The sequence below is a fragment of the Blautia sp. AF26-2 genome (assembly GCF_003460955.1).
Taxonomy (GTDB): Bacteria; Bacillota; Clostridia; order Lachnospirales; family Lachnospiraceae; genus Fusicatenibacter; species Fusicatenibacter saccharivorans.
The window spans coordinates 467,274-524,200 of record NZ_QTWD01000001.1 but is presented as its reverse complement, the minus strand read 5'-3'; the positions used below and the strand labels follow the sequence as shown (position 1 = coordinate 524,200).

The window sequence follows — 56,927 nt, the reverse complement described above, 5'->3', positions numbered from 1 at the left end:
TCAGTTACGCGTTCTGCCTCTTTTAAAGCTTCCTCGATTGCCGCAAGAATTCCCCTGGAGCTGTAGGTTGCGCCGGAAACGGTGTCAACTTCCAGTGTCTGGTTTTTCACAACGTCCTTTGCTGTCTGTTTTGCGCGTTTTAAGAATGCTTCGTCATCTTCACTCTCGGTCACGAGAATTGCCTTGATCGTCTCATCCTGAATGACAACTGCCGTTGTAATGTCTCCCAGATAGCCCTCGCCGGTTCCGTAGTAAATGCCTTCCTCGTATGGGAATTTTCCTTCCGGAATCGTTGTGGTTCCGCCGCTGCTCGTTCCGTTATCCGGAACGGTCTCGCCGTTTGTTGCCTTCTTCGCATTTTCCAGCGCCTGTTTTACTGCGTTCTGGATGCCGCGGGAGCTGTACGTTGCGCCGGATACGAGATCCACATCGGTTTTCTGTCCGTCTACGATGCGGTCCGCTACGACTTTGGCACGGTTGAAGAATGTCTCGTCATCTTCGTTTTCCAGAATCAGTACCGCTTTGATCGTCTGATCCTGCAGGGCTACCGCCACTTTGATGTCTCCCTGGAAACCGGCGGCCGTGCCGTAATAAATTCCGTCCTGATAAGGGAAACTTCCCTTGGATGCAGACGAATTGTTATTGTTCTGATTATTATTCTGGCTGTTGTTTCCGTTGTTTGTATTGCTCTGGCTTCCTCCGTTTGTACTGGAAGACCCGTTCACTGCCGCCTGACTTAAGGCACTCCGCACAGCTTCAATAATACCGCGGGAGCTGTATGTCGCGCTGGAGACCGTATCCACATTCGTACTCTGTGTTGAGATAATCGTCGAAATCAGAGAGGAAGCACTGGAAAGGTAGCTTGGCGTATCGCTGTTTTCCACAATATCAATCGAAGCAATTTTTCCGCCGCTGACAACAACGCAGACTTTCATTGTGCCGCCAAATCCTGTTCCGGTTCCGTAATACGTTCCATCCCGGTAGGCAGCCGGTTCTTCGATTTTAGATACTGTAACGGTTCCGCCGGCAGAGGCTCCGCCGCCTGCCGCTCCTGATGCGGATGCCGGTTCTGAAGTGTCCTCCTGACCGGTCAGTGCATTTTTCACGGCTGCAAGGATACCTTTTGAACTGAAAGTTGCACCGGAAACCGTGTCCACATCCACACTCTGGGATGCGATGATACGGTCGATAACTCCCTTCGCACGGTTCAGGAAAGCTGCGTCCTCGCCGGGAGCGCTTACAATCGAGATCGACTGAATCGTTTTGTCTTTCAATACGACAGAGACTGTAATCGTACCGCCAAAACCTGTTCCGCTTCCTTCGTACGTTCCGTCCGCCAGCTCAAAGCTGCCGGAACCGACGGCTGCGACAAGTTCTGCTTCGGTATCGGTTGTCTTTTTGGTATCGTCCTTCTTTTTTGTATCATCTTTCTTTTCCGCTGCATCGGTATCCTGTTCCGGCTCCGGTGTCACCAGTGCCTCCGGCTGCTCTACGGCGTAAACCGGTGCAGTGTAGCCGTTCAGCGAAATACCGGCACAGGCTGCTACGATAACTGCCGCGAGAGCCGGTGCAAATGCTGTCAGTTTTTTCCATTTTCCCATGGTTATGTATCACCGTCTTTCTTGATAATGTTTGTCTCGTGATCGGATGTGAAATCGTCAGCAATTCCTTCGGTTACATACAGAACGCCGTCCTCATCCTCCAGAATGGTGTCAAATTCATCGCTGTGTGCACGCCAGTATTCGGCCGCCTTGTCCTTCCCCATGATGAAAAGAGAAGTAGAAAGGCCATCCGCCAGTGTTCCGTCAGCACTTACGATCGTCACCGACACCAGACCGTTATTTGCCGGATGACCGGTCGATGGATCGATGATGTGATGATATTTCATGCCGTCCTGTTCGAAATACCGCTCATAGCCGCCAGAAGTAATAACCGCCCGGTTGGCCGTCGAGAGAATGCCGAGATAATCATCCTCTGCCTCCGGACTCTGCACGGCAACGCGCCATTTACTGCCGTCCGTTTTCGTGCCGACAACCTGAACGTTTCCGCCGAGGTTGATGAGCCCGCTCGTCACACCGCATTCCCGGTAAATATCGGCGATTCTGCCGGAGGTATAGCCCTTTGCGATTCCGCCGAAGTCAATTTTCATGCCGTCCTTGGCAAAGCTGATGGATGCGCTGTCCTTGTCGTATAGGATATCATTGGCATCGGTCAGCGGAAGGAGGCTTTCGATCGTCTCATCCGAAGGAATCGTATAATTTCCGGTTGTAAAACCCCAGGCGTCCATGATCGGATAAATTGCGATGTCGAAAACGCCGTTTGTGCTGTCATACAGATCCAGCGAGCGTTCCAGCAGATAGGTGGTATCCTCCGATAAGGTTCCGCCGCCGTTTGCATTGATCTGCGCTACTTCACTCGTCTTCTCTCCGGTCGACAGAAGTGCATCCAGCCGCTCAATCTCCTGCTGCGCCTGATCCACCGCCGTTTCTGCATTCGGACCATAGGCAGTGACCGTCATGTACGTATCCATCGCAAAAATATCTCGGCTGCTCGATGCATCTGCGGCATCGGAAGAAGCTGTGGATGATGCGGATTTCTGCGTGGAATTCTCTTCCGAAGCGTCAGAACTGCTCGAAGACTCCGAAACAGACGCCGGCTGTGTCTGACTTTCACTGCTCTCCGGCTGCGCTGCTGTCCCCGCACCGGAACATCCGCCGACCGTCATCACCATGGCAAGACAAAATGCTGCAACAATTTTCTTTTTCATAAATAAAACTCCATTTTTTCTTATGTTAGGAAATTCTAACTTTGGTATTATAACATTAACTTGTAACTTACGCTATGAATTACTTGATAAAAGTTTTTCAATTAGCGTTCTGTATCTGATAAATTTTCTCATTTTATGTACTCTAAATCAAGTGGATTTTACTGGAATTCAAGCACCGATATACAAAAAGCCCCCACAGCCGCATTGCTGCGGCCACGGGGGCTTTAGAAATAACATTTTCAGAAATTACATATGATCGTGGCAGGTACGTGCGATTACGTCCATCTGCTGCTCTTTTGTCAGGTCGATGAATTTAACTGCATAGCCGGATACACGGATCGTGAAGTTTGCGTACTCCGGTTTCTCCGGGTGCTCCATTGCGTCGATCAGTTTTTCGGTTCCGAATACGTTTACGTTCAGGTGATGTGCACCCTGCTCGAAGTATCCGTCCAGAACGTGTACCAGGTTCTCGGTACGCTCTTCGTCGTTGTGGCCAAGTGCGCCTGGGTTGATGGTCTGGGTGTTGGAGATTCCGTCCAGAGCGTCCTCATACGGCAGTTTTGCTACAGAGTTCAGGGAAGCAAGAAGTCCGCTCTTCTCTGCGCCGTAAGACGGGTTAGCTCCTGGAGACAGAGGCTCACCAGCTTTTCTTCCATCCGGCAGAGAACCTGTTGCTTTACCATATACAACGTTGGAAGTAATGGTAAGGATAGAGGTTGTCGGCTCGGAATCACGATAGGTATGGCAGTATTTCAGTTTGTCCATGAAGGTACGAAGCAGCCATACAGCGATCTCGTCTGCTCTGTCATCGTCGTTGCCGTATCTTGGGAAGTCGCCGGTTGTCTCGAAGTCAACAGCCATTCCTTCTTCGTCACGGATAACTTTAACTTTAGCGTATTTGATTGCGCTTAAGGAGTCTACTACGTGAGAGAATCCTGCGATACCGGTTGCGAAGGTACGTCTTACATCGGTGTCAATCAGAGCCATCTCTGCTGCCTCATAGTAGTATTTGTCATGCATGTAATGGATCATGTTCAGAGTTCCAACGTACAGATGAGCCAGCCAGTCCATCATAACGTCGTATTTCTTCATAACCTCATCATAGTCCAGGTATTCGCCGGTGATCGGCTGATATTCCGGAGCAACCTGCTGTTTTGTCTTCTCGTCTTTACCGCCGTTGATAGCGTACAGAAGGCATTTTGCAAGGTTTGCACGAGCGCCGAAGAACTGGATCTCCTTACCGGTCTCGGTAGCAGATACACAGCAGCAGATGGAGTAATCATCGCCCCATACCGGACGCATTACATCATCGTTCTCATACTGGATGGAGCTTGTCTGTACAGAAATATGAGCTGCATATTTCTTGAAAGCTTCCGGAAGATTCTCAGAGTACAGAACAGTAAGGTTCGGCTCTGGGGACGGTCCCATGTTTTCCAGTGTATGCAGGAAACGGAAATCGTTCTTTGTAACGATAGAACGTCCGTCGATTCCCATACCGGCAACTTCCAGAGTAGCCCATACCGGGTCACCGGAGAACAGCTGATTGTAAGACGGAATTCTTGCGAATTTAACCATACGGAATTTCATTACCAGATGGTCGATCAGCTCCTGAGCTTCTTTCTCAGTCAGGATTCCTTTTTCAATATCTCTTTCGATGTAGATGTCAAGGAAAGTAGATACACGGCCAACGCTCATTGCAGCACCGTTCTGAGTTTTGATAGCTGCAAGGTATCCGAAGTACAGCCACTGAACAGCTTCTCTTGCGTTCTTAGCCGGCTCGGAAATGTCATAGCCATAGGACTGTGCCATAACTTTCATATCCTGCAGTGCTCTGACCTGGTCAGCGATCTCTTCTCTTAACTGGAAGTCACCACGACGCATTCCCTGACGATTTGTTGCAGCGAAGTCTGCTTTTTTGCGCTCGATCAGGTAATCAATACCGTACAGAGCGACACGACGATAGTCGCCTACGATACGGCCACGGCCATAGGTATCCGGCAGACCGGTCAGGATTTTATTATGACGGGCTTTCATCATCTCTGGTGTGTAGATGTCGAATACACCCTGGTTATGTGTTTTGTGATATTTAGTGAAAATTTCATGAAGCTTCTCGCTTGGTTTGTAGCCGTAAGTCTCGCAGGACTGCTCAGCCATTTTAATTCCACCATACGGCATAAATGCACGTTTCAGCGGTTTATCTGTCTGCAGACCAACAACCTGCTCCAGATCTTTCATGCTGTCATCGATATATGCTGCGCCGTAAGCTGTGATTCCGCTTACAACTTCTGTCTCCATATCCAGAACGCCGCCTTTTGCACGCTCTTCTTTCTGGAGTTCCTGCAGTTTGCCCCACAGACGGTCTGTAGCCTCTGTCGGTCCTTCCAGGAATTTCTCATCTCCGTCATATGGAGTATAGTTGTTCTGAATAAAGTCACGTACGTCGATGCCTTCTTTCCAGAGTCTTCCGGTAAAGCCATCCCACTGTTCAAATTCTCTCATTTGATTTGTTCCTTTCTGGTGTTATTTTGTTTCGTCACGCACCGGCATCTTCTTTGCACCGGGCATGAACACCTCCGCATGGATAATATAACAAATCTCTGCTTTCCGCGCAAGATATGCACTTGAAAAAATACAAGGAAAAAGCACAAAATCTTGTATTTTGACAAGAACAGACTCTACATGTGGCGCTTTTCTTTTATACTCCGTATCCGATCTCGTATGTCTGTTTTGTAAAGTCACAAATAACATACGTTCCATCGGAAAATTCACTTTTCTGAAGACTTCCATCTGCATGCAGGCACGTATGGCGTATGAGTTCACAGAACGCTGTTTTTTCATGGAGTTCTGTCACGACACGGCATCGTTTCGCCATCTCTGGAAGGCTGATTTTTTCTCCGTCGAAAGCTCCGTCTGTGTTCGGATATGCCCCGTCCCTTACCAGATACGGCGCGCCGCCAGCGAGAAGAGCGTACAGCATATAGTCTTCGTCTTTTGACACACGGTCCATCATCCACGGCTCGATGACACAGTCGTGGTATACCAGATTAAAGAGGGGCACAGGGATTCCTTTTTTCGGCGATTCTGCCGGCCGCAGCATAAAATCATACGGCGCATAATGGCAAAATACCAGATATGGAACTGCCCAGTCGCTGACCTCCTCGGAACTTGAGAGAATCCCCTGCGAGAGCAGCCAGGAGAAGCAGTTTCCGCGGTACGTATAGCAGTCTTTTCGCGTCATGACATGTTCTGGATTTGCACATTCATCGCCTTCATTGCAGGTAAAGACATCGAGGTATGCACCGTCAAGCCGGATTCCATTTTTCTTCAGCTCCGCGAAATTTCGTTTCACATAAAACGGCGCCTGCGTTGCACAAAGATAGCTCTGCGGGCCGCCTGCCCAGTGACTGTGCCCCGGCACGGTTCCATCCACAAGACGGCACGCATAATTTTCATCGTAGCTTGGCGCTGCATGGTAATAGTCGCGGTACTGATCGTGAATGCCAAACTGATAGCCAAAATCATGCATCGTATCCACAAGAGATTTCATGCCTTTCCAGCCGCCGGCCTCTTTACATGCCGGGGTATAGTCCGGATGCTGATTGTCATAACCCGACTCAGCCCAGCCGTCCAGATGAAGATACACCTTTTTCATACCAAGATCATGAATCGCTTTCATTTCCTGCTCGCGCACAGAAAACGGCACGACACGGTTGTTTTTTTCCGGATTCTGCGGATCGAAAAAGCCGGACTCCGGCTGCACAAACGTCTTGATTCCTGTATGTACAAAACACGTTCCCGCAAGGTCGCGAATGGATGGGTTCTGTACCGCCTTTTCTTTTAACGTACGAAGATGCCCCTGCTCCCGCACATACCGGCGGTATATTTTACAGAGATCGTTATAATCGCAGTCGTTTCGGAAAGTATACCGGAATATGCGGCGGTACTCCATTTTCCCCAGGCTCGGCTCCAGCCATGCGCCAACACTGGTATACGGGCCGCCTGATGGGTGCTCTGCCTGGTAACCTGCATTCCAGGGCGTTGTGCAGACTGCCACATAGCCCCTCTTTTCCTTAATCTGACCGTACCATGGCATATAGCCGCCGGAAGTCTCAAATCTTCCGTCAAAAGAAAGCTTCCCAAGCTCCGTCTCCCAGGTATTCGGTATCAGAAGTCCCTGCCCCTCGGTAAGGAGCGTATACCAGTCTGCGCGATCGCTCACAAACTCCATCGCCGTTGGCCAGAGCACTTTTTTCGGATGGAGTCCTTCCTCACAGAGTGGAATCCATTCCATCCAGAGCGTCTCATCCACGTTTTCGATCCAGATGATCGTCTCAAACGCGTACGGTGTTCCCGCAAATCCCGCATAACGGCTTCGAATCCCGTATCCAACACCGGATGAAAAAATCTCGTGAGAAATCTCTTCTGCATCCAGGAAATGATACATTCCTTCCTCAAAGATCAGTTCCGGTGCCTTTTTCGGATCCGTATTCCAGACAACGCCGTCTTTTTCTATTTGAAGCCCCAGCGTCTTTTCATCCAGGATCACAGCAAGCGATCCGCTCTCTATCTTTTTCATCGCATGATATCCCCTTTTTCTCTTTCATAGCGTTCCAAACGTCAAAAAAGCGCAGAGAATCTGCCCGCTTATCTTTGCACGGTTTCGGATTTTCTGCGCCTTAGGGCGTGTTTACATAATTTTCTCTTTTTCTACAACCTTACCGTCTCTCCAGATTCTCTCCAAATCGTAGAACAGGCGGTTCTCCTCATCGAAGATGTGGATGACAACATCGCCGTAATCCATCAGAATCCAGTTTGCAGTCTGATAGCCTTCGATCTGTTTTGGATGTACGCCGGCCTTTCCGAGTACCTCCTCCACGTTGTCTGCCATTGCCTGCACCTGGTTACGGTTGCTTCCGCTGGCGATCATGAAATAATCTGCCAGGGTAGAAACATGGGTAATGTCCAGAATGCGGACATCCATTGCTTTTTTATCTTCCAGTGCTTCCAGTGCAAGTTTTGCAGTCTGTTTTGCTTCGCTCATTTATACTTCCTCCTTTGCCGTCCGTTCCCGGTGCAGTGCCTCATAGAACTGATATGCCTGCTCCGTCATCGGGTCCATCGTCTTCGGGTTTTCCGACAGATACGCCATACTGTCTTTTAAAATTTCATACATGCATTCGTCGATATCGGTGAATGCCAGCTTCCGAAGGCGGGTAAGATGAGGCGCCTTGTTTCGTGCCGGCTCGATATAATCTGCGATATAGATGATCTTCTCCAGCAATGTCATATCTTCTTTTCCTGTCGTATGCCAGGTGATGGCGCTTAAGATCTCCGGATCTTCCACCTTATACTTGTCCTTCGCCAGAAATGCACCGAGCTTGGCATGGATCAAAAACGGATTGTTCCGCTCAAACTCAGTGATTTCAATCTTATTTTTCTCACACATGGTGATTTTTTTCTTATTCGGAATGCATTTTGCACAGTCGTGAAGCAGTCCCGCGACACGGGCTTTTTCGAGATCCTCGCCCCATACCATCGCCATGGATGATGCGGTAAACATCACACCGAGCGTGTGATGATAGCGGTCTTCATCGACTTCCTTCTGGAGTTTTTTGTCCAGTTTCCATAAATCGTACTGTTCCATCCTGCTCTTCCTCTAATCCTGATAGATTTTCTGCTCCTGAATGTAGGAAATCACAGAATCCGGCAGATAGTATTTCACGGATTTTCCTTCCCGGATCCATTCCCGCAGTTCGTGGGAAGAAACATCCAGATTCGGTGTGTCGAGTTTCAGAAAGGTACCGTGAAGTTTTTCTGCATTTCGTTCCATACAGGCCAGAAGCTCTTCCTCTTTTGCCCGATCCCTGGTCGCCACAAGGATCTTTGCCGCGGCGCAGATCCGCTCTGGATTTTTCCACTCATCAAAATAGAACAGGGAATCCGCTCCAATGATAAAGTAAAACTCCGTGCCCGGATGTTCCTTCCGCATCGCCTCAAGCGTCCGATAACTGTAGGTATAGCCCTCATCTTTCATCTCTTTGGTGCAGAGCACAAAATGCGGATTGGATGCGATGGCACGGCGCACCATCTCGACACGCTGTGCATCCTTTGCCTGTCCCGCCCGGTTCCGCTTATGTGGCGGATTTCCGGCCGGAAGGAACCAGACTTCATCAAGCCCGAACTGCTCGTACGCCGCCTCGCCAAGGATCAGATGACCGATATGAATGGGATCGAATGTGCCTCCCATAATGCCAATTTTTCTGTTTTTCTTTTCCATACGTTTTCCTCAAAAAGCGCCGGAACTGCAGCGGTATGCTCCGGTCCCGGTGGTTCTTTCCTGCGGATTATTTCGGAAGCTGAATTTTCTTTTTCTCTTTTTTGCCCTCTTTGTACAGCACGATCTTTTTGCCGATCACCTGTACGACCTGGGAATTGGTGCGTTCTGCCAGAACTTCTGCGATCTCTCTTGGATCATCGAGGCAGTTCTGCAGTACATTGATTTTAATTAGTTCTCTCGCCTCAAGTGCCTCTGCTACAGCAGCGGTATGCTCCGGCGTGATGCTGCTTTTTCCTACCTGCAGGATCGGTTCCATGGTCATGGCAAGGCCTTTCAGGTATGCTCTCTGCTTGCTGGTCATACGTCTCCTCCTTCGTTATTTATTCGTTCTATTTATAATAATCAAATTCAAATCCATACATCTTGACGGTATCGCCTTCCTGGATGCCGGCCTGTTCGAGTTCGTCTAAGATACCGGTATCTTTTAAGAACCGCTGGAAGAAAGCAAAACCTTTCTCGGAATCCAGATTGGTGTAGCCGAGCATTTTCTCGATCTTCGGTCCCTCGATGATGAAGCGGTGCTCGTCCTCCGGGTCCTGCTCGACGGTGTACGGCAGGTTCTCGGCAAGAAGCATATCCTCCGGGAAGAATTCCTGCTCGAAGACCATACGCTCTTTCGGAAGCTCATCGAGTTTTTTCTGTACGGCATATAAAAGCTCTTTTAAGCCTTTTCCGCTGACGGCAGAAATCGGATAAACCGGGATGCCTTTCGGCTCGAACTCTTTTTTCAGACGTTCCACCGGATTCTCTTCGCCCTCTTCTACATAGATCGCATCGGTCTTATTGGCCGCGATGATCTGCGGGCGTTTTGCGATCTCCGGATTATAGGCTTCGAGCTCTTTGTTGATCTTGTTGATATCATCCACCGGATCTCTTCCCTCGGTCGATGCAACGTCTACTACATGGATCATCACGCGGGTTCTCTCGATGTGGCGCAGGAATTCATGGCCGAGGCCGACTCCTTCCGATGCACCCTCGATCAGTCCCGGGATATCTGCGATAACAAATCCGCTGCAGCCCTCAAGGTCTACGACACCGAGGTTCGGGGAAAGCGTGGTAAAGTGATAATTTGCAATTTTCGGTTCTGCATTTGTCACGCGGGAAAGCAGGGTCGATTTTCCAACGTTCGGGAAGCCGACGAGTCCGACGTCCGCGATGACTTTCAGTTCCATTCTTACTTCCAGCTCCTGTGCCGGCTGGCCTGGCTGGGCGTATTTCGGAACCTGCATGGTAGCGGTTGCGTAATGCATATTTCCGTTTCCGCCTTTTCCGCCTTTTAATACAACCTGACGGCGGTTTTCACCGGACATATCTGCGATGACTTTTCCGCTCGCAGCGTCCATAATGACGGTTCCTTCCGGTACTTTCAGGACAATATCTGCGCCGTTTCCGCCATGGCATCTGCGTTTTCCGCCCGGCTCGCCGTCGGTAGCAGAAAACTTTCTTCTGTGGCGGTAATCAACCAGTGTATTCAGTCCTTCGTCAACTTCAAAAATAACGTCTCCGCCTTTGCCGCCATCGCCGCCGTCCGGCCCGCCGTTCGGTACAAAAAGCTCTCTGCGGAAACTGACATGTCCGTCTCCGCCCTTACCGGAGCGGATCAGAATTTTTGCTCTGTCTGCAAACATGGTATTCTCCTGTCTTGTTTTATCTAAATCCAAATCGGTCTGTTGGACCTTTAATTATTATTAACAAAAACGGCTTCAAACCTCTTAAGATTTGAAGCCGCACCTTTGTCTTACTCTTCTGTTGCTACCGGATATACGGAAACCTGTTTTTTGTCACGTCCTTTTCTTTCGAAAGCTACGCGTCCGTCAACCATAGCGAATAAGGTATCGTCTTTTCCGATTCCTACGTTCACGCCTGGATGAATCTTGGTTCCACGCTGTCTGTAAAGAATGTTTCCAGCCTTTACAACCTGTCCGTCAGCTCTTTTTGCTCCTAATCTCTTGGACTCGGAATCTCTACCGTTCTTGGTAGAACCAACTCCTTTTTTATGAGCGAAAATCTGAAGGTTCATATTTAACATGGTATTACACCTCCTTGAATGCGATCTCTAAGTATTGTGCTCCATAATCGCGGCGGATACTTTCGAGGCCCAGCAAAAGTGATTTTACAAGAAGTGCGGTACTTTCAGAATACCCATTCGGGAATGAAAAATACACGTATCCATCTCCAGCTTCACTTATAATCAGATCCTCTGTCAATGTTTCCACGGAATTTACGGTGTTTACAATCAATGCGGAGACAGCGGCACAGATGATATCCTGCCCTTCCTCTGCATAGCCTGCATGACCGTTTGACTCCACGGAGATGTACTCGCCGTCAGACTCTGTTACGGTTATACAAATCATAAGACTTAAGCGTTGATTTTTTCAATCTTCACTTCAGTGTACTGCTGTCTGTGACCGTTTTTCTTATGATAACCAGTTTTTCTCTTATACTTGTAAACGATAACTTTTTTGCCTTTACCGTTTCCAACTACAGATGCGGTTACGGATGCATTTTTAACGTCCTCGCCAACTTTCAGTCCGTCATTGCTTACTGCAAGTACCTGATCAAAAGTTACGGTTTCTCCAGCTTCAACGCCAAGTTTCTCTACTCGGATAACATCGCCTTCAGCTACCTTGTACTGTTTACCACCTGTTGCAATAATTGCGTACATATGGCACCTCCCTATCAATTACTCGCCAGATTCGGTGGTCTTTCGACTCTTTTACCTCTCTGTGCGGCATACTTCTACAATATATCATCACGTCTGCTGTTTGTCAATAGTATTTTTCAGGAAATTGCAGATTTTTTTTCACATGCAATTGCCAGTGCGCCAGGTCCGATGTGGCAGGCAACGCTTAAGGACAGTGGATGCGCATCGACTTCAAAATCCGGGAAGGCTTCTTTTACTTCGACAATCCATCCATCGATTACTTCTTTGTCGTTTGCGGTATAGGCAATGTGAAGTCCCATGATGCCGGCTGCACGCTCTTTTGCGAAGCGTTTGTCCATATCTTTTTTCATAGCCTTGATCATGGCTTTCTTTGCCTGTTTCACACCGCGCGCTTTTTCAAACGCGTCAAGCTTCTCTCCCTGGATCGTCAGCACCGGTTTGATATTTAAAACGGTTCCGATCATGGCTGCTGCCGGCGTAACGCGGCCGCCTTTTTTCAGGTATTTTAACGTATCTACCATAATATAGATACTTGCATCCAGCGCATCCTCTTCCAGAATTGCTTTGATGTCTTTTGCTGCCACGCCGCGGTTTGCCATTTTCTTTGCATCCAGAACAGACTGCTGCTGCGTAACGGAGATTCTCTGGTTGTTGACAACCTGCACTTTTCCTTCGTAGTCCTCGGACAGCACGGTCGCTGTATCACAGGAGGTGGAAAGGCCGCTTGACATCGGAATGTAAACAATGTCATCGTACTCTTCGAGAATTTTGTTCCAGAAATCCATCAGATCTCCCGGAGACGGCTGAGATGTGGAAACAGCCGCATCCTCTGCCAGAATCTCGTAAAACTGTTCCTGTGTCAGGTCGATATCCTCAAACTGGATTTTTCCGCGCATGAAGAAAGGCATCGGAAGGACAAAAACGCCCAGCTCTTTCGCCTGACTCTGTGTAATACCGCTGTTGCTGTCGGTAGCAATAGCTGTTCTTGCCATAGTTCTTATTCCTGCTGTCTCTTGTTAGAGAAACAGCTTTTCCTTTCTGTAATATCGTGTAACGCTTGATTTGCTGTTATTCTATCATAAATCGTACCTGTTTTCTACCCGGCTTGGACATTTCTGCAAAATTGCCCAAACTGCTTTTGATTCTTTTTACATCATACCAATACCAAGGAAAAACAGTCCGCCAAGGATCAGCAGAATGGTCGGAATTACGATTTTTGCAATGGTCTTTTTTCTTCTCTCCTTCGGGAAAAATCCTTCGCTTTTTGTCTGCTGGTACATCAGAAGACGGCTTCCCATATAAAGACCGATCGGCATCAGCGCCGCTTCGATCAGATACATGCCGATGTACGTTTCCGTTGCGTATCCGCTGCCTGCTGCTGCGTTCCCCTGCGAGAACATATAGAGGAAGCTTGCCGCAATGCTCGCCACAATCGTCGATGCGTTATGGACGAAATGAAACAGCGAGCTGTAAAACATGTTGTCGGTCTTCATCCGCACATACGAGAGAACGATTCCCATCATCATCATCGGAAGAAAACGGACGATGCTCATGTGGAAAGCGCCAAAATAAACGCCCATCAGAAGCAGCATCACCCATTTCTTTTTGATTCCGCGCAGGCTGTACTGCAGAAGACCGCGGTGCAGTGCTTCTTCACAGATGGCCGGTGTCAGCGCAACGACAAGCAGCTCGCCGAAATAGGAAAGGCCCGCCATACTGCTGTCCATGGATTCCGAGAGGCTTGCGTATTCCTGCGGGAAAATCCATTCCATCAGAAGGAAAAGGGCAAGCACACCGCGGTACGTCACATACCACATCAGAATGGTTCCGAGGATTCCGGCTCCATCCGGCTTTTTTAATGGGAACACTTCTTTTAACGGAATATGAAGTGCCCGTACGACGAGAATGGATCCGATCAGGAATACAATGATCTCGTCCAGCGCATTTCCATACATCCCGCCTGCAAGAACCAGCGGGATTCCGGCGAGATTAAAAAGAACCATCAGAAAGGCAAACACCAGCAGGCCCTGCCATGGTTTCAGTATCTTTTCTTTTTCCGCCGGATGCGGCCGTTTTGCCGGCATCTGGTTTCGAAAGGGTTCGTAAAGATATGGGGTATCATTTTCATTGAGGTGAATCGGTTTCTTTTGTGGTTCCATATTCATTCCTCCTTTGTAAGGTCACTGTCATTTCATCTGTTCTGCCAGCGGCCGGCGGATTTTCTTTCTCGTCAGTTCCACGAGATGAAGCACCGTCATATCCACAACTTTGGTCGGAACGGGATCTTCCCGCACAAGACCCTGCAGGAAGCCGAGAAGGCGCTCCTCCTGCTCTTTTTCCGGCATGTTGATAAAGTCAACCAGGATCAGACCGGAAATCCCGCGCAGGCGGATCTGGCGGGCGATTTCGCGGGCTGCCTCCTGGTTTACGCTGTACAGAAACGTATTTTTCCGTCCGCCGAGCTGCTTTCCGCTGTTCACATCGATCGCGGTCAGCGCTTCGGTCGGTTCGATCACGAGGAATCCGCCGGAAGGCAGATCCACACGTTTGTCGAGTGCCTGTTTTACGTGATTTTCGAGATTTTCTTTCTTTGTCAGTGTGGTAAGCTGATCCTCATACCAGGTCAGGCGGCAGTCGTGAAAATCATGGCGCTCCAGATATTCTCTGCAGATCTCATACGTTTCTCTGTCATCTGTCACAAGTTCTGAAACTGACGGTGCATACCGTTTGACGAGCTCCGGCACGGCATCTGACGCCCGATACAGGCAGGAGTACAGGCTCCGCATCGTTCCATACTGGACAATCCGCGCGAGTTTTTCGGACAGCTCGAGATATTCCTGCCGGATCTCTTCTTCCGAAGCATCAGCGGATGCGGTGCGGAAGATCACGCCAAACGGAAGGCTTCCGCCGGAAAGCTCTGGAAACATCCGGCTTCCCAGTTCTTTTAACCGTTTTTTCTGCTCCGGCAGAAGGCGTCCCGAGCATGAGATTTCCGGCTTTCCATAATAGAGCGCCAGGGCACTTCCCGAAAGAGAAAGTTCTGCTGTCGCCGACGGAAGCTTCGTTTTCTGCGCTTCCCGCTGGATCTGCACGACAATTTCATCTCCGACATGCAGTTCCGTTCCCGGTGCTTTTTTCAGAAGATACCCTTCTTTTACACGGGACAGATCAAGAAAACAGCTCTGCTGCTCCGCAAACGAGACAAATGCCCCGCGGATCCCGGGCGCCAGTTTTTCCACCCGGCCGACATAGATATTGCCAAGCAGCGTTTCCTTCTCCCTGCAGAGGGCCGTCAGTTCGACCGGTTTTTCTCCTTCCACCAGCGTGTGTACCAGGTAATCTTTTCCCTCCCACGGCAGATGGGCAATGACAACTCGTTTACTCAACTTCTTCTCCTAATGCTTCCAGCGGAACCAGCTTTCGCTCTTCTTCCGTTCCGATGTCTGCGTAAACTTCCTCGCGCAGAATCGTGTATGCAAACGGCGGCAGTTCAACCCCGCACCATTTGCAGAACGCTTCCATCACGAGCTCCGGTTTCAGGTTCGAAACACTTCCGGTGGAGAGCTGCATCCAGACACCACTTTTCTTTGCTTTCATATCGTAAATCCATGGGCGGATATCGGTCAGCTTTTCGCTTCGTTTTGTCTTTCGCATGATCTCAATCTGCGGAAGTGCAAAAAACACCGGTACTTTCGTTTCCAGATCAATCTCCGGCATTTTTCCCTCGCGGAACTGCACGAGATAATCGGCTCCTGCTACGAGAGACATTGCCTTGCTTGCTTTTCCATCCGGCACATGGCGGGCGGAAAGCACTTCCATTCCCTCAACCATCGTCGCATTCAGACGTTTTACAATCTCGTCGGTTTTCATATCTTCCGCGAGCACCATATCGAAATATTCACCGGTGCTGCTGATGCCGACACCGAGCGGAGAAGCAAACGACAGCAGCATGTGCGGGCTGAAGCCCTCGGAATAAGCGATCGGAAGTTCTGCACGGCGGATTGCTTTCTGGAAGTAACGCATCACATCCAGATGACCCACAAATTTCATCACACCTGTTTTGGCAAACTTAATTCTGATTTTCATAGCAGACACCTCCTCCGAATGATTTTGCTCCGCAGCCGGAACACTGCATCTTACAGTTCGGGGTAACGGTTTCTTTCTGTGCCCGCTCCCATTCGCGGATCAGGAATTTTTTCGTCACGCCGATATCAAGGAAATCCCACGGAAGGATCTCATCGGTGCTGCGCTCACGGCAGGCATAGAACGAAACGTCAATGCCGGTCTCTGCAAACGCTTCTTCCCAGGCATCTTTCCGGAAATACTCGGACCAGGCATCGAAAATAGCACCTTTTCTGTACGCTTTTTCAATAACTTCGGCACATTTCCGGTCACCGCGTGCAAGGAATCCCTCCAGAAGGGAAATATCTGCCTCATGATAAATGTAACGGATGCTCTTCTGATTCAGCTGTGCGCGGACCTCTGCCTTTACAATCGCCGCTTTGTCAAGAAACTCCCTCTCCGTGTTCATCGGTGCCCACTGGAACGGGGTGAACGGCTTCGGGATAAAGAACGAGGAGCTTGCCGTAATCTGGCATTTTCCGTTTCTCTGGTCTTTCGGAATCTCATAGTAACGCTCTGCGATCTTTTCCGCCAGATGCGCAATTCCTTTGATATCATCCTCGGTCTCGGTCGGAAGGCCCAGCATGAAATACAGTTTTACTTTATTCCAGCCGCCCTCAAACGCTTTTCCGGCTCCGTCGAGAATGACTTCCTCGGTCAGACCTTTATTAATAACATTCCGCATCCGCTGGCTTCCCGCCTCCGGTGCGAAGGTCAGGCTGCTCTTTTTGATATCCTGTACCTTGCTCATGACATCGAGGGAAAATGCGTCGATTCGAAGAGACGGAAGGGAAATATTGACACCTTTTTCCGGGCAGCTGTCGATCAGATAGTTGACAAGCTCCGGAAGATGGCTGTAATCACTCGAGCTCAAAGAACTCAACGAAATCTCATCGTGGCCGGTATTGCGCAGCATATGGGTCGCAAGTTCTTTTAACTTCTCCACATCGCGCTCTCTTGTCGGACGGTACACCATACCCGCCTGGCAAAAACGGCAGCCGCGGATACAGCCGCGCTGGATCTCCAGAACGACACGGTCCTGTGTTGCCTTGATAAACGGCACGACCGGTTTCTCCGGATACGTTGCCTCGGTCATATCCATGACGAGCTGTTTTTTGATCTTTTCCGGTGCTTCCGGAATGGACGGCGTAAAGGCCGCGATCGTTCCGTCCTCGTGGTACGTTACTTCATAAAACTGCGGTACGTAAATACCAGGGATCCGGCATGCCTTTTTCAGGAAATCCTGACGGGTTCCGCCGTTCTTTTTATTTTCCAGATACGTGTCAAAAAGCTTGTCGTACACAACCTCGCCCTCTCCGATGTAAAACAGATCGAAGAACGGAGCGATCGGCTCCGGATTGTACGTACACGGGCCGCCGCCGATAACGATCGGGTCCTCGTCGGTACGCTCCACCGCATGCAGCGGGATTCCGGCAAGGTCGAGCGCCTGCAGAACGTTCGTATAACACATCTCATACTGCAGGGTGATAAACAGGAAATCCTCGTTTTTCACCGGCTCCTGGGATTCCAGGCCGAACAGCGGAATGCTCTGTTCCCGCATCACGCGGTCCAGATCCGGCCATGGGGAATAGACACGCTCACACCACATGTCCTCACGTTTGTTAAACATATCGTACAGGATCTGGATGCCAAGGTGGGACATACCGATCTCATACACATCCGGGAACAGGAATGCGCCGCGCAGGGCTACTTTCTCTTTGTCTTTTACGACACTGTTGAATTCATTTCCAATGTATCGCGCAGGCTGCTCAATCTGGAGCAGCACTTCTTCTGGCAATGCTAATTTTCTCATGCAATTCTCTCACTTGTTCTTATTTTTATTTGTCCAGATACGCCGCAAGCAGTTCCAGCGTATTCTTCACGCCGTCCACATGGCTTCTCTCATATCCATGGGATGCGTACACACCGGCGCCGATCAGGGCATGGCGTGCGTCTGCGCCGCCGCGGAGCGTTGCCTCCACGTCAGAGCCGTAGTGCGGGTAAACATCCGCCGCATAGTCGATTCCGTTTGCTTTTGCCGCCGCAATCAGCTCACCGGTAAAATCGTAGCTGTAAGGGCCGCCGCTGTCTTTGACGCAGATGGATACCTGATGCTCTTTACACTCCAGTCCGTCGCCGACACAGCCCATATCAACAGAAAGGATATCCGTCACACCCTCCGGCACGGAAGCAGATCCGCCGTGGCCGACTTCTTCGTACACGGTGATGTGCTGATAAACCGGACGGGACGGTGTGATATTTTCTTCTTTTAAATACTTCGCATAGCCGAGCAGGATTGCAACGCTCAGTTTATCATCGAGAAAACGGCTCTTGATGTATCCCTTCTCGGTGATGCGGGTTCTCGTCTCAAAGCAGACGATATCACCGGTCTCGATGCCGAGCGCTTTTGTCTCCTCTTTGGAGAAGACCATCTCATCCAGAACGACCTCCATATTGTCGTAGGTGCGGTCCTGCTGGTCGTAGGAACCGTTGACATGGATCGACGGGTTGTTCATCTGGAAGCAGCCCTCGTACCGTTTTCCGTCTCTTGTGATGACAACGCAGTTTTCCGTCTCCGCATTGTTCGGATTCATACCGCCGAGCGCGGTGAGACGAAGACGGCCGTTTCCTTTCACTTCCGCTACCATGCCGCCGAGCGTATCGGTATGTGTCTCCACAAGGACACCGCCGTTTCCTTCACAGCCTTTGGCAAGCTGCACCAGAAGGCCGCCCTTTGTGGTGATCACCGGCGCATAGCCCATCGCTTCGTACTCTGCTTTCAGCCATGCAATGGCATCTTTCGTGTAGCCGGTCGGGCTGTCGATGGAGAGCAGTTTTTTCAGTTTCTCTGTTATAAAATCAACATAAACCTTTGTATTTTTCATGTTTCTTCCTCCATTTTTGTTTCTGTTTTTTCTTCTTTTTTCGAAACATTTTGAAACAGAAACTGCAGATTTTTTTCTTTCCGAAAAAAGATCCTGCCCTTCATCATACCACAGAAATAAATTGGATACAACCATCGGAAAACGGAAAAATGGAAATAAGGAAAATGTAACTGGACAAACTACCCTATGCCATGCTATGTTTGAAGAGGGGGATACATTATTAGCTGTTATTCAAAAAAGTTTCTTCTATAATAAAATAAAGGTCGCCTCAAATTCAAATAAAGGAGCAAAAAAATGGACACAAAAGAACAGGCATCGCAGCCTGCATTACAAACGTTAAAAGAATATGCTGTCATTACCGCAGCTGTTCTGATCATGGACATTGGAATTTATGTTTTTAAATTCCCTAATAATTTTTCTTTCGGCGGTGTATCCGGTATGGCCGTTGTCATCTGCCGGTTTCTTCCGTTCACTGCCTCACAGATCAACCTTTTTATCAACCTGCTGCTTCTGCTGGTTGGTTTTGCTGTGCTGGGGCGGAACTTCGGCGTCAAGACAGCCTACGTGACCGTGCTTTCCTCGGTTCTTCTGAACATTTTTGAAAAGCTGTTTCCGATGGCACATCCGCTTACCGATGAGATCATGCTGGAGCTCTGCTTTGCCATTATTCTTCCGGCACTGGCGGCAGCACTGCTGTTTTTTGAGAATGCCTCCGGCGGCGGCACAGACATCATCGCCATGATTATTAAAAAATATTCTACAATGAATATTTCCACTGCCCTGCTGGTGACCGACCTCATCGTTGTCATCCTTGCTTTCCTGATTTTCGATACCTTAACCGGACTTTGTTCGGTTCTCGGTCTGATAGCGAAAACACTGCTGATTGACAAAACGATTGAGCGGATGAAGCTGAATAAATTTTTTACGATTATCTCCAACAATCCGCAGCCGATCTGCGATTTCATCACAAAGGATCTCAATCACAGCGCAACCCTTTACGACGCCGTCGGCGCTTACTCCGACCAGCAGCGGACAGTCATTCTCACGGTTGTGGATGTCAAGCAGGCCGTCTATCTTCAGCGGTTTATTCATGATACCGAGCCGACCGCGTTTATTGCGATCACAAAGAGCAGCGAAATTATCGGAAAAGGCTTCATGAGTTATGTCTGATCGATTCAAACCATATTTTTTACGCAAAAAATCCGAAGGTTTTTGACGCCTTCGGATTTCTTTGTATGTGCTTATTCTGTTTATTTCTCTTCTGCTGCTTCGGTATCTTCTGCCGGTGCTTCTACGTTGTGGGAAGCCATCAGACTTACGACAATGGATTCCGGATTGGTCTTTATGGTGATATCCGGGTCAGCGGCCAGGGACAGATCTTTGACGCGGATGACATCACCGATCTTCATCTCTCCGACATCGACCATTACCTGATCGACCAGGGATGCCGGGTATGCCATGTAGGCAACCTCGTTCAGATCCTCCTGCAGAACGCCTTCTGCGATCTTTTCATGGTTTACAAGGACAATCTCTGCAACGGAATGAACTTTCTCGTTGCTGACCAGTGCCTGGAACTCGATCGAATCGATCTGTCCGGCTACCGGGTTATAATCAACATTTTTGATCAGGACATCGTATGCGGTTCCGTCGACATCCAGCATAATCTGGCTGCCTTTGTGGTCTGTCTTCAGCAGTTTCTCGACATCTCTTTTTACCATCTTAACTGGAATGGATTCTTTCATCTCTCTGCCGAATACATTGCCGACAACGTATCCTTCTCTTCTGAGTCTTTTTGCTTTTACATCCAAACTTCTCTTTTCAGCTTTTAAAGTATTCATTTACCTTTTCCTCCAAAAATCTGATTCTTAGCAGGCTTCTTATCTTGTGAAGGGTGTTAAGTTTGCTTTGCCTTGTGGCTATGAATAAGTTTCTTGGAACAGGATGTTTGGGAACATGCAAGGAAGAATTGGTTTCTTGTTGATTCCTTTTCTTTGTTCTAGTTGTAATATAATACCACGAACACAATTTGTCAACCCGGATTTTCCGATTTCACAGTTTCTTCACATTTTCAGCACGCTTCCTTATATTCCATCAGTTTCTGGCGTGCTGTGCGGTTCAGACTGCGCGGTACAGCAATCTCAATCGTCGCATAATGATCACCGTGCACGTTCGCATCTTTCATCGATACCATGCCCTTGCCGCGCAGACGGAGCTTACTGCCGGACTGTGTTCCTTCCTTGATTTTGCAGACCACATCTCCGTACAGTGTCGAGACACGCGCTTCGCCGCCAAAGACTGCCGTTGTGTATGGAATCTGAATCGTCGTGTAGATGTCCATTCCGCGCCGTTCAAAACCTTTCTTTTCTTCTACATTGACCTTCAAAAGCAGATCGCCGCGGCGGCCGTTTGATCCTGTATGGCCTTTGCCGCGCAGACGGATGCTCTTTCCGTTCTCGATACCGGCCGGGATTTTAACCAGCAGCGTATTGGTCGTTCCATCCGGGTTCCGCAGGGTAATCTGTTTTTCACAGCCCGATGCTGCTTCCTCCAGGCGGATCGAAACCTCAGCGTGCAGATCGAGATCCTCTGCCGTACCGCGGCCGGAAAATGCATCCTCAAACGGATGTCTGCTGCTTCCCGAACGCGTATACCGCTCGCTTCCGAATCCACGGCTTTTGCCATGAAACATCTGATCAAAGAAATCGCCGAACATATCGTCCGCGTTTCCTTCAAAGTGAAATTCGTGATAGCCGCCGTTGTTTCCGCTTCCGCCGAACGGGTTTCCATACGCACTGCCGTACGGATTTCCACCGCCCTGCTGGCTGTACGCGCTGGCTCCCTGGTCGAACGCCGCGAATCCGAACTGATCGTACATTTTCTTCTTTTCCGGATCGCTTAAGACAGAATACGCTTCTGTCACTTCCTTAAATTTCTTTTCCGCATCCGGGTTTCCCGCATTCGTATCGGGATGATATTTTTTCGCCAGTTTCCGGTATGCACGCTTGATTTCTTTCTCGTCTGCATTCCGGCTGACGCCTAATACTTCATAATAATCTCTTTTTGTTTCCATCATCAGGCACCTCCAGTCAAGCCTTTTCCTGATTTCCCAGGTGAACAATTCCTGGCTCTCTTTATCTGTTCTATTTGTACTATAACACGCATTTTTTACACTGTCAATTCTTTTCACGGAAGATTCAAAATTCCTATACGAATTGAAAAACCTGCCGTGCACTGTTACAATAAGAGATATACGATTCTCACGATTTTTTATGGAGGTACTTGATTGATGCATTCCATTTTCTGGTTCCGCACCCGGCAGTGGGTGTTGAGCCGCGTTCTTCATCTGACAGAGCATAAGAAACAGACACTCCTTGCAGCACCGGATGCCGTTCTGCTGCTCCCCGCGTTATTCCGGAAACGCCGGATCTCCCGGATTCTCCTGGTGACTACCCCCGGCTTTGTCCGCCGCGGAACACTGACGTCTCTGCTGGATGGCTGTAAAAAAGAAAACATTTCCGTCACCATTTTCTCCGAAATCGCCCCGGATCCGCAGATTGAGAGCGTGGAACAGGGTTTCCGTCTTTATCAGCAGATTCAGGCTCAGGCTATCCTCGCCATCGGCGGCGGATCCGTTCTCGATACAGCAAAGCTGATCGGTGCCCGCGTCTGCTGTCCGAAAAAGACGGTTCCTGCGATGCGGGGCCTCCTGAAAGTCCGTCGGAAACTTCCGCCGCTGTTTGCCGTGCCGACGACAGCCGGAACCGGTTCGGAGGCAACGGCGGCAGCTGTCATCACAGACTGTATCGACGGGAAACCATACAAATACGCCGTCAATGACCTCTGTCTGATCCCGGATACGGCAGTTCTCGATCCGCGTCTTACGATCAGCCTCCCGTCCTCTATGACCGCAGATACCGGTATGGATGCCCTGACCCATGCCATGGAAGCTTTTCTGAACCTCTTCGCCTCCCGCAGCGTGCAGAATGCATCCATCGAGGCAGTCTGCGAAAATTTCCATGCCCTGCCCGAAGCCTGGCGTGACGGCTCCCGTCTTGCCGCACGGCAGGAAATGCTTCATGCATCGTATCTGGCCGGTTTCGCTTTTACCAACAACTTTGTCGGCTACGTCCATGCCATTGCCCACGCCGTCGGTGCACTGTACCACATTCCGCACGGAAGAGCCAACGCGGTTCTGCTGCCTGCTGTTCTGCGCGAATACGGTTCCTGCATTGCGCCTAAACTTGCCGTTCTCGCCGATGCGCTTTCTCTCGGCGGAGATACCGTTTCTGAAAAGGCTGAGCGGATGATTGCAGCTATCGAGGCTATGCGCGATTCGTTTGACATTCCATCCACTCTGCCGCACCTTTCGCCGAATGATTACACAGAAATAGCACGCCGTGCTTTAAAAGAAGCAAATCCCACCTACCCTGTTCCGCAGATCTGGGATTCTGAAAAAATCTTTTCTGTGCTCCGCCGTGTACAATCCTAAAGCCGCTGTTTTCTCGAATTTAAATTTGACAGAACGCAAAAAACATGGTAATTTATTAGAGATATCGCATAGAGGAGTGAATAAAATGAATAAAAGAACCATGAAAAAAATGGCCAAAGCGAAACAGCAGGCTGCAGAAGCTGCAAAAACAGCGGAAACCGTTGTAAAGACAGCGGCACCGGCAAAAGAAGTAAAACCAACGACTGAAAAAACCTTACATACAGAAGCAGCAGAAGGAAAAGCAGAAGCTGCAAAAGAGCCGAAAAAAGCAACCAAAAAAGAAACCGTTAAAAAAACAGTAAAAAAGGAGACCACGGAAACCATGGCAGAAGCAACCAAAACCCCACGTAAAATGACAAAAGTATCTGATACCGTTCTTGAGATCTTCGAGACAAAAGTATCTATGAAAGACCTCGAAGCAGTCATCAAAAAAGAAGTAAAAGCAAACGGATTAAAAGGCGAGATCAAAATCTACCTGAACGCAGAGCAGAGAGCCGCTTACTACACCGTAGACGGACAGGGATCTGACGATTTCAAAGTAGATCTGACCACTCTTGCTGAATAATTTTTCTGTCAGCTGATCTATCAGAACAGACCAAAAGCGGCATGTCCGAAACAAAGTCTTCCGGATTTTGTTTCGGGCATGTTTTTTGCTGTCTGTTCCCAAACCTAAAAAACGACAAGGTATTTTTCTATGAAAACTGTAAACCATCTCGGAACCGACCCGATCGGAAAACTGGTTCCCCGTATTGCTTTTCCGAGCATGCTGGCACAGTTCGTGAGTGTTCTGTACAGCATTGTAGACCGTATGTACATCGGCCACATTGCCTCTGTCGGTGATCTGGCGCTCGCGGGTGTCGGCGTCTGCGGTCCCATTCTCACCATGATCGGCGCGTTCTCCTCCCTCATCGGGGTCGGCGGCGCACCGCTGCTCGGCATCCGGCTCGGAGAGAAAAATGAAAAAGAGGCATCCCGCATCCTGGCTAATGCGTTTCTGATGCTTGTTTCCCTGTCCCTCGTTCTGACAGCCGCGGCGCTTTTTTTAACCCGCCCGATGCTGATGGCATTCGGAGCCAGCACCGTTACGTATCCTTACGCCAGAGCCTATTTTATGATCTACGTTTCCGGCTCTGTGTTTGCGCTTTTATCGACCGGCCTGAACCAGTTTGTGATCTGCCAGGGCTTTGCCAGTGAGGGAATGAAATCTGTTCTGCTAGGCGCCGTCCTGAATCTGCTGCTGGACCCTGTGTTTATCTTCGTTCTGCATCTCGGCGTGCGCGGCGCAGCAATTGCAACCGTGCTCTCCCAGATCGCAAGCTGTCTGTATGTGCTGCATATTCTGTTCGGAAAGACGATTCCGATCCGCATCACCTTCGGCGGGTATTCATTTGCGATCATGAAACGCATTCTGACAGTCGGTTTTACTCCGTTTCTAATCATTGCCATCGACAATGTGATGATCATTGCGATGAACGCCGTCCTGCAGCAATATGCACCCGCCGGACAGGGAGACAGCTTCATCACCTGTGCAACGATCGTTCAGAGCTTTATGCTGATTATTACGATACCGCTCGGCGGAATCAGTGGCGGAACGCAGTCAATCCTCGCATACAATTATGGAGCTGGAAATTCCAGGCGTATTCTTGAGGCACAGAAAACCATCATCGCACTCTGTGCCGGATTTACGACCTTGATGTTCCTCGTCTCCAATGCCGCCGGAACACTGTTTGCGCAGCTTTTTACTTCCGATCCGCAGATCGTCTCGATGGTGGTCCGCGCGATTCATATTTCGACACTCTCAGTCATTCCGCTCGGCATTCAGTACGAGATTGTAGACGGCTTTACTGCAATGGGCTGCGTGCGCTATTCGTTTGCACTCTCCTTCTTCCGGAAATTCGTCTACTTTACCGCTCTGTTTCTTCTGCCGCGGTTCTTTGCACTGGAAAACATCTTCTACGTGGAACCTATTTCCGACCTGATCGGGCCGGTTGTCTCAATGATTGTTTACTGGACTTCGATTCAGAAGATTCTGAAACAGCGGGAAGAGGCGGTACGGCTGATGCACACAAAAAAAGCATAAAAAATCTCATATCAAAAAAGCTGTTCTTTTCCGCGGAGTTTTCAAAACTCTCACCAGAAAAGAACAGCTTTTTCTGCTTCTGTTAAAATGTCTTCGGCATCGGAACGGTTTCCTGTACTTTCAGACCGTATTTTGCTGCCAGCTGCAGTGCCTTCTGTTCCGTCTCCGGATTCCAGACGGCTTTCGGCGTATGGGCATCACAGCCGAAAACGGCGGTGTTTCCTTCTTCGCCGGCGATCTTCCAGAACTTCTCGTTCGGATACCATCTTTCTTCCATCAGACCAAGGAAATTGATCTCCAGCGGAATGTTTCTCTTTTTCACCTCACGGCAGAGTCTCCGGTATTCCCGGTCGAACACTGCTTCGTCGCCGTTGAATAAAAAGAGATCCGGGTGTGCCAGATACAGGTATTTTCCGGTATCGATGCCTGCCAGGCACTGGTCCACATACTGTTTCAGGTAGCTTCCGTCTGTTGTTCCATGGCCGCTGTAGAGAATCTTTTCGATCTCATTTCCCAGGCTGTGCTGGCCAAGCACAAAGTACTCAAACGGATAGTCCGACAAAAAATCAATCAGCTGATCCCAGAATCTCGGGAAATACTCTGTTTCGAGTCCGAGATGGATTTCAATATCCTTGTCATACTCTTTTTTCAATGCCAGCACGGTGTCTACATAGCCTTCCACCTGATCGAGCCGCATCCGCATGCCGGAATCGTAGCCGTCCGGGAACGGATAAGGCGAATGGTCGGAAAAACCGAGAATTTTAAGGCCGCCCTCAATCGCGCGCTCCACATACTCCCGCTCCGTTCCGTCCGCATGGCGGCACCGCCATGTATGGGTATGATAATTTGCAATCATGATCTGTAACCTTCTTTATTTTGTATCTTATTCTGCTGCTTCTTTGGAGATATCCGTTCCAAAATATTTTTCCGAAAGCTCTGTCAGTGTTCCTTCTTCTGCGAGCTCGCCAAGTGCTTTGTTGACTGCCTCAAGCAGCGTCTTGGTCTCATCGCCTTTTTTCATCGGAATACCGACTTTTGTGGATTCCGGATCGAGACATGCAATTTTGATCTCTGCATCCGGGTGTGCTTTCATATAATCGTAATACGTTACCTCTGCGTTCAGAGTTGCATCGATACGGCCGCTTAAGAGAAGCTCGAAAGTCTGCTCCAGATCGTCAACACCGGTAACGGCTGCGCCATATTTCTCGGCAACTTCTGCATACGTACTGGAAATGGTGTTCGCGGTGCTCTTTCCGTCGAGATCCTCCATGGACTGGATTTCATCGTTAGCAGAGTTTACGATAACAGCGGTGCGGTTGTATGCGTATGGATCGGAAAAGCTGTATTTCTCAGCGCGCTCCTCTGTGATATCTACGCCGTTTACCATGATATCGTACCGGCCGGAATCGATTCCTGCAAGAAGGCCGTCCCACTCACCCTCTACAAAGGTTGCTTTCACGCCGAGTTTCTCTGCGATCTGCTGTGCCACTTCTACGTCATAGCCGACCAGGTTGTCGTCCTCATCGTGATACGTCCACGGTGCCCAGGTTCCTTCCATTGCCACAACGATCTCACCCTTGCTCTGGATCTGCTCTAAAAGATCCCCAGACGCACTTGCAGAAGATGCTGATGAAGAGGAAGAAGCACTGCTGTTATCTGCCGTGCTGTTTCCGCATCCGGTCAGTAAAAAGGATGATGTCAGGATACCTGCCAGAAATACTGCTGCCATTTTCTTTTTCATAATATTCGCCACTCCTTTTTTGTTTTGTTCTGGAAGAAGCTGCCTTTGCTTCTTCTGTTTTCTTTATTGCAAACTGTCCGGATTCCGTGCTCCGGGCAGGATTTGCCGCTTTGCGGGATACCTTACTCGTAATGCTGTTCAATATTCTGCAAAAATGTTCTCGTCCGCTCTTCCCGCGGATTTGCGAAAAATTCCTTCGACGGACCTTCCTCAACGACAACGCCGTTTTCCATAAAGACAACTTTGTTCGAAACGTTTCTTGCAAAGCCCATCTCATGCGTGACAACGAGCATTGTCATTCCCTCTTTGGCAAGCTGGCGCATAACACCAAGCACCTCGCCGGTCAGCTCCGGGTCGAGTGCTGAGGTCGGCTCATCAAAATAGATAATTTCCGGATCGGTTGCCAGTGCACGGGCGATTGCCACCCTCTGCTGCTGTCCGCCGGAAAGCTGATGCGGATAGTAGTCCGCACGGTCCAGCATGCCTACTTTTTCAAGCGCTGCACGCGCTTTTTCCTCCGCCCTGGTTTTTGGCATTTTTCTGCCGATGATCAGGCCCTCGGTTACGTTATGAAGGGCTGTTTTGTTCAGGAACAGGTTATAGTTCTGAAATACAAATGCGGTTTTCTGACGGATCGCCGCGATATCTTTTTTGCTGATGTTGTGGAACGGATATTCTTTCCCGTCAAAGATCAGGCTGCCGCCGTCCGCATGCTCCAGAAAGTTGACACAGCGCAGCATCGTCGTTTTTCCCGAACCACTCGGACCGAGGATTGCAACAACATCGCCCTGTTTTACTTTTAAATCTACACCTTTTAATACTTCCAGGCTGCCGAACGCTTTCTTTAATCCTTTAATTTCCAGCATGGCTTATTCCCCTTTTTTCTGATATGTACTCAGTTTCTTCTCTCCGATTCCCTGCAGCTTCGTGAGCACAGTGGAGAACAGCAGGTAGATCAGTCCTACTTCAATATACAGTGCCAGCGGCTCATGGGTGCGCGCTACAATCCGCTGCGTTACCATAAACATCTCCGTTACGGTGATATTTGCGGCAAGGGAAGTATCCTTTACCATGGCGATCAGAGAGTTGGAAAGCGGCGGGAAAGCGGTGCGCATCGCCTGCGGAAGGATAATTCTCCGCATGATCTGCAGATACGACATGCCGACACAGTAGCCGGCTTCGAGCTGGCCTGCCGGAACGGCTTCCAGGGCCGCACGCATCGTCTCGGCACTGTAGGCGCCCTCATTCAGGGAAAAGACGAGAACTGCCGCCGGAAACGGATCGATCAGAATACCGGCGCGCGGAAGTCCGTAAAACACAACGAAAAGCTGGACCAGAAGCGGGGTTCCGCGGAAAATCCAGATATAGAAACGTGCAATCTGACGAAGGCCTTTGATGTTTGCAAACTGTACCATAGCCATTGCCGTCGCAATTACAAGTGCAATGGAAAACGAGATTACAGTAAGCGGAATCGTCACCTTAAGGCCCGGCAGAAAGATTTTCCAGAAAGAATCCAGAAGAATATTCCATAATCTTTCGCTCATTTCGATATATCCCCCTTATTTTTACATTTTCCTAGATAGGATAACACTTCAAGTCCGCTTCAAGTCAAGTGTTTTTTCATATACCCCTCCCCCGCATGCAAGAATCCCCGGGAAACACGTTTTTCAACGGCCCCGGGGACACTTATTTATGGTTGGTTTTAAGAGGAAGGATCTTGTCTTTTTTTATGGTATTATGTTATTTACTGCTTAGTCCTGTGTCACATTAAATGCTCTTGCACCAGGGTATACAGCGGCCGTTCCAAGTTCTTCTTCGATTCGGAGAAGCTGGTTGTATTTTGCAACACGCTCGGTACGGCTCGGTGCACCGGTCTTGATCTGGCAGGTGTTCAGGGCAACAGCCAGGTCTGCGATGGTGGTATCCTCGGTCTCACCGGAACGGTGGGAGGAAATTGCGGTGTAGCCTGCTTTGTGAGCCATTTTGATTGCCTCAAGGGTCTCAGATACAGAACCGATCTGGTTCAGTTTGATCAGGATGGAATTTCCGCAGCCAAGGGAGATACCTTTTGCCAGACGCTCAGTATTGGTTACAAACAGGTCGTCACCGACAAGCTGTACTTTTCCGCCAAGCTCTGCGGTCAGCTCTTTCCAGCCTTCCCAGTCTTCTTCATCCAGAGCATCCTCGATGGAGATGATCGGATATTTCTCTACCAGTGCTTTCCAGTGAGCGATCAGCTCTTTGGAAGTAAATACAGTGCCGGCTTTCGGCAGTTTGTATTCACCCTTGGTTCCTGTCTTCCACTCGGAGGAAGCAGCATCCATCGCGATCTTGAAGTCTCTGCCTGGCTCGTAGCCTGCTTTTTTCACTGCCTCAAGAATGGTCTCGATGGCTTCTTCATCGGATTTCAGAGCCGGTGCAAAACCGCCTTCATCTCCAACCGATGTTGCCAGTCCGCGCTCTTTTAAGATGGCAGCCAGTGCATGGAAGACCTCAGCGCACCATCTTAAGCACTCTTTGAAAGAAGATGCTCCAACCGGCATGATCATGAACTCCTGTACATCCAGGCCGGAAGAAAGTGCGTGGCATCCGCCGTTGATGATGTTCATCATCGGAACCGGCAGACGATTTCCGGAAACGCCGCCGAAGAAGCGGTACAGCGGAATCTCAAGTGCGTTTGCTGCTGCTCTTGCGCAGGCAATGGATACAGCCAGAATGGCGTTTGCACCCAGGCGGGATTTATCCTTTGTTCCGTCCGCATCGATCATAGCTTTATCTACAGCGTAGGTATCGGATGCATCCATACCTTTTAAGGTATCGTTGATGACGGTGTTGATGTTTTCTACTGCTTTCTGCACACCTTTTCCAAGGTATCTTGCTTTATCTCCATCTCGTAATTCCAGTGCCTCAAACTCACCGGTAGATGCGCCGCTTGGTGCCATGCCGCGTCCTACAACGCCTCCTGCAAGAACAACCTCAGCTTCTACGGTTGGGTTTCCTCTGGAATCCAGAATTTCTCTTCCTTTTACTTCCTCAATTTTCAGGCTCTTCACTTTTCGTGTGCTCCTTTCTCGTTTGTTTCTGGAGTTTCCCGCCTGCGAAGTGTCCAGGATCCGCAGACGGGAGATAACAATGATTGATTCACTTTGGTTAGCCTTTACTAACTATAATTCATTATAACTAATTTTTTAAAAATTGCAAGTGGGTAAAGTGATACTTTTTCTCAGAAATGCAAAAAGTTTTTCTGTTCTTATTTTTCCTGTTTAAATGCCTCTTCCAGCGTATGCCATCCAAGCACTGCACATTTCACTCTTGCCGGCATGTGGGAGATGTCCTTCAGTGCACCAGCCTCCTCGAGTTCGTCAATCTCCTCGTCGGATGCTTCTCCTTTGATCATGCGCAGAAACAGATTTCCCAGGCGCAGTGCCTCGTCCTTCGTCTTTCCGATGATCATGCCGAGCATAATGTCCGCCGATGCCTGCGAAATCGCACAGCCGTCGCCCACGAACGCACCGTCCGTGATCACATCGCCGTCGACTTTTAATTTCAGCCAGATATCATCGCCGCAGCTTGGGTTGACGCCCTCGAGTACGATGTCCGCATCCGGCAGATCATGCTTGAATTCCGGACGCAGATTGTGCTCCGTCAAAATTTCGTTATAAAATCCTCTACTCTCCATAGCCCATTCTCCTTCTGATTGTGGATACACTTTCGATCAGTGCATCAATCTCTTCCGGTGTATTATAAAACATCATGCTGGCTCTTGTCGAACTTCGGACGCCAAGATATTCCAGAAGCGGCTGTGCACAGTGGTGGCCTGCCCGCACATCGATGCCGTCAGAAGAAAGAATTTCGCTCACATCGTGCGGATGCACGCCGTCAATCGTAAACGAAACGATGCCCGTGTGGTTGGCCGGATCTTTGGAACCGAGGATATGAACGTACGGCAGCGCGCCGAGTCCTTCCATAGCACGTTGCGTCAGTTCCAGCTCTTTTTTCTGGATATAATCAAATCCTTTTTCCTGCAGATACCGGATCGCTGCGGCCAGCCCCACCGCACCGGCTGCATTTACCGTTCCCGCCTCAAATTTCTGCGGAACCGGTGCAAAAACGGCTCCGTCGCGGTAAACGGAATCGATCATCTCGCCTCCGGTTAAAAACGGCGGCATTTTTTCCAGCAGTTCCCGTTTTCCATACAGACAGCCGATTCCCATCGGGCCCATCAGCTTATGGCCGGAAAAGGCGAGAAAATCTGCATCCAGCGCCTGTACGTCGACCGGCATATGCGGAACGCTCTGGGCGCCGTCCACAACGACAACGGCTCCCACGCGGTGCGCCATCTCCGTGATTTTCTGGATCGGATTCACGCAGCCGAGCACATTCGATACCTGCGCAACAGCCACAAGACGTGTTCTCTCATTAATGCCCTTTTGGAGCTCCTCATCGGTCAGCTCGCCCTCACTGGTACATTCCAGATAATGGAGCTTTGCCCCAGTCATACGCGACACCATCTGCCACGGAAGCAGATTGCTGTGATGCTCCATGATTGTTACAGCGATCTCGTCGCCTTCCTTTAAAAAGTTCAGGCCATAGCTGTATGCCACAAGGTTCAGGCTTTCCGTTGTATTCCGGGTAAAAATAATCTCCTCCGGCTCTTCTGCATGAATAAACTCCTGTACGGTCTTTCTTGCCTCCTGATAGCTCTCCGTCGCCTCCAGGCTTAAAGGATAGAATCCTCGCAGAGGATTTGCATTTTTCTGTTCGTAAAATTCCTGTACTGCAACAAGAACGCATGACGGGCGCTGTGCCGTCGCCGCGTTGTCCAGATAGATCGTGTCCATTTGCTGCAGAAGCGGGAAATTTTTTCTGATGTTATCTGTTGTCACGGTCAAGCACCTCCGCAAGCTGTGTTTTTACTTTCTGTTCGATGTCCGCATCGCCGATCTTCTGGATTTTTGCTTCCAGTTTCGCCCGCGCCATCGTATTTTCTGCCTGTGTACGGTCCATGCCGCGCGCACCGAAGTAAAACAGTGTCTCTTCATCGAGTTCTCCGATTGCCGCGCCGTGGCTTCCCTGTACGTTTTCCTCTGCACAGAGGATCACAGGAATCGTCTTGTTGACTACATCATCGCCGAGCAGCAATACCTGTTCTGTCTCTGCTCCGACGGAATCTGCCGAACCGCGCACAAAGTCGATTGTGCCGCGGAAGATCTTTTCCGCCGCATCCATCAGCGTTCCGTCTGCCTGGATCGTGCTCTCGGTTACTTTTCCGAAGTGGCGCACATTCAGATTGACATCAAATTTCTGCTGATTCTGCAGAAGATAGCCGATTTCTGCCTGCAGTGATGCGTGATCCTTCTGCAGTTCGGTCCAGATACCGTCATAGACATCGCCTTTTCCGACAACGACCTGTAAAAGATCCAGTGCACCATTTTCCTCGCAGATGCATCCGACATCATTTAAAAGCTCCTGTCCCTCACCGCGCATCATCACCTGCACGAGCCGGATGCGGCTGTCTTTTTTCGCGTAAAGTTCTGTCCGCACCGCGAGCTGTCCCGCTGCCTGTGCCGGTTCAAATACCTCGAAAACGGTAAGGGAAGCTCCCTCTTCTGCCACCGCGCGGATCTTTCCGGATGAAACCGTCTCTTTTCCCTGTCCGATGGAAAGCGTGACCTGTTTCGTCTGCCCCTCCTTTGCAGAGACATTCCAGTTTTTCGTCTGCTCCGGTGCAAAAAGGACATCCGTCTCTTTTCCTGCCCCGGTATTCATAGCTTCCGGAAAACCCGTTATCTCATCATCCGCAGACGGCTCTTCCGCGCAGATTTCACACGGCGCACCCGCCGCCCATTTTACTTTTGTATCATTTAATCCCAGCCAGTACCATGTTTTCGATGGAAGCTGGTTGATTTTCATGCTGTTCTGTTCTTCCATGTGTCTGGCCTCCTTATCCAATGCTGCCCTTCATCTCGAGGCGGATCAGATTGTTCATCTCCACCGCGTACTCCAGCGGCAGTTCTTTTGAAACATCATCCGCGAATCCGCTGACGATGCACGCTCTCGCATCCTCTTCCGTCATGCCGCGCGACATCAGATAAAAGACGGCTTCATCGCTGATGCTTCCGATCTGTGCTTCATGGCCGATGTTCGCATCTTTTGTACGGATATCCATCGCCGGAATCGTGTCCGACCGGGAGATATCATCGAGCATCAGAGACTGGCAGGAAACGGCTGATTTCGTGTTCTTTGCCGCTTTTGTTACAGAGACTGACGAACGGAAGGTGCTGATGCCGCCGTCCTTCGAGATCGATTTCGTGTTAATATAGGAACTCGTATCCGGCGCGCTGTGGACAACCTTCGCTCCGGTATCGAGATTCTGGCCCTTACCGGCAAACGTGATGCCGGTAAATTCCATCTTTGCGCCTCTTCCTTTCAGCACGCTCATCGGGTACAGGTAGGAAACGTGGGAGCCGAATGAACCGGAAACCCACTCGATTTTTCCGCCCTCCTCGACCTGCGCGCGCTTCGTGTTCAGGTTGTACATATTCTTCGACCAGTTTTCAATCGTAGAATAACGGAGTCTTGCATTCTTTCCGACAAACAGCTCCACACATCCGGCATGGAGGTTGGCCACATTGTATTTCGGTGCGGAACAGCCCTCGATAAAGTGAAGGTCCGCGTCCTCATCGACAATAATCAGCGTATGCTCGAACTGGCCTGCGCCCGGCGCATTCAGGCGGAAATACGACTGCAGCGGGATTTCCACGGAAACCCCCTTCGGCACATAGACAAACGAACCGCCGGACCAGACGGCTCCGTGCAGTGCGGCAAATTTGTGGTCGGTCGGTTTCACCAGTTTCATAAAGTGTTTCCGCACCATATCCGCGTACTCACCATGCAGCGCACTCTCCATATCGGTATAGACAACACCCTGCGCCGCAACTTCCGCGCGGACGTTGTGATAGACCAGCTCCGAATCATACTGTGCGCCCACGCCGGCGAGTGATTTCCGCTCTGCCTGCGGGATGCCAAGACGCTCAAACGTATTTTTGATGTCATCCGGCACATCGGACCACTTTGCTTTCATTTTCGTATTCGGGCGGACATACGTTACGATGTCATCCATGTTCAGACCCTCAATCGACGGACCCCAATCCGGAATCGGCATCTGGTTGTAGATCTGTAAAGAACGCAGACGGAACAGCTGCATCCAGGCAGGGTCTTTCTTCTCATCCGAAATTTTCTGTACAATTTCCGGCGTCAGGCCGGCTTTTACTTTATAGGCATCCTTTTCATCGTCTTTGAAATCATAGATGCTTCGGTCAATATCCTCTACATAACTTTTTTCTCTCACAGCGTTTTCATCCTTTCTGTACCTTCGGTTTTACGCCAGTGACTTTTCGTATTTTCCAAATCCGTCCCGGTTGATCTCCTCTACAAGAGATGCATCGCCGGTTTTGACGATTTCACCTTCCACCATGATGTGGGTCTGATCCACCATCAGTGATTCCAGAATCTTCGTGCTGTGCGTGATGATCAGAAGACTTCCTCCGCATTTTCTGCGGTATGCCTCAATTCCGGCAGAAACGGTGCGGACCGCATCGACATCCAGGCCGGAGTCGGTCTCATCGAGAATGGTAAGGGACGGCTCGAGCATCAGAAGCTGCAAGATCTCGGCTTTCTTTTTCTCACCGCCGGAAAATCCGACATTCAGATCACGGTCTGCATACGACGGATCCATCTGCAGAACTTCCATTGCTTTTTCCAGTTCTTTCCGGAACTCAAACAGACGCATCCGTTTGCCGGTTTTTAACTCGACGGCGCTGCGGATAAAAGAGCTTAAGGTTACGCCAGGCACCTCAAGCGGATTCTGAAACGAGAGAAACAGTCCCATTTTGGCGCGTTCATTGACCGGCTCTTCTGTGATGTTCTTTCCCTGGAACCAGATTTCGCCGCGTGTCACGTTATATTTCGGATTGCCGAGCAGCGTATTGCCAAGCGTCGACTTTCCGGTACCATTCGGTCCAAGCAGCACATGCGTCTCCCCTTTTCCAATCGTAAGATTTACGCCGTGCAGGATCTCTTTTTCTTCTACATTTACCGTTAAATCTTTCACTGTTAAAAGATTTTTTCCCATATTGATATCCTCCTTATTTTGCTTCGAGGTTAAAATCTCTGTTTTCGCCTCCGATTGTAGACCTTTTTTCCGAGTATTTCAATCGGATTTATATATTTGAAAAATTTTATCAAAAAACGCACCTGCCGCCGGATTTTTTTTCCGCACGACAGGCGCGTTTTCTATCAACATCGTTTCAGCCGATTCCGCCAAGCACGATTCCGAGAATCAGAACCAGCACACAGATCGGCACGTAGATATATTTGCAGATCGGATAATACAGATCCGTGAATTTGCTGCTTCTTCCCTTGTCTACCTGGGACTGCACATACTTCTTTCCGCAGATCCAGAAGAACATGACTCCGGCAAGGCCGGCGCCGAGCGGGCAGATGTAGATCGACAGAACATCCATCCACTGGGATACAATGCCCTGGATCAGAAGAGATACGACCACACCGATAACCCCGATCACACCGCAGGCTGCTACTCTTCCGAGATGAAATTTTTCCTGTACCGTTGCAATCGGTGCTTCGTACAGGTTAATCAGAGAGGTAAGGCCGGCAAAAAAGACAGCGACAAAGAAAACGATTGCGATCAGCGCGCCACCCGGCATAGACTTTATCAAATTCGGAAGGAAAATGAACAGAAGTCCAGGTCCTCCTGTATTTAACTGTGCTCCCGTAGTTGCCATCGCCGGGATAATAACCAGCGCAGCAAGCATAGCAGCGAGCGTATCAAAAAATGCTACTCTTCCGGCGGCGGCCGGAATATTTTCTCCATCTGACAAATAGGAACCATAGATCAGTGTTCCGTTTCCGGCTACAGACAGGGAAAAGAATGCCTGACCAAGTGCAAAAATCCAGGTCTTCGGATCTGCAAGTGCTTTTGGTTCCACACGGAAAATATAACGGTATCCATCCGCTGCACCGGGCTGAAAGGCAACATAGATACCAAGTGCAACAAACAGGAGAAAGAAAACAGGCATCAGCACCTTATTGACCTTCTCAATTCCCTTACCAACACCAAATGCCAGAATGACCATCGCAACCACAAGAGCTACGATCTGCCAGAAATTGTTTCCAAACGCAGATGCCATGGATTCAAACGCTCCGGCAAAATCCTCTACGCTCACAGCTGACAGTGTCTTTCCAGTAAAGGTTCCGATCATGTACCTGAAAATCCACCCCATGACAACCGTATAACCGATCGCCATTGCCAGGGAACCCAGCACCGGAATCAGACCAAGCGCCTCTCCGGCTTTTCGTTTTCCTTTCGTTTCACATGCAAAACCGAACGCATCAACCGGACCGGATCTTGTGGCACGGCCAAAACTCATCTCCCCGCTCACACCGGTAAAGCCGATCAGTGCAACGAACAGGAAATACGGAATCAGAAAGGAACCTCCTCCGTACAAGGAAACCCGGGTAGGGAACATCCAGATGTTGCCCATTCCAACTGCAGAACCGATGCAGGCCAGGATAAATCCCCACCGACTGTTAAATGACTCTCTCTTTTTCATACTGCTCTCCCTTTTTCTTACTTTTTCTGAAGATATCATGGCCAAAGTACCTTTTGACTCCAACATCTTCTGAATATTTTAGCATAAGCTATTGGGAAAAGCTATAGCATTTCTCATCTTCCTGCAACTTCACTTTATATTTTATGCTTTTTCCGCCTTGCTGCTGCCATTCCCGCGGAGAACATCCGCAGTGGCGTTTGAAATAGCGGCTGAAATGAGACAGATTGGAAAAACCGCAGATTTCCGCGGTCTGTCCGATGGAAAGTGCCTGATTTGTCAAAAGATTTTTCGCCTTGTCGAGCCGTACTTCAATCAGATCGCTGTGCGGGGTGCTGCTGAAAAACTGTTTATAATAAGAATAAAACTGGCTTTTTTCCATATTGGCCATCTGGCAAAGCTTTTCTGTCGTCCAGTCTTTCTCATAATGGCTCAACATCTTAAGGCGCAGCTCCTGGAATTCCTGATACAGTCCGGCCGGCTCCTCTGCCGCTTTCTTGTACAGCCGCATACCACGCGATGCCGTAATCATCATCTGACGAACCAGTGCTTCCTCATATTCCACTGCGTATGGATCTTTCACAATGTATTCCCTCTGCAAAAGGCGAATCAGCTCATCAATTGCTTCCGTGTTCTGCGGATAAAAAACAGTATTCTGCGGAATTCCATACGTTTCACCCAGATTCTCACCGCACCAGAAATGGACATAGCTGTTGCGAAACTTCTGAACAGCCTGATAATGCTGCTCGTGATCCGGCGTGTAAAAAAGGCAGGCATTTTCCTGTGCAATGAAAAACGCAGTTCTGTCATACACCTTCATCGGCGTTTTAAACAACAGAAACAGATAGTCCCCGCTGCCCTCCGGCCGATATATCGTCTCATAATCGGCGTTGGATCTATTATATTCACAAATATGAACTGAAAATTCCATTCTTCTCGTTTCCCCTTTTCTTTTCTTCTCCCTATTTTACCGCAAAACCGGAAAAAAAGTCAAATTTGCCGGACAAAAATCTCTGGTTTTTTTCTATCTTCCTGCTAAAATTGAAACTATCCAAAGCGAAAGCGAAACGGTGGAATAAAATCATAGACACGCCGGTGATCCTTTGTTTTTCTGGATCGTGTCTGAAAACGAACATTTCTTTTAACAGGAGGATTTTTAAGTATGAAAAAAGCAGAGATTATCATTGACAAATATTTTCTTACCGGAAAAGTTGACAAACGAATCTTCGGTTCCTTTATCGAGCACCTGGGACGCGCCGTTTACGAAGGCATCTATCAGGAAGGAAGTGCTCTCTCCGACGAGCAGGGCTTCCGAAAAGATACCCTGGATCTTGTCAAAGAGCTTCAGGTACCGATCGTCCGTTACCCGGGCGGAAACTTTGTCTCGGGCTATCACTGGGAAGACAGCGTAGGTCCGAAAGACAAACGGCCTGCAAAACCGGATCTTGCCTGGGGCGTGATTGAGACAAACGAATTCGGTCTGAATGAGTTTGCGGACTGGTCGAAAAAAGCCGGCAGTGACATCATGATGGCCGTCAATCTCGGAACCCGCGGACCGGAAGATGCAAAAAATGTGCTGGAGTACTGCAACTTCAAGGGCGGCACCTACTACAGTGATCTGAGAAAATCCCACGGTTACAAAGATCCACACAACATCAAACTCTGGTGCCTCGGCAACGAGATGGACGGACCGTGGCAGATGGGACATAAGACCGCTTCTGAGTACGGACGTATTGCAGCAGAGACTTCCCGTCTAATGAAATTCATGGATCCGACGATCGAAACTGTTGCCTGCGGAAGCTCCAATCTTACGATGCCAACCTTCGGTTCCTGGGAATATACGGTTCTGGACGAATGCTATGATGAGGTGGATTACCTTTCTTTACACCAGTACTACGGAAATTATGCAAATGATACTGTCGATTTCCTGGCAAGCTCCAAGGGCATGGATGATTTCATCTCCGGTGTAGTTGCGATCTGTGATGCAGTCAAAGCGAAAAAACACGGCAAAAAGCAGATTAACCTTTCCTTCGATGAGTGGAACGTATGGTATCACAGCAATGAGCAGGATCAGAAGCTGGAGAAATGGGTACGCGCACCGCATCAGCTTGAGGATGTTTACAACTTTGAGGATGCACTTCTCGTCGGAAGCATGCTGATCACACTCCTGCGCCACGCAGACCGTGTCAAGATTGCCTGCCTCGCACAGCTTGTCAACGTTATCGCTCCGATCATGACATCCGATACCGGTGCATGGCGTCAGACGATCTTCTATCCATACATGCATGCAAGCGTATACGGCCGCGGAACCGTCTTAAATACACAGGTTCTGACACCGGTTTACGAGAGCAAAACGTACGGCGAAGCTCCGTATCTCGATTCTGTCTGCATCTGGGATGAGGAAAACGATGCACTGACCATTTTTGCAGTCAACAAGAGCCTGGATGAGGATATGGAGGTTTCCTGCGATCTGCGTCAGTTCGAAGGATGTCGTCTGGCTGAGCACATCGTGCTGACAAACGACGATATGAAAGCGGTCAACACCGAAGCAGATCCGAACCACGTTGCTCCGACCCATTCCGATGCTACCAAACTGGAGAATGGAAAAATGCACACCGTTCTTGGAAAACACAGCTGGAATGTGATCCGTCTTACAAAATAATGGAACCGTATAAGGTATGGCCTGAAAAACAGAACATCTGAATTTTTCATCCAAACATATGCATAAAGGAGTTTTATTTTATGGCACAGGCATATTTATTTGTTCATTTTCGGGAAAAAACAACACCAGACGGCGAACAGGTTTATTTCGGCATCAGCCGCGATGGTTTCCACTGGGAAGCTGTCAACGACGGCGCTCCTGTTCTCTGGGCGTATTATGGAGATAAGGGTGTACGCGACTTTACTATCACTCACAGCATAGAAACCGGGAAATATTATATTTTCGCCACTGACCTGAGTCTTTCTTACGGTATGCGGAATCAGTATCACAATTCCTGGGATGAGATCGGCAGAAACGGCAGCAAGTATTTCTCCGTCTGGGAATCAGAGGATCTCGTAAACTGGAGCGACCAGCGTCTTGTAAAAATCGGTGATGATGACTTCGGCTGCCTCTGGGCACCGGATCTGATTTACGATAAAGAAAACGGTGAGTACGTTCTGCACTGGTCTTCTTCCCATGCAGCAAACGATTACGGTCCCAAAAAAATCTATTACAGCACAACGAAGAATTTTGTTCATTTTTCAGCTCCGCAGGTTCTGTACGAAAAAGAGGACAGCGGCGTGATTGATTCGGCGATCTATGAAGAGAATGGGGTTTATTATCTTTTCGTAAAGAGTGAAAGCAATCCGGCGAAAATTATTCTGCTCCGCTCCGACCATGCGGCCGGCCCGTATGTGCGGATGGAAAGCTTCGATGAGAGCATGAAAGATGTAGAGAGCGGTCTCTATGAGGCTCCGACCGCAGTACAGCTTGATGACAGCAGATGGTGTCTGTTCCTTGACTACTACGGCGTTCCGGGTGCCGGCCAGGGATATGTGCCGTTTGTTGCAGACAGCCTTGCTTCCGGAAAATTTGTTCGTTCTGATGCTTCCTTCTCGTTCCCATACGGCTACAAGCATGGAACGATTCTTCCGATTACAGAGGAGGATTACGAGCGGATCAAAAACCATGACTGGTCAGATCACGGATATCGGTAAAATCGCTGTCCGCCTGATGGGATTTTCATACAAAAAGAACTGCGGCAGGCTTCCTTTTGGGGAAGTTCCTGCCGCAGTTCTTTTTCGCTTTTCTTTTCCGACAAAACCCATCCGCTTCCTTTTTGTTCTGGCGGACAGTACCTTTTCTGCAGATTGGTAAATGTATCGTTTTGATGGTGTCTGAATTTTTCTTTATCTCTGTGCCTGTGCAGCGGTTCTTGCATGGAACATGCGGAAGACGCCGGTCTGCTCGATCAACTTCGTCAGGCTGTAGAAAATGATGGAATCGATCGGCCACATAATCAGGTTCTTTAAGGCACGTGCCGGAAGAAGCACCATGATTCCTTTTCCATACAGCATGCTGATCCACAGGGTGTTCAGCAGTACGTTGACAGTCAGCATAACGATGAACTTGGCTGCAAGCACACGTTTGATGGTCAGTTTTTTGCGATAGTAGAAGCATCCATACATAAAAGATGCCAGCATCGCATTAAAGGTGAATCCGAAGAAGAACGGGCCGCTCGGTTTCAGGAAGTATTTTACGACATCAAGAATGCCGGAGAAAAGACATCCTGTCACTGGTCCGAACAGGTAATCGACAAGGCGGTTCGGGATTCCGGAAAATCCGATGCGGACATAAGGTCCGATATCAATCGATGCTACCTGGTTCAGAATCATCGCCAGCGCTGCGAACATGGCACAGGCTGCAAGGGTTGTGACTGCTTTCAGCTCTTTTGCTGACTGCAGAAACATGTTTTTTGTTTCTTTTGCTGTTTCATTTGCATTTTTCTGCATAAAAAAATTACCTCCTTTACAGATATCTGACTACAATAGGAGATAATCTCTTGTCTCTATCTTCTGTTGCAGCGAGATGCAATTCATATACCGCAAGATTTTCTCTTTTCGTCTCCCTGGCTACTCTCTATCCCGGGAGCACTTTACGCATATGAACTTACTCTGCAGTTGTTTTTGTCCTGCTCATTATATAGTAAAATCCCCTTGGTTTCAAGAGGATTTTACATTTTTTTCTAATTTTTTACGATCAAATATCAGCCCTGCATTTTACGGTCTTTCCGGTGATAAAACGGAGACAAACGCAAACTTTTTATCCAGCAGTTTTCCCATCAGCACAATGCCTTTTCCCATCGTAAAAGCAGCTGCTACCGTTCCGATTCCAAATATTCCGTCGGAGTAACCGCAGGTATGTTTGAAGTCACATAATCTGCTGTATTTCTTGTAACAATATATTGTGCGCAAAATGATTCGGCACATTCCATCTGCAAACAGTCTTCAAAATCTGAAAATGTTTCATTTTTCAGACCTTTCATTAGTTTTTCTGAATCAATTCCTTCTACATCAAAAATTTCAAATAAGCTAAGGAGAAGTTCTCTTCTTTCTTTTACGTCATATGTCTTTCTTAAAATAAAAAACATATTAGAAACAGAGTGTGCGGCAATGCACGCATTTATTTTTCCTCTCTATAAGATGCCAATTCAGCATCGTCATCCTGAACATTTCCTTTTTTTCTTATTTGCTCCATTCGTAAAAAAGCATCTTTTTTCGATTCAACAGCACCGCTATTATAAAGACTGTTTACACCCTGCATAATCTGAATAATAAACACTAGTTTATCTTCTGGCATTTTTTCCAATAATTCAAATGCTTCTTCTCTCATTGCTGTCATTATGTTTTTGTCTCCTTTCTATGACCGTACCTGTCCATTCCCATATACCACAAATTTAATCGAGGTCAGCGCCAGCAGTCCCATCGGGCCTCTGGCGTGGAGTTTTTGGGTGCTGATTCCGATTTCGGCACCGTAGCCGAATTCGAAGCCGTCGGTGAAGCGGGTGGAGGCGTTGACGTAGACCACCGCTGCGTCGATTTCGTCCAGGAATTTCTGGGCGTGGGTGTAGTCGTTGGTGATGATCGCCTCGGAGTGTTTTGTGTTGTAGCGGTTGATGTGCGCGATCGCTTCGTCGATAGAGGAAACCGTTTTAATGGATACGATATAGTCGAGATACTCTTTTCCCCAGTCCTCTTCTGTCGCTGCTTCTGCTCCCGGCATGTATTCTCTTGCCTTCTCGTCTGCGCGCATCTCCACCTGTTTCTCTTTCAATCGTTCTGCGAGAACCGGCAGCAGTTTTTCACGCACGTTTTCATGCACTACGATGGATTCACACGCATTGCAGACGCCGACACGCTGTGTCTTTGCATTCAGAATAATATCCACTGCCATGGAAAGATCGGCTGTTTCATCCACGTAGATATGACAGTTTCCGGTTCCCGTCTCAATGACAGGAATCGTGCTGTTTTCCACGACAGCGCGGATCAGTCCGGCACCGCCGCGCGGAATCAGAACATCGACATAGCGGTTCATCTTCATAAACTGTGCCGTTGTCTCACGTGAAGTATCTTCGATCAGAAGCAGCGCATCCTCCGGCACCTGCTCCTCCTTCAGTGTTTTCCGCAGTGAGGCAACAATCGCCATATTTGAGTGGATCGCATCACTTCCGCCCTTCAAAATCACGACATTTCCCGTCTTAAAGCAGAGTGCAAACGCATCCGCTGTTACATTCGGACGTGCTTCATAGATGATTCCGACAACACCAAGTGGAACACGTTTCTGCCCGATCAGAAGACCGTTCGGCCGTTTTTTCATACCGAGAACTTCCCCGATCGGATCGTCCAGCTCGGATACCTGACAGAGACCTTCCGCCATCGCCTCGATGCGACTCTGATCCAGAAACAGCCGATCCAGAAGACCTTTGGACATTCCTTTTTCTCTTCCATGCTCCATATCCAGCGCATTTGCCGCGATAATCGCATCGGCATCCACCACAAGATTTTCCGCTGCTTTTTTCAGCACACGGTTTTTCGTCTCTGTCCCCATGATGCGAAGCACAGGTTCCGCCCCACGGGCTCTTGTTCCGATTTCTTCCAGACTTATCATATTCGTCTCCTCCTCGTGTTGTCTTATCGTGATTGGCTGCTAACGGTAAATCTTCTGCTCTGTCACCAGCATCTGCGGCAGAACATCCGTCTCTTCAAACGGCACCGCATCAAACAGCTGAAACTCAAACGCCGCTGCAACCGTTGTAAACCCTGGATGTGCGGCAAGAAAGCGGTCATAAAATCCTTTTCCATATCCGACTCTGTGGCGCGCCGGATCAAAGGCCACACCGGGTACCAGCAGAAAGCCCTCTTCCCGCGTGCAGACCTTTCCGCCGTCCGGCTCCATAATGCCAAAATAGCCGGATTTCAGCGTGGAGAAATCTTTGATCTCATAATAAACCATATCATCGTCTTCCACGCGCGGCACAGCGACCGTCTTTCCCATTTGCAGGGCCTTCTCGATCAGATCCCGTGTCATGACTTCTTTTTTGAAGTCCATATACGCAAAAAAGCAGTCCGCATCCAGAAACTCCGGCAGAGCCGTGATTTTTTCATAAATCATACGGCTCTTTTCCTGAATTTCTTCCTGTGTGGCTGCTCTTCTTCGGGCAAAAACTTCTTTTCTAATGTTTCCTTTTGCTTCCATAGCGCTCCCCCAGATTTACGATTGTTCCGTCTTTCTCCTGCATATCAATATTGTCGAGCTGGGTACGGAGGTTCATTTTCACGGCTGCAATATATTCTCTCCGCAGCTTCTGCTGCTCTTCTTTCTCCGCCGGTGTCAGCCCCTCTGCTTTCGCCTTGCGGGCAAGTTCGTTAATTCTCTGTATATTAATTTCCATTTTCTGTATTTCGCTCCTTTAAATTACCGGAATTTTCTCTTTATCTTACCGCAAAACACGGTATCTGTCCAGCAGATCCGCGAAAAATCTGAAATCCGGTTTTCAATCACCGGATTTCAGTCTCGTCTGTATAATTATCCAGTACAATCAGAACCCATGTTTTTCCAGGATTCAACTTAATCTCATCGCCATTCCCATCCCGGTATTTTGTGACGCCCCACGGATCATCCTTGCTCCATGTCACGTCGATGGCCTTTCCGCTTGTGATATACGTTCCCGTTCCGCCGTTTACCACATCGATATCGAGATATTCCGCATTGTCATCATACTTTTTCCAGGAACAGTACTGCACGATAATGTTCTTCACCGCAAGCTGTTCCTGTGTCATCTCATCGATCTGCGGTTCCCCGAACTGATAACGCAAATACGTGCCGCTCGCCTCATCGTACGAAAACCACGGATTGTTGTGGAAATATCCGCCCGGTGCCACATAGGCGGCATTTCGTCCCTGTTCCAGCGTTTCCGGTTCTGTCTCGGATGCAAACTGGAAAAATCCGTCATAACCGTCTTTGTAAGATGTCCGGTAGCCGCAGAGATCGATTCCCGCTGCAATCCCGGCCGCATCCAAATACGCATTGTGCGGCGACGGACGATCCGACGTCCGGTAATACACCTGTTCCGAATACTCCATGCCGTTCACATTGTCTATGTGATCCGATTCGAGCAGCGGAATCGCATACGCCGCCTGTCCATAGTGGTAATACAGAGCGTCAAATCCCGCTGCCAGATACACATAATATTCGCGGCAACTCCGCACCGATCCGATCTTTTCGAGATCATCATAGTTTTCAAACAGCCCCATCAGGCGCGTAATGCCGCCTTCGACCGGCGCTTCATAGATCACTCCCGCACGGCTGATACCGCTCTGCGGGCAGGCGCTGATGATATTGCTCAGCATAACCGCCACCGGGCGCCTTCTTCCCTGTACTTCGGCGACAGGTTCTCCTGTCAGATAACTTTTCACCATACCTTCCGGCAGCGCATCCTCCGCGGGTGTCGGCTCAATCGCTTCCGGAACCAGCGGTTCCGGTGCCGGATCTTCGGTCGGGGCCGGTGGTTCCGTAGCTTTCGTTTCTGTCTTGCTTTCCCCTGCTGTCTCTTCTGAGACATAAGAAGTTCCTGCCGATGCAGTTTCCGGTGCCGTTTCCCCAATTTTCCGGCATCCGAACAGCATCATGCTTCCCAGCAGAGCAATCCCCAATGTGTAAAACCCTCTCTTTTTGATAAAGACCCCTCCTTTTCTTCTTTCAATCAGTCTCTTGTGATACCGAGACGCTGCAGCACCTCTTCCTGCTTTGCCTCCATCACGGCTGCTTCCTCCGGTGTCATATGATCATAACCCAGAAGATGCAGCATACTGTGTGCAACAAGAAAAGCAAATTCGCGTCTTAAAGAATGACCGTATTCCTCCGCCTGCGCTCTTGCGCGCGCAACAGAAATCACAATATCACCCAGCATCAGCTCACCGCTGTCCGGGTTAAAACAGTCATCTCCCTCTTCCGTCTCCAGAAAATCGAACGAAGCCGGAGAAGGATAATCTACCATCGGGAAAGAAAGCACGTCTGTCTCCCGGTCAATGTTTCTGTGTTCCCGGTTCATGGTGCGGATATTTTCCGGATCAGTCAGAATCAGTTCTACTTCTGCCTCATACGGGCACGCTTCCTGATCCAGCACACCATTGATTACCGCTGCTGCAACCTCTTCCGGATCAAATCCAAGGTCAAAATCCTGTTCATTTTCAAACGTCAGTGTCATTTATTTTCCCTCCGTTTTCTCGTCGTACTTTTTGCTCTGCCGCTGTGATTTTCCGGCTTTGCTTTCTTTTCATATTCATCGTAAGCCTGTACAATCTTCTGCACCAGCGGATGACGGACAACGTCCTTGCTCGTCAGCTCGCAGAAGGAAATTCCGTCTACTTTTTTCAGTACCTGCATTGCCACATCAAGGCCGGAGCGTGTACCGGAAGGAAGGTCCTTCTGAGAGGCATCTCCGGTTACAATGACTTTGGAACCGAAACCGATACGGGTCAGGAACATCTTCATCTGCGCCGGTGTCGTATTCTGTGCCTCATCAAGGATAATAAACGCATTGTCGAGCGTACGGCCTCGCATGTACGCGAGCGGCGCAACCTCAATCAGGCCTTTTTCCATGTTTTTCTGGAAGCTCTCTGCTCCCATGATCTGATACAGCGCGTCGTAGAGCGGCCGCAGATACGGGTCAATTTTACTCTGCAGGTCGCCAGGCAGGAAACCGAGTTTTTCACCCGCCTCAATTGCCGGACGCGTCAGGATAATACGGCCTACCTCATCGTTTCGGAATGCCGTGATCGCCATCGCCATCGCAAGGTACGTTTTTCCGGTTCCGGCAGGGCCGACGCCGAAGACGATCATCTTTTCCCGGATCGCATCCACGTACGCTTTCTGACCGAGTGTTTTCGGTTTGACCGGACGGCCTGCGACCGTGTGGCAGATGCAGTCACTGTCGATTTCAGCAAGGCTGCTTCCGCTGTCCTCCATAACAAGTGAGATTGCATAATTGACGTTCTGTGTGTTGATATCATTTCCGCGGCGTGAGAGCTCCAGAAGCTGTGTCAGACATTCCTTTGCGCGCGCTGCATTCGATGCCGGGCCCACAATTTTTAAAACGCCGTCCCGGGAGATCAGCGTAACCGCCAGGGATCTCTCCAGGATTTTGATGTGTTCATCAAACTGGCCGAATACTTTCTTTTCATGTTCGATGGGCAGTTCCATCTGCAGTTCTATCATGTTGTTATTGCTGTTCATCTACCATTGTTTCCTTTCCATCCGACATCTTCTGCATTTCGCAGGGCTGTGCTTCTACGGCCCGTTCTATCACGCGAAGTGTCCCTTTTGTGATACATGACGTATCGTTAAGTTCTATTGTAACATGATTCTCCGATATTTGAAGTCCTTTTTCTGACAAATTTCTGTGGAATTTCTGATAATTCTGCGAGGCTTTTTCTTTTGCCTCGTGTTCTGAGTAGGTTTCTTTCTGAACTTCAAAAGGAAATTTCTGACGGTAGCCGAAATAAAACGGAAGGGCAAAGTTTTCTGTCAGATAAAGCTGCTGAAGGGACACTTCCTCGTCTGCTCCATTTTCCCTTTTCTCTGTTTTCTGATCCGCCGTTCCGGTCATGCTCCGCAAACTCTCCACAAAATTCTCCGGCAGCAGATTTCCAAGGAAAAATCGGTAAGCAGAAATCTGGAATACCGGCGTTTTTTTCTCTGCTTTCTGATATGTCCGTACCGTATGGGAAAGCGGAAAGGTATCATAATAGTACCACGTCGTCTCAAGGTCAATATCCGCGTCTGCGTGAACATAAGAATAATCATACGTTTCCCCACTGTCATTCACAAGCGGAATCTCGCCCTTTACAAGAATGTCTCCCGCTTGACATGTATCACCGGGGAGCACCTGCGGAATGCCGTTCCGTGTGATAATACGCACGACCGTCCCTTCTTTTTTCGCCACAAGATTCTGCGGATCATCTGCTTTTTCTTCGATCACATAGCCGTCTACGTTTTCTTTTACCGCAAGGACAAGCTGCGTCCCTTCTATTTTTGCGGACACCCAGGTCAGATTCGGAAACTGCTCCCGCAAATACGATGCGGTCTGGCTGCAGTCCACACGTTTTTTCCAGCTTCCATGATGAATCCCGGCCGCGTCAAGGCTGTTTAAGATCGTCTGCGTACTGTTCGCGTAATTTCCTTCCACATGAATATTCCAGATGAACTGCGACAGCGTGTAAAGTCCCGCCAGGCAGAGAAAAATACCAATAAAAAATGCCTTTCTTTTTAAACTTCGCCGGTAAAAGAAAGGCAGTCCCTGTTTTTTCTGTATTCGGATGCGCACACCGCTCTTGCGGCGGATCGGCAGGAGGCGGAAAAAATCTTCCGGCAGAAGGCTCATCTCAAAGCAGCCCTGATGTTCTGTCACGTCCCACAGTGTGATGTTATGGTGCCCGCACAGATTGAAAAAGCGCTCCGGTTCACGGCCCGTCACACGAATCCGCACATTGCCTTTCCAGAAAACCTTTCCCCTCTGCAAACGCACACCCCCTTTTCAGCATTGGAATGATTGGAATCATTACACTTATTGAAACGTCGCCTGATCGATTCTCCCTTCCACCCGCATCTCCTCCCCGGAATACGAAACAATCCGGATTCCCTCTCCCACAAGGAGCAGCCTGCCATATTGTGTAAGCACACAGAGGCGGCACGCATTATATTCCAGAATCCTGCGGAAATTTTCAATCTGCACTTCTCTCCCGCCGTAAAACGTCACAACCGGCTCGCCAAAAGCAAGATCTGACGGAACCTGCATCGCCGAAAGCAGCTCCCCGCCCGGCGGATGGAGTGATTTTTTCTGCTTTTTCTTTTTTCGCATCCAAAACCTCCTCCGCTTTGCGGGTCTGCTTTTTGTTCTATCGCTATTTTATGCAGAAAAAAGCACAAAAATACCCCACAGCCGCTGGGGTTTCCTGCCCGATCAGGCTGCGGGGTTTCATTTCTCTTTTTTAAAAACATTTTTTGCAGGGTTCATACCCCTGGGCTTCTGCATTTTCTCTCGTCATCTGATATGCCCGATCCGGATTCATTCTGCCGCAGTTATTTTTGTTATGGTACTTCGATCCGGTCTCTGAAATCCACACGAGCTGTCCTCCATACGGATCCGATTCCTGCGGTGCTTCCGTTACCTGCGGTTCTTCGGCAGTCACTGCCGGCTGTGATTCTTCCGCTGCCTGCGTTTCGACGGTTTCTTCCGCCGCAGCTTCTATGGTTGGCTCAGGTGTCGGCGTCTCGGTCGGGTCAGCCGTTGGAGTTGGGGTAGCAGTCGGAGTCGGGGTAGCGGTCAGCGTTGGTGTTTCGGTCGGTGTTGCTGTCGGCGTTGGTGTTGATGTTTCAGTCGGGGTCGGCGTCGCTTTTTTCGTCGGCGCTGCCGTAACGCTGACGGAAACAGACTCTGCAGATGCCTTCTGTGTTTCCTTACTGCTGTACGTCACAGGTGTCAGCGCACAGGCGGAAACCAGCAGCAGCACAGGAAGCAGCACAGGAAGTGCTTTCGCCACATGAAACCGTTTCTTTATCGTATTCCAGGTAACCGGAAGCAAAAAGATTCCAAGCAGCAGCAGTGACAATGCATATGCCTTCTCCTCTTTCCAGTAACCGGCTCCCGCCAGCATCATCAGAATACCGAACAGATACCTGAGAAAATTTCCTGCCTTTCTCAGCATATTTCATTCCCCCTCTTGTGTATTTTCTGAATTTCTTACAGCGAAATCCTCTACTGTAAATACGTTTGAAAGAATGGAAAATTACATCACAGATTACGATTCTTTATAGAAAATCATGCTGAACCATATGACCATATGCTCGCCGAGGTAATAATCCATCATGTTTTTTTCAATCAGGTTTGCAACAACGATGCCGTGGCTCTCGATGCATGGATGCATCAGTTCAAGATGGCGGCAGCCGCCTCTCGGGTAGGTACATTTATCGCAGAGCTGGCAGGAATCAGAGGAAAGGGCGAAGGTGAGCAGGGTTTTGTCTTTTAAATGCTGCTCGATTTCGCGTGTGATTTTTTCGTGCTCCGATTTTGTTTTTAATGTCTCATCCATATCCATGATGTTGTCCACTTCTGCGATGCTGGAGAAGAACAGAACGTGATCGTAGTTCATGCAACGCTCCTTACAGACTTCAACAGTGCCGACCGCCGGCGGGCAGGACCAGGAGGCTCCGTAGCGGGAGCACTCCTTTTTGCAGATCTGGCGGACCCGGTCATTGAATTCGATGTCCTCCGGTTTTACAAATGCATACTGATAGATAGGAAACTGGGTAATATATTCTTCGATTTCTGTCTGTGTCATTTTGTCATCCCTTCTCTTTTGTTACAGATCTTTTTCCAGAAAAGCAAATACCATATTCCAGTACGTCTGGAGCATGCGCCCTCTGGTTCCAAACAATTCATGCTTTGCGCCCGGTACTTTTACCATTTTTGCCATGCCGGGACGGCGTTCTGCCATTTTCCGGATCATCCGCTCCTGGGCACGGTTGGACACAAGATGATCGTTCTCCGCCTGAAATAAAAGGACAGGAGCCTCGATCCGTTTCCATCCGCTCCGCATCAGATCGCGGTACAGATGTGCGGCGGCATGGAGCCATCCGTAAGAAGCGGCATTTAGGTGATACAGCGGCTCTTTTTCCCGCTTCTGCTGGTAATAGAGAAAGCGCGGACGGGAGAGGGACGAACTTTGTTTAAAGCTTTCGATTCCCTGGTATGGTTTCTGTCCTACCACATACTGTGTGCCTCGTTCTGTGGCACAGGCAAAAGCTGCGATCCGTTTTGCATCGGCGAACGGCACTTTTCCGGTCAGCGGACGGATCATCGGCGAACTCAAGACCACTTTCCGGAACAGATGCGGCGCTTTGGCGGCTGCTGCTGCTGCGATTCCGCCGCCCATCGAGTGAGAATAGAGAACGAGCGGAAGACCGCATGCCTCTGCTTTTGCTTTTCGTGCAACAAAGAGCAGATCTTCTACATAACGATGGTAGGAATCGACATAAACAAGCGACGGATCATCCACCAGACGGTAGCTCTTTCCGTGGCCGCAGTGTTCCGGCAGATAAACATGAAAATGCTCTTTGATAAAATAATACACGATCTCTTTATATTTCTCTGCATTTTCCGTAAAACCGTGTGAGATTACAACAACACCTCTCGGACGGAATGCGCGGTAACGAAGAACATGAATCGGATGACCGCTCTCCCTTTCCCAGTAAAATTCTTCTGCATGAGCGGCGAGGTACGGCTCCACACCATTCTGCATCCGCTCCGCATAATTTTTTTCCTGTAATACGCGTGTTCTCATTAGCAAATCACCTGCTTTCATCCAGATACGAAAGGATATCCTGAAGATTGTCGATGGTACAGTCCGGTGTAACTTCAATTTTGTTCGGAAGATGATCCGGGTTGTACCAGCAGGTCAGGATTCCTGCATTTTTTCCGCCGCGGATATCACTTGTGAGGGAGTCGCCGACGATCACAACCTCATCCGGTGCATAACTTCCGATTTCGTTCCATACCGCATCAAAAAAAGCCTTCTGCGGCTTGTCCACACCGACCTGTTCCGAGATAAAAACGCCGTCCAGAAGCTGATCAAGCCCGGAAAAGCGGAGTTTACGCTCCTGTGCAACAGTGGTTCCATTTGTTACTGCATACTGTTTTACGGTAGCTTTCAGCTGTTTTACCAGTTCATCTCCGTGATCGCAGAAGAAAGCCTTATCGCCGAGGCGGATCTGATATTCATCATTGAATACCTTTACCTGATCCGTCGGCAGTCCTTCCGATTCAAAAAATTCATGGAACCGTCCAAGCATCACCTGTTCTCTCGTAAGCTCTCCCGTCTCCAGCCGCTCCCAGTAACCGCGGTTGATCACGCTGTAGCGCTGCAGCATTTCGTCCGTGCAGGTTCCCATATGAAACTTGTTGAAACAGTACTCAATTGCATATCGTTCCGACATCTTAAAATTCAGAAGTGTTCCGTCGATGTCCCACAAAATTACTTTTATCAAAGAGAAATCCTCCCTTGGTTTCATTTGTATTTTCCAATTATCTGTTTTTCATTCTAGCATAGATTACAAATACGATCAATTGTATTTTAGGCATTGTATCTTTTGAGAAAAAGTGCTACGATAAAAAAGAATTTCCGTGAAAAAGAAAAGGAAGAAGGAAGAAACACTATGAAATTTACTTATCCAGCCGTTTTTCATAAAACCGAACAGGGAACCTACGAAGGTTATTTTCCAGATCTCGCCTGCTGCTATGCAAAAGGGGATACCCTCGACGAGGCGCTGGAAGATGCCATTCACTCCGCCTATGACTGGATCTCTCTGGAACTGACGGAAGAAGAACCTGATTTTCCGCCGGTATCGGATGTGGCAGATCTCGGGAAAAGCGAAGGTGAAATTGCAAGAAATATTGCCGTCAACATCCGGCTTTTTGAGGGATGGGACGAATAAGTTCAAAAAAGAGAAAGAAAACCGTATTGCTGCGATATTCGAAACGCGGCGATACGGTTTTCTTTTTATCTCTTCCAGGTTTTCAGCATCTCTTTTTCTTCTTTGCTGATCCGCAGCGACTCTCTGATTTTCTGAATTGTTTTGTTATGTGTCCAGTCATCGAGACTGTTTTCTTTCAGCAGTTTCTGTGTTTTTTCCGGAAAATGAATATAACAGATCGATACTGCCCAGGCGACGGCCATTTTTACGTAATAGCCATCGTGATGAATCTTTTTCATCTCCTCCAGCACAGCATCGATATACGCTTCGTTGATAAAAAAGTCCAGCAGACACACAACACCAAACCGGATTTCATATTCCCGGCTGCTTTTCAGCCATTTCTGCAGATATCCATACCAATACTCCTGGTCTTTCTTCATAAAATGGCACGTTGCACAGGAGCTGTCACAGATTCCCCAGCTGTTGATCATCGGCACGAAGCAGTCCAGTTCTGCCGTCTGTTCTGCACGGGTCAGCTTTCCGTAGCCGATCATCATTCCGCGGATCAGAAGCTCCTCGTAGACTTCCGGATTAAACTGTTCGGTATAAACTTCATAATGGTCTCTTGCTGTCGCTTTTGCAATCCGTCGCGAAACCGGAATGCGGACACCAAGAATCCGACAGTTCTGTCCCGGAACAAGAGAGCTGTGAAATTCCCGGTATTTTGCATCTATATTGCTTTCCAGTTCTGCCCGAATGGCCTGCATTACTTCCTGTTCCATATGATTTCCCCTCTCTTTTCTTTCTCTTTAAGATGTTTTACACGCTTTTTACAAATGTTTAACCCTGTTATTTCTGCACTTCTGATAAGATAAAATTAAAGTAAACGATAACATCCACCCTGCCAAATGCCAGATCTTTTCCGGCTGAAAGGTGAGTCTTATGAGAAAGAAATATACATTTTTTCAAAATATCCCATTCCTGTGCAAATTTCAGAAGCAGCCAGCCCTTGCAGAAGAAGCGCCAGTTGTTTCCACAACGCTGTCTATTCCGTTTTCCGGACCCGCAGAAAGATCCTTATATTTTACCGAAAACCCGGATTTTACCGCTCCCTCTGCCGGTATCCATTCCCGTCGTTTTCCGGGAAGCCGGATCTTTCTATATTCCAGCGATCCCGAGCACGATCTTGCGGCAGTTCCATCCTCTCTTTTCGATGTGCTGCACCGCTATTTTGCCGTCCATTCACCGGATGATGTCGTTTTATGGAAAGATGGCATTCTCTCCTTCCAGACCATGGAAAATCAGCCGCAGCCGTTGACTGCTCTTTGTACACCGGATGATGCACGGGATTCCAAAATCATTCCGTTCCCCACACTGTCAGAACGGCAGCGCATTTCACAGTAACTGCTATTTAGCCAAACCAGCAGGAGCATGATGGAAAATACCCCTTTCCGTCATGCTCCATTTTTTACTTAATTCCGAGAATTCCACTAATCCGCTCTTTCGAAAGCCCCGCGCCGATTACAATCAGCACTTCCTGGCTCTCCGGCACTGCCTGGAATGTCATCTGTTCCCGCGTCGCATTGATTTCGCTCCACACAGTTTCGCCCGTCTTTACAATTCCTTTGATCCGGAATACATTGCCGCATGATGGATTCGCAAAGATTGCTTCTGCTGCCTTTTTCAGCGCTTCTTCCGTAATCTTCGGCTCCAGAAAGCAGAGCGAATCAAATATCTGCTGCTCGCCGAAATCCAGCTTCCGGTAATCCTCCGAACGGTAACTGCATTCGGAGAGCATTTTGAAATCATCCTCTGTCAGATCATCCCAGTTTTTCTGTAAAATTTCTGCATCAGAAAACTGTCTTCTGCAGCCTGCCTGCTCGAGCGTGCGGTTCAGATGGGCAATCGTTTCTTCTTTCTTTTCCTCCGAAACATTCTGTACTTTGCTCAGCACGATTTTACCAGCGTTCGCCGCCTCGGAAGCCAGCAGATACTCTTCTTCCTCCGACAGCTTCTCATCGAGCCCGGCATCCAGAATCGTGATGACGCTTCCCGCCTCATACCAGCGGTTCAGCGGCTCGTCGTACAGCGTGTCAAAGAACTCATCCACATCGTAAATCCCCGACGGTTCCACGAGAATGCGGTCGTAGCCGCTCATGCCCATCGAGATCAGTTTCGTGCGGAACCGTCTGCGGTGTGTCTCTTTGTCGCATCCGCCGGAAATCATCTCCAGCTCGCACTGATCTCCGCGCAGTTCCTGTAGAAGCAGCATATCCACATTGACTGCCCCAAAATCATTCTCCAGGATGCCGATGTTCTTTCCCTGTGCCATCAGATACTTTGCGTACTGTTTCAAAAAAGTCGTCTTCCCTGAGCCAAGGAAGCCTGTAATCAGATCAATTTTAATCATTTCTGCTGTCCTTTCTGCTGTCTTTTTCCGTCTGCAGCCTGCGGAGCTTCGAACACTCTATTTTCGTCTGCGCTCTTTGCCGGTAAATGTATCGATGTCTATGCGCCATACGGCAACGCGCTCCACCATCTCCGGCAGAAAAGCGATCTTCGCCTCCGGTGCGATATGCGCCATGATTTTTTCCAGGCCTTTCTTCTTTACCTCCGGATCTGTCACCTCCGTGATGGTTCCGTTTCCCATGATACTGCGGTACGCATAGGAATACGCACACGTATAGTCACCTGTAATCACTTCATGGTTGTAATCCATCTCCACCGCCACGCGCGGATCCGCTGCAAATGCAGCCGCCTTCCGCCCTTCTTTTGCCCCATGCAGGTACAGACAGACGTGAAGAGTTCCATCTTCTTCCCGGACATCATATCCATAATTCATCGGCACGATAAACATGCCTTCCTCATCCATCGCCCCGATCCGCACAACCTCGCAGCTTTCCAGAATTTCTCTTAAAATTTCAGGATCTGTAATCTCCCGCTTTTTTAAACGCATTTCACGCATCGCAATCACACCTCTCTTATTCGCAGCTATTTATGATATGGCTCCCCGCAGTTAATGCGGTAGCTCCGGTAAATCTGTTCCAGCAGAATAACCCGCATCAACTGATGCGGAAATGTCATTTTCGAAAAACTGAGCGCATAGTTCGAACGCTTCAGAACTTCCTCGCCAAGCCCTAAGGAACCACCGATCACAAAAATAATATGGCTCGTTCCCTGCACGCCGAGCGTATCTATTTTCTGGGCCAGCTCCTCGGATGTGAGCTGTTTTCCCTTAATTTCCAATGTAATCAGATAAGCGTCATCCCGGATATATTTGAGAAGGCGCTCTGCTTCTTTATTTTTGATATTCGTCTCTACGGTTTCACTCGCGTTGTCCGGCGTTTTTTCATCCGCCACCTCGATAATTTCCAGCTTTGCATAGCGGCTGAGGCGCTTCGAATACTCGGCGATCGCATCCCGCAAATATTTCTCTTTGATTTTTCCTACTGTTAATATCGTAATTTTCATTCTGTAATCTTAAAACCCTTTCGGATATCTGTCAAAAACACCAAAAGCCATATAGATCACTTTTTGTCCGCGTCTATATGGCTTTTAGTTTAGAAAAGCAATGCCTTATGCATTTTTGCTTTTGATATACTCATCAATTCCTTTAGCTCCGGCTTTTCCGGCACCCATAGCGAGGATAACGGTTGCTGCACCTGTTACAGCGTCACCGCCGGCGTAAACGCCCTCTTTGCTGGTCTTTCCGGTTTCTTCCTCAGCTACGATACATTTTCTTCTGTTGACATCCAGACCGTAGGTGGTGGAAGAAATCAGCGGGTTCGGGGAAGTACCAAGAGACATGATAACTTCGTCTACTTCAATTTCGAACTCAGATCCTGGAATCTCAACCGGTCTTCTTCTTCCGGAAGCGTCCGGCTCGCCAAGTTCCATACGGATGCAGCGGATACCGGTTACCCAGTCTTTGTCGTCGGTCAGAATTTCTACCGGGTTGGTCAGAAGGTCGAAGATGATACCTTCCTCTTTTGCATGATGAACTTCCTCTGCACGGGCCGGAAGCTCTGCCTCAGAACGACGGTAAATAACGTGTACCTCTGCGCCGAGACGAAGTGCGGTTCTTGCAGCGTCCATAGCTACGTTGCCGCCGCCGACTACAGCAACTTTCTTGCCGTGTGCGATCGGGGTATCGTAATCATCGCGGAATGCTTTCATCAGGTTGTTTCTGGTCAGGAACTCGTTTGCGGAGAATACGCCGTTTGCGTTCTCACCCGGGATTCCCATGAACATCGGAAGGCCTGCACCGGAACCGATGAAGACTGCTTCAAATCCTTCGTCTTTTAACAGCTCGTCGATGGTAACGGATTTTCCGATGATAACGTTGGTCTCAATTTTAACACCGAGAGATTTTACGTTCTCGATTTCAGCGGCAACTACTTTGTCTTTCGGAAGACGGAACTCCGGAATACCGTAGCTTAATACACCGCCGGCTTTGTGAAGTGCCTCGAAGATGGTTACATCGTAGCCAAGTTTTGCAAGGTCTCCTGCGCAGGTAAGACCTGCAGGGCCGGAACCGATAACCGCGATCTTGTGGCCGTTTTTCTCTGCTGCCGGAACCGGTTTGATACCGTTTTCTTTTGCCCAGTCAGCAACGAAACGCTCCAGTTTACCGATGGAAACAGCGTCGCCTTTGATTCCGCGGACACATTTGCCCTCGCACTGGCTCTCCTGCGGACATAC

General features: G+C 49.0%; 61 protein-coding genes and 1 riboswitch (2 of these 62 cut by a window edge). Of the genes, 8 read left to right on the top strand and 53 right to left on the bottom strand.

The genetic code is table 11. The features are described from left to right. From DWY63_RS02595 to DWY63_RS02510, 18 genes are all read right to left on the bottom strand, one after another. Positions 1-1,601: the 5' portion of an FMN-binding protein gene (locus DWY63_RS02595; RefSeq protein ID WP_117801133.1), read on the bottom strand. The gene continues 439 nt to the left of window position 1, outside the view; only the first 1,601 of its 2,040 coding nucleotides appear in the window; its start codon is at positions 1,599-1,601; its stop codon lies off the left edge, out of view. 2 nt (positions 1,602-1,603) lie between these two features. Then, positions 1,604-2,767, bottom strand: a complete 1,164-nt coding sequence (locus DWY63_RS02590; RefSeq protein ID WP_117801131.1) for an FAD:protein FMN transferase — start codon at positions 2,765-2,767, stop codon at positions 1,604-1,606. Positions 2,768-3,013: 246 nt separating this feature from the next. Next, the gene (gene pflB, locus DWY63_RS02585) at positions 3,014-5,266 is read right to left on the bottom strand and encodes a formate C-acetyltransferase (RefSeq protein WP_117801129.1); all 2,253 of its coding nucleotides are present in this window, start codon (positions 5,264-5,266) and stop codon (positions 3,014-3,016) included. A 196-nt stretch (positions 5,267-5,462) separates the two neighbouring features. Next, on the bottom strand, positions 5,463-7,343 hold the full coding sequence (locus tag DWY63_RS02580) for a DUF5696 domain-containing protein (RefSeq protein ID WP_117801126.1): 1,881 nt from the start codon (positions 7,341-7,343) through the stop codon (positions 5,463-5,465). Between the two features lie 111 nt (positions 7,344-7,454). Beyond that, positions 7,455-7,808, bottom strand: a complete 354-nt coding sequence (gene rsfS / locus DWY63_RS02575; protein ID WP_117801124.1) for a ribosome silencing factor — start codon at positions 7,806-7,808, stop codon at positions 7,455-7,457. Then, positions 7,809-8,411, bottom strand: coding sequence for a bis(5'-nucleosyl)-tetraphosphatase (symmetrical) YqeK (yqeK, locus tag DWY63_RS02570; protein WP_117801121.1), 603 nt, complete (start codon positions 8,409-8,411; stop codon positions 7,809-7,811). A gap of 12 nt (positions 8,412-8,423) precedes the next feature. Next, a complete protein-coding gene (gene nadD, locus DWY63_RS02565) occupies positions 8,424-9,044 on the bottom strand; it encodes a nicotinate-nucleotide adenylyltransferase (protein WP_117801119.1) in 621 nt (206 codons plus the stop codon). 67 nt (positions 9,045-9,111) lie between these two features. After that, on the bottom strand, positions 9,112-9,405 hold the full coding sequence (gene yhbY, locus DWY63_RS02560; RefSeq protein WP_022462902.1) for a ribosome assembly RNA-binding protein YhbY: 294 nt from the start codon (positions 9,403-9,405) through the stop codon (positions 9,112-9,114). Positions 9,406-9,433: 28 nt separating this feature from the next. Further along, positions 9,434-10,732 (bottom strand): GTPase ObgE, encoded by a 1,299-nt coding sequence (gene obgE, locus DWY63_RS02555; protein ID WP_117801117.1) that lies wholly within the window; start codon positions 10,730-10,732, stop codon positions 9,434-9,436. 110 nt (positions 10,733-10,842) lie between these two features. Continuing rightward, positions 10,843-11,133, bottom strand: a complete 291-nt coding sequence (gene rpmA / locus DWY63_RS02550; protein WP_022462904.1) for a 50S ribosomal protein L27 — start codon at positions 11,131-11,133, stop codon at positions 10,843-10,845. Between the two features lie 4 nt (positions 11,134-11,137). After that, a complete protein-coding gene (locus tag DWY63_RS02545) occupies positions 11,138-11,458 on the bottom strand; it encodes a ribosomal-processing cysteine protease Prp (RefSeq protein WP_055228163.1) in 321 nt (106 codons plus the stop codon). 5 nt (positions 11,459-11,463) lie between these two features. Then, on the bottom strand, positions 11,464-11,769 hold the full coding sequence (gene rplU, locus DWY63_RS02540; protein WP_022462906.1) for a 50S ribosomal protein L21: 306 nt from the start codon (positions 11,767-11,769) through the stop codon (positions 11,464-11,466). 116 nt (positions 11,770-11,885) lie between these two features. Continuing rightward, entirely contained in the window at positions 11,886-12,761 is an 876-nt protein-coding gene (locus DWY63_RS02535; protein ID WP_055267903.1) for a DegV family protein, read from the bottom strand. A 156-nt stretch (positions 12,762-12,917) separates the two neighbouring features. Further along, the gene (locus DWY63_RS02530; RefSeq protein WP_055267901.1) at positions 12,918-13,928 is read right to left on the bottom strand and encodes a type II CAAX endopeptidase family protein; all 1,011 of its coding nucleotides are present in this window, start codon (positions 13,926-13,928) and stop codon (positions 12,918-12,920) included. A gap of 27 nt (positions 13,929-13,955) precedes the next feature. Next, positions 13,956-15,155 carry a ribonuclease E/G gene (locus tag DWY63_RS02525; protein WP_117801115.1) on the bottom strand — a complete coding sequence of 400 codons (1,200 nt, stop codon included), beginning with the start codon at positions 15,153-15,155 and terminating at the stop codon, positions 13,956-13,958. After that, positions 15,148-15,855 (bottom strand): TIGR03936 family radical SAM-associated protein, encoded by a 708-nt coding sequence (locus DWY63_RS02520; protein ID WP_117508951.1) that lies wholly within the window; start codon positions 15,853-15,855, stop codon positions 15,148-15,150. The genes DWY63_RS02525 and DWY63_RS02520 overlap by 8 nt, the downstream gene beginning before the upstream one ends. Then, positions 15,839-17,704, bottom strand: a complete 1,866-nt coding sequence (locus DWY63_RS02515; RefSeq protein ID WP_117801112.1) for a TIGR03960 family B12-binding radical SAM protein — start codon at positions 17,702-17,704, stop codon at positions 15,839-15,841. Before DWY63_RS02515 ends, DWY63_RS02520 begins: the two co-directional genes overlap by 17 nt. Before the next feature lie 25 nt (positions 17,705-17,729). Next, positions 17,730-18,776: a M42 family metallopeptidase gene (locus tag DWY63_RS02510; RefSeq protein WP_117509152.1), complete on the bottom strand. Its 1,047-nt coding sequence runs from the start codon at positions 18,774-18,776 to the stop codon at positions 17,730-17,732. Positions 18,777-19,070: 294 nt separating this feature from the next. Between DWY63_RS02510 and DWY63_RS02505 the strand changes: the two genes are divergently transcribed. Then, entirely contained in the window at positions 19,071-19,946 is an 876-nt protein-coding gene (locus tag DWY63_RS02505; protein ID WP_117801110.1) for a YitT family protein, read from the top strand. Between the two features lie 80 nt (positions 19,947-20,026). On the opposite strand, the gene DWY63_RS02500 is transcribed toward DWY63_RS02505, so the two are convergent. Beyond that, complete coding sequence (locus tag DWY63_RS02500; protein ID WP_117508954.1) at positions 20,027-20,614, bottom strand: 50S ribosomal protein L25; 588 nt, start codon at positions 20,612-20,614, stop codon at positions 20,027-20,029. A gap of 230 nt (positions 20,615-20,844) precedes the next feature. Next, a complete protein-coding gene (locus DWY63_RS02495) occupies positions 20,845-21,846 on the bottom strand; it encodes a DnaJ C-terminal domain-containing protein (protein WP_117509153.1) in 1,002 nt (333 codons plus the stop codon). Between the two features lie 216 nt (positions 21,847-22,062). Here DWY63_RS02495 and DWY63_RS02490 point away from each other — a divergent pair, with 216 nt between their 5' ends. From DWY63_RS02490 to DWY63_RS02480, 3 genes are all read left to right on the top strand, one after another. Then, positions 22,063-23,265, top strand: coding sequence for an iron-containing alcohol dehydrogenase (locus tag DWY63_RS02490; RefSeq protein ID WP_117761487.1), 1,203 nt, complete (start codon positions 22,063-22,065; stop codon positions 23,263-23,265). Between the two features lie 85 nt (positions 23,266-23,350). Next, a complete protein-coding gene (locus DWY63_RS02485) occupies positions 23,351-23,830 on the top strand; it encodes a DUF6465 family protein (RefSeq protein ID WP_055267883.1) in 480 nt (159 codons plus the stop codon). A 129-nt stretch (positions 23,831-23,959) separates the two neighbouring features. Beyond that, positions 23,960-25,345, top strand: a complete 1,386-nt coding sequence (locus DWY63_RS02480) for an MATE family efflux transporter (RefSeq protein ID WP_117761486.1) — start codon at positions 23,960-23,962, stop codon at positions 25,343-25,345. A gap of 82 nt (positions 25,346-25,427) precedes the next feature. Here the strand turns inward: DWY63_RS02480 and DWY63_RS02475 are convergent, their stop codons facing one another. The 12 genes from DWY63_RS02475 to DWY63_RS02420 all read right to left on the bottom strand — a co-directional run bounded on the left by DWY63_RS02475 (position 25,428) and on the right by DWY63_RS02420 (position 37,646). Then, positions 25,428-26,201 (bottom strand): histidinol-phosphatase, encoded by a 774-nt coding sequence (locus DWY63_RS02475; RefSeq protein WP_055217914.1) that lies wholly within the window; start codon positions 26,199-26,201, stop codon positions 25,428-25,430. Positions 26,202-26,228: 27 nt separating this feature from the next. Further along, positions 26,229-27,086: a transporter substrate-binding domain-containing protein gene (locus DWY63_RS02470; protein ID WP_055217916.1), complete on the bottom strand. Its 858-nt coding sequence runs from the start codon at positions 27,084-27,086 to the stop codon at positions 26,229-26,231. 122 nt (positions 27,087-27,208) lie between these two features. Beyond that, positions 27,209-27,952, bottom strand: a complete 744-nt coding sequence (locus tag DWY63_RS02465) for an amino acid ABC transporter ATP-binding protein (RefSeq protein WP_055267879.1) — start codon at positions 27,950-27,952, stop codon at positions 27,209-27,211. A gap of 3 nt (positions 27,953-27,955) precedes the next feature. Then, the gene (locus DWY63_RS02460; protein WP_022462789.1) at positions 27,956-28,630 is read right to left on the bottom strand and encodes an amino acid ABC transporter permease; all 675 of its coding nucleotides are present in this window, start codon (positions 28,628-28,630) and stop codon (positions 27,956-27,958) included. A gap of 207 nt (positions 28,631-28,837) precedes the next feature. Next, complete coding sequence (gene eno, locus DWY63_RS02455; protein WP_055217920.1) at positions 28,838-30,139, bottom strand: phosphopyruvate hydratase; 1,302 nt, start codon at positions 30,137-30,139, stop codon at positions 28,838-28,840. Between the two features lie 197 nt (positions 30,140-30,336). Further along, on the bottom strand, positions 30,337-30,765 hold the full coding sequence (gene sufU, locus DWY63_RS02450; RefSeq protein WP_055217922.1) for a Fe-S cluster assembly sulfur transfer protein SufU: 429 nt from the start codon (positions 30,763-30,765) through the stop codon (positions 30,337-30,339). Continuing rightward, a complete protein-coding gene (locus DWY63_RS02445; RefSeq protein ID WP_117761485.1) occupies positions 30,755-31,972 on the bottom strand; it encodes an aminotransferase class V-fold PLP-dependent enzyme in 1,218 nt (405 codons plus the stop codon). The genes sufU and DWY63_RS02445 overlap by 11 nt, the downstream gene beginning before the upstream one ends. Next, positions 31,959-33,017: a SufB/SufD family protein gene (locus DWY63_RS02440; protein ID WP_117761484.1), complete on the bottom strand. Its 1,059-nt coding sequence runs from the start codon at positions 33,015-33,017 to the stop codon at positions 31,959-31,961. Before DWY63_RS02440 ends, DWY63_RS02445 begins: the two co-directional genes overlap by 14 nt. Positions 33,018-33,030: 13 nt before the next feature. After that, entirely contained in the window at positions 33,031-34,437 is a 1,407-nt protein-coding gene (gene sufB / locus DWY63_RS02435; RefSeq protein ID WP_117761483.1) for a Fe-S cluster assembly protein SufB, read from the bottom strand. Positions 34,438-34,467: 30 nt separating this feature from the next. Beyond that, a complete protein-coding gene (gene sufC, locus DWY63_RS02430; RefSeq protein WP_055217927.1) occupies positions 34,468-35,220 on the bottom strand; it encodes a Fe-S cluster assembly ATPase SufC in 753 nt (250 codons plus the stop codon). Positions 35,221-35,395: 175 nt separating this feature from the next. Continuing rightward, the gene (locus DWY63_RS02425) at positions 35,396-36,718 is read right to left on the bottom strand and encodes a sodium-dependent transporter (protein WP_055217929.1); all 1,323 of its coding nucleotides are present in this window, start codon (positions 36,716-36,718) and stop codon (positions 35,396-35,398) included. Between the two features lie 88 nt (positions 36,719-36,806). Further along, positions 36,807-37,646 (bottom strand): helix-turn-helix domain-containing protein, encoded by an 840-nt coding sequence (locus DWY63_RS02420; protein WP_055217931.1) that lies wholly within the window; start codon positions 37,644-37,646, stop codon positions 36,807-36,809. 231 nt (positions 37,647-37,877) lie between these two features. Between DWY63_RS02420 and arfA the strand changes: the two genes are divergently transcribed. Continuing rightward, complete coding sequence (gene arfA / locus DWY63_RS02415; RefSeq protein ID WP_117801108.1) at positions 37,878-39,377, top strand: arabinosylfuranosidase ArfA; 1,500 nt, start codon at positions 37,878-37,880, stop codon at positions 39,375-39,377. Positions 39,378-39,457: 80 nt separating this feature from the next. Continuing rightward, positions 39,458-40,414, top strand: coding sequence for a glycoside hydrolase family 43 protein (locus DWY63_RS02410; protein WP_117801106.1), 957 nt, complete (start codon positions 39,458-39,460; stop codon positions 40,412-40,414). Positions 40,415-40,606: 192 nt separating this feature from the next. On the opposite strand, the gene DWY63_RS02400 is transcribed toward DWY63_RS02410, so the two are convergent. The 16 genes from DWY63_RS02400 to DWY63_RS02330 form a co-directional block, all read right to left on the bottom strand. After that, a complete protein-coding gene (locus DWY63_RS02400) occupies positions 40,607-41,209 on the bottom strand; it encodes a folate family ECF transporter S component (protein WP_022461732.1) in 603 nt (200 codons plus the stop codon). A 67-nt stretch (positions 41,210-41,276) separates the two neighbouring features. Beyond that, a riboswitch (THF riboswitch) is annotated at positions 41,277-41,376 on the bottom strand. Positions 41,377-41,476: 100 nt separating this feature from the next. Further along, positions 41,477-41,662 (bottom strand): DUF6198 family protein, encoded by a 186-nt coding sequence (locus tag DWY63_RS02395; RefSeq protein ID WP_334294721.1) that lies wholly within the window; start codon positions 41,660-41,662, stop codon positions 41,477-41,479. Beyond that, positions 41,575-41,847: a PIN domain-containing protein gene (locus DWY63_RS18815; protein WP_118594420.1), complete on the bottom strand. Its 273-nt coding sequence runs from the start codon at positions 41,845-41,847 to the stop codon at positions 41,575-41,577. The genes DWY63_RS02395 and DWY63_RS18815 overlap by 88 nt, the downstream gene beginning before the upstream one ends. Before the next feature lie 32 nt (positions 41,848-41,879). Further along, positions 41,880-42,098 carry a UDP-N-acetylenolpyruvoylglucosamine reductase gene (locus tag DWY63_RS02390; protein WP_117508967.1) on the bottom strand — a complete coding sequence of 73 codons (219 nt, stop codon included), beginning with the start codon at positions 42,096-42,098 and terminating at the stop codon, positions 41,880-41,882. 18 nt (positions 42,099-42,116) lie between these two features. Continuing rightward, positions 42,117-43,361 carry a glutamate-5-semialdehyde dehydrogenase gene (locus DWY63_RS02385; RefSeq protein ID WP_442857749.1) on the bottom strand — a complete coding sequence of 415 codons (1,245 nt, stop codon included), beginning with the start codon at positions 43,359-43,361 and terminating at the stop codon, positions 42,117-42,119. 42 nt (positions 43,362-43,403) lie between these two features. Then, positions 43,404-43,952, bottom strand: coding sequence for a 5-formyltetrahydrofolate cyclo-ligase (locus DWY63_RS02380; RefSeq protein WP_117508969.1), 549 nt, complete (start codon positions 43,950-43,952; stop codon positions 43,404-43,406). Then, the gene (locus tag DWY63_RS18290; RefSeq protein ID WP_022462552.1) at positions 43,930-44,148 is read right to left on the bottom strand and encodes a DUF896 domain-containing protein; all 219 of its coding nucleotides are present in this window, start codon (positions 44,146-44,148) and stop codon (positions 43,930-43,932) included. The genes DWY63_RS02380 and DWY63_RS18290 overlap by 23 nt, the downstream gene beginning before the upstream one ends. Positions 44,149-44,254: 106 nt before the next feature. Beyond that, the gene (locus DWY63_RS02370) at positions 44,255-45,409 is read right to left on the bottom strand and encodes a DUF3048 domain-containing protein (protein WP_055217951.1); all 1,155 of its coding nucleotides are present in this window, start codon (positions 45,407-45,409) and stop codon (positions 44,255-44,257) included. Between the two features lie 50 nt (positions 45,410-45,459). Continuing rightward, positions 45,460-45,963, bottom strand: coding sequence for an rRNA maturation RNase YbeY (ybeY, locus tag DWY63_RS02365; protein WP_055228185.1), 504 nt, complete (start codon positions 45,961-45,963; stop codon positions 45,460-45,462). Beyond that, positions 45,960-46,991, bottom strand: a complete 1,032-nt coding sequence (locus DWY63_RS02360) for a PhoH family protein (protein ID WP_055267861.1) — start codon at positions 46,989-46,991, stop codon at positions 45,960-45,962. Before DWY63_RS02360 ends, ybeY begins: the two co-directional genes overlap by 4 nt. Beyond that, a complete protein-coding gene (locus DWY63_RS02355) occupies positions 46,978-48,276 on the bottom strand; it encodes a sporulation protein YqfD (RefSeq protein WP_158554949.1) in 1,299 nt (432 codons plus the stop codon). The genes DWY63_RS02360 and DWY63_RS02355 overlap by 14 nt, the downstream gene beginning before the upstream one ends. Before the next feature lie 45 nt (positions 48,277-48,321). Then, entirely contained in the window at positions 48,322-48,615 is a 294-nt protein-coding gene (locus DWY63_RS02350; protein ID WP_055267857.1) for a YabP/YqfC family sporulation protein, read from the bottom strand. A 130-nt stretch (positions 48,616-48,745) separates the two neighbouring features. After that, the gene (locus tag DWY63_RS18655; RefSeq protein ID WP_055217959.1) at positions 48,746-49,462 is read right to left on the bottom strand and encodes a hypothetical protein; all 717 of its coding nucleotides are present in this window, start codon (positions 49,460-49,462) and stop codon (positions 48,746-48,748) included. Positions 49,463-49,555: 93 nt separating this feature from the next. After that, on the bottom strand, positions 49,556-50,095 hold the full coding sequence (locus tag DWY63_RS02340) for a DUF2284 domain-containing protein (protein WP_055217961.1): 540 nt from the start codon (positions 50,093-50,095) through the stop codon (positions 49,556-49,558). Positions 50,096-50,116: 21 nt separating this feature from the next. After that, positions 50,117-51,097: an alpha/beta fold hydrolase gene (locus DWY63_RS02335; protein WP_055267855.1), complete on the bottom strand. Its 981-nt coding sequence runs from the start codon at positions 51,095-51,097 to the stop codon at positions 50,117-50,119. Between the two features lie 7 nt (positions 51,098-51,104). Beyond that, positions 51,105-51,800 (bottom strand): YjjG family noncanonical pyrimidine nucleotidase, encoded by a 696-nt coding sequence (locus tag DWY63_RS02330; RefSeq protein ID WP_055217965.1) that lies wholly within the window; start codon positions 51,798-51,800, stop codon positions 51,105-51,107. A 168-nt stretch (positions 51,801-51,968) separates the two neighbouring features. Between DWY63_RS02330 and DWY63_RS02325 the strand changes: the two genes are divergently transcribed. Further along, positions 51,969-52,247: a type II toxin-antitoxin system HicB family antitoxin gene (locus tag DWY63_RS02325; RefSeq protein WP_055228190.1), complete on the top strand. Its 279-nt coding sequence runs from the start codon at positions 51,969-51,971 to the stop codon at positions 52,245-52,247. 65 nt (positions 52,248-52,312) lie between these two features. On the opposite strand, the gene DWY63_RS02320 is transcribed toward DWY63_RS02325, so the two are convergent. Beyond that, positions 52,313-53,008, bottom strand: coding sequence for a DNA alkylation repair protein (locus DWY63_RS02320; RefSeq protein ID WP_055217969.1), 696 nt, complete (start codon positions 53,006-53,008; stop codon positions 52,313-52,315). A gap of 160 nt (positions 53,009-53,168) precedes the next feature. Here DWY63_RS02320 and DWY63_RS02315 point away from each other — a divergent pair, with 160 nt between their 5' ends. Then, complete coding sequence (locus DWY63_RS02315) at positions 53,169-53,630, top strand: hypothetical protein (protein WP_055217971.1); 462 nt, start codon at positions 53,169-53,171, stop codon at positions 53,628-53,630. A gap of 64 nt (positions 53,631-53,694) precedes the next feature. Here the strand turns inward: DWY63_RS02315 and DWY63_RS02310 are convergent, their stop codons facing one another. From DWY63_RS02310 to gltA, 4 genes are all read right to left on the bottom strand, one after another. Continuing rightward, positions 53,695-54,636, bottom strand: a complete 942-nt coding sequence (locus DWY63_RS02310; RefSeq protein WP_117801102.1) for a GTP-binding protein — start codon at positions 54,634-54,636, stop codon at positions 53,695-53,697. Positions 54,637-54,693: 57 nt separating this feature from the next. Then, positions 54,694-55,191: a pyridoxamine 5'-phosphate oxidase family protein gene (locus DWY63_RS02305; protein WP_022462564.1), complete on the bottom strand. Its 498-nt coding sequence runs from the start codon at positions 55,189-55,191 to the stop codon at positions 54,694-54,696. 26 nt (positions 55,192-55,217) lie between these two features. Continuing rightward, positions 55,218-55,697, bottom strand: a complete 480-nt coding sequence (rlmH, locus tag DWY63_RS02300; protein ID WP_022462565.1) for a 23S rRNA (pseudouridine(1915)-N(3))-methyltransferase RlmH — start codon at positions 55,695-55,697, stop codon at positions 55,218-55,220. A gap of 105 nt (positions 55,698-55,802) precedes the next feature. Then, positions 55,803-56,927 carry the 3' portion of an NADPH-dependent glutamate synthase gene (gene gltA / locus DWY63_RS02295; RefSeq protein ID WP_022462566.1) on the bottom strand. Its footprint extends 270 nt past the window's final position, so 1,125 of the gene's 1,395 nt are visible here — the last part of the coding sequence; its start codon lies off the right edge, out of view; its stop codon occupies positions 55,803-55,805.

Coding starts and splice junctions, on each gene's coding strand:
- DWY63_RS02545 (WP_055228163.1), bottom strand. CDS start 11,458: ATGATTTGTATAACCGTAACAGAGTCTGACGGCGAGTACATCTCCGTG.
- DWY63_RS02475 (WP_055217914.1), bottom strand. CDS start 26,201: ATGATTGCAAATTATCATACCCATACATGGCGGTGCCGCCATGCGGAC.
- rplU (WP_022462906.1), bottom strand. CDS start 11,769: ATGTACGCAATTATTGCAACAGGTGGTAAACAGTACAAGGTAGCTGAA.
- DWY63_RS02515 (WP_117801112.1), bottom strand. CDS start 17,704: ATGAGAAAATTAGCATTGCCAGAAGAAGTGCTGCTCCAGATTGAGCAG.
- yqeK (WP_117801121.1), bottom strand. CDS start 8,411: ATGGAACAGTACGATTTATGGAAACTGGACAAAAAACTCCAGAAGGAA.
- DWY63_RS02590 (WP_117801131.1), bottom strand. CDS start 2,767: ATGAAAAAGAAAATTGTTGCAGCATTTTGTCTTGCCATGGTGATGACG.
- DWY63_RS02390 (WP_117508967.1), bottom strand. CDS start 42,098: ATGACAGCAATGAGAGAAGAAGCATTTGAATTATTGGAAAAAATGCCA.
- DWY63_RS02465 (WP_055267879.1), bottom strand. CDS start 27,952: ATGCTGGAAATTAAAGGATTAAAGAAAGCGTTCGGCAGCCTGGAAGTA.
- nadD (WP_117801119.1), bottom strand. CDS start 9,044: ATGGAAAAGAAAAACAGAAAAATTGGCATTATGGGAGGCACATTCGAT.
- DWY63_RS02480 (WP_117761486.1), top strand. CDS start 23,960: ATGAAAACTGTAAACCATCTCGGAACCGACCCGATCGGAAAACTGGTT.
- DWY63_RS02305 (WP_022462564.1), bottom strand. CDS start 55,191: ATGCGTGAAATGCGTTTAAAAAAGCGGGAGATTACAGATCCTGAAATT.
- DWY63_RS02410 (WP_117801106.1), top strand. CDS start 39,458: ATGGCACAGGCATATTTATTTGTTCATTTTCGGGAAAAAACAACACCA.
- DWY63_RS02380 (WP_117508969.1), bottom strand. CDS start 43,952: ATGGAAGCAAAAGGAAACATTAGAAAAGAAGTTTTTGCCCGAAGAAGA.
- DWY63_RS02400 (WP_022461732.1), bottom strand. CDS start 41,209: ATGCAGAAAAATGCAAATGAAACAGCAAAAGAAACAAAAAACATGTTT.
- DWY63_RS02510 (WP_117509152.1), bottom strand. CDS start 18,776: ATGAAAAATACAAAGGTTTATGTTGATTTTATAACAGAGAAACTGAAA.
- DWY63_RS18290 (WP_022462552.1), bottom strand. CDS start 44,148: ATGGAAATTAATATACAGAGAATTAACGAACTTGCCCGCAAGGCGAAA.
- DWY63_RS02335 (WP_055267855.1), bottom strand. CDS start 51,097: ATGAGAACACGCGTATTACAGGAAAAAAATTATGCGGAGCGGATGCAG.
- sufC (WP_055217927.1), bottom strand. CDS start 35,220: ATGGGAAAAAATCTTTTAACAGTGAAAGATTTAACGGTAAATGTAGAA.
- DWY63_RS02320 (WP_055217969.1), bottom strand. CDS start 53,008: ATGGAACAGGAAGTAATGCAGGCCATTCGGGCAGAACTGGAAAGCAAT.
- DWY63_RS02310 (WP_117801102.1), bottom strand. CDS start 54,636: ATGATTAAAATTGATCTGATTACAGGCTTCCTTGGCTCAGGGAAGACG.
- DWY63_RS02490 (WP_117761487.1), top strand. CDS start 22,063: ATGCATTCCATTTTCTGGTTCCGCACCCGGCAGTGGGTGTTGAGCCGC.
- DWY63_RS02520 (WP_117508951.1), bottom strand. CDS start 15,855: ATGAAAATCAGAATTAAGTTTGCCAAAACAGGTGTGATGAAATTTGTG.
- pflB (WP_117801129.1), bottom strand. CDS start 5,266: ATGAGAGAATTTGAACAGTGGGATGGCTTTACCGGAAGACTCTGGAAA.
- DWY63_RS02315 (WP_055217971.1), top strand. CDS start 53,169: ATGAGAAAGAAATATACATTTTTTCAAAATATCCCATTCCTGTGCAAA.
- DWY63_RS02495 (WP_117509153.1), bottom strand. CDS start 21,846: ATGGAAACAAAAAGAGATTATTATGAAGTATTAGGCGTCAGCCGGAAT.
- yhbY (WP_022462902.1), bottom strand. CDS start 9,405: ATGACCAGCAAGCAGAGAGCATACCTGAAAGGCCTTGCCATGACCATG.
- DWY63_RS02580 (WP_117801126.1), bottom strand. CDS start 7,343: ATGAAAAAGATAGAGAGCGGATCGCTTGCTGTGATCCTGGATGAAAAG.
- DWY63_RS02530 (WP_055267901.1), bottom strand. CDS start 13,928: ATGGAACCACAAAAGAAACCGATTCACCTCAATGAAAATGATACCCCA.
- DWY63_RS02460 (WP_022462789.1), bottom strand. CDS start 28,630: ATGAGCGAAAGATTATGGAATATTCTTCTGGATTCTTTCTGGAAAATC.
- sufU (WP_055217922.1), bottom strand. CDS start 30,765: ATGGAGAGTAGAGGATTTTATAACGAAATTTTGACGGAGCACAATCTG.
- DWY63_RS02325 (WP_055228190.1), top strand. CDS start 51,969: ATGAAATTTACTTATCCAGCCGTTTTTCATAAAACCGAACAGGGAACC.
- rpmA (WP_022462904.1), bottom strand. CDS start 11,133: ATGTTAAATATGAACCTTCAGATTTTCGCTCATAAAAAAGGAGTTGGT.
- rsfS (WP_117801124.1), bottom strand. CDS start 7,808: ATGAGCGAAGCAAAACAGACTGCAAAACTTGCACTGGAAGCACTGGAA.
- DWY63_RS02440 (WP_117761484.1), bottom strand. CDS start 33,017: ATGGAAGAACAGAACAGCATGAAAATCAACCAGCTTCCATCGAAAACA.
- obgE (WP_117801117.1), bottom strand. CDS start 10,732: ATGTTTGCAGACAGAGCAAAAATTCTGATCCGCTCCGGTAAGGGCGGA.
- ybeY (WP_055228185.1), bottom strand. CDS start 45,963: ATGACACTGACGTTTGAAAATGAACAGGATTTTGACCTTGGATTTGAT.
- DWY63_RS02360 (WP_055267861.1), bottom strand. CDS start 46,991: ATGAACAGCAATAACAACATGATAGAACTGCAGATGGAACTGCCCATC.
- DWY63_RS02470 (WP_055217916.1), bottom strand. CDS start 27,086: ATGAAAAAGAAAATGGCAGCAGTATTTCTGGCAGGTATCCTGACATCA.
- DWY63_RS02535 (WP_055267903.1), bottom strand. CDS start 12,761: ATGGCAAGAACAGCTATTGCTACCGACAGCAACAGCGGTATTACACAG.
- DWY63_RS02350 (WP_055267857.1), bottom strand. CDS start 48,615: ATGCGAAAAAAGAAAAAGCAGAAAAAATCACTCCATCCGCCGGGCGGG.
- DWY63_RS02505 (WP_117801110.1), top strand. CDS start 19,071: ATGGACACAAAAGAACAGGCATCGCAGCCTGCATTACAAACGTTAAAA.
- DWY63_RS18815 (WP_118594420.1), bottom strand. CDS start 41,847: ATGTTTTTTATTTTAAGAAAGACATATGACGTAAAAGAAAGAAGAGAA.
- DWY63_RS02420 (WP_055217931.1), bottom strand. CDS start 37,646: ATGGAATTTTCAGTTCATATTTGTGAATATAATAGATCCAACGCCGAT.
- DWY63_RS02340 (WP_055217961.1), bottom strand. CDS start 50,095: ATGACACAGACAGAAATCGAAGAATATATTACCCAGTTTCCTATCTAT.
- arfA (WP_117801108.1), top strand. CDS start 37,878: ATGAAAAAAGCAGAGATTATCATTGACAAATATTTTCTTACCGGAAAA.
- DWY63_RS02485 (WP_055267883.1), top strand. CDS start 23,351: ATGAATAAAAGAACCATGAAAAAAATGGCCAAAGCGAAACAGCAGGCT.
- rlmH (WP_022462565.1), bottom strand. CDS start 55,697: ATGAAAATTACGATATTAACAGTAGGAAAAATCAAAGAGAAATATTTG.
- DWY63_RS02500 (WP_117508954.1), bottom strand. CDS start 20,614: ATGAATACTTTAAAAGCTGAAAAGAGAAGTTTGGATGTAAAAGCAAAA.
- DWY63_RS18655 (WP_055217959.1), bottom strand. CDS start 49,462: ATGCTGAGAAAGGCAGGAAATTTTCTCAGGTATCTGTTCGGTATTCTG.
- DWY63_RS02425 (WP_055217929.1), bottom strand. CDS start 36,718: ATGAAAAAGAGAGAGTCATTTAACAGTCGGTGGGGATTTATCCTGGCC.